The following is a 56,366-nucleotide window of genomic DNA, read 5'->3' as shown; positions in this document are numbered from 1 at the left end:
GCGCCACCATGCAGAGGAACAGCACGCAGGGGATCAGGGTGAACAGGGCATTGATGGTTGCAAGAACGTGAGGCGCCTGGTTTGCCTGACCCGGCGCGTAATCCACCATGCCAAGCACCCAACCGACCACCGTCCCACCCAGCGCCAGCCCAAACTTGATGGCAAACAGGGCGGTAGAAAAGACCAGCCCGTCCAGGCGGCGGCCGCTACGGTGTTCTTCGTAGTCCACCACATCGGAGAACATGGTCCATTGCAGCGGCGTGGTCAGGTTCTGAATAAAACTAAACACAATATTCAGACCGAATATCAGCCACACCTGCGAAGGCGGAATGAAGAAAATCAGCGCGCCAAAAATAACGAAAGAAATAATGGTCCACTGATAGGCACGCACCCGGTCAAATTTCCCCAGCAGACGTTCAGATAATAATGCGCCGCTTAAGGAGGCCACCATGCCGGAAACAATAAAGGCAAAAACCAGTTCCGGACGTAACAGAACATAGTTAACGTAATACATGGTCGCAGAGCCACGCGTCACGACGGCGGTTAACAGTAAAATATTAAACAGAAAAACAATTCGCCACTGGCTATTGGCGGCCAGCAGTTTTAAATCCGTCAGCATCGAGCCGGAGGTGTCATTGCGCGGCGAGTAACGCTCCCGGGTCATAAAGAAGCAGCAGAAGAATAAAACAATACCCAGCAGCCCCATCAGGCTCATGGCATAGAAATAGCCTTTTTGCACATTCCCCTGGCCTAATAATGAGACCAGCGGCAGCGCGATGACCGTTACAATCAACCCGCCGATAAACGACAGGCCAAAGCGCCAGGATTGCAGCGAGTGGCGTTCGCGCGGGTCGAGCGTCAGCGCGCCGGGCATGGCGCAGTAAGGGACGTTAATCGCGGAATAGATCAGGCTCAGGATGGCATAGGTTACGCAGGCATAGACAATTTTTGCCGTCGCCCCGGCATCCGGTACGTAGAAGGTAATCAGGCAGCTCACGCCAAACGGAATGGCAAACCAGAGCAGCCAGGGACGAAAACGACCGTGGCGGGTCTGAGTGCGGTCCACCAGCGCGCCAATGCACGGGTCGACAAACGCATCGACCACGCGCACCACTAAAAACATGGTGCCCATAATGGCCGCAGGCAAACCGAATACGTCCGTATAGAAATAAGCGAGAAATAACGTTGCCGTTTGCCAGACCAGCGCGCTGGCCATATCGCCGAGGCCGTAACCTATTTTATCTTTGGTACGTAATACAGAGGAGATTGTCATTGTTATTTGCCTTTTTATCAGGTTAAAACGTATTTCAACCAGTCGCGCATCATCCCGACGGATGTACGCGGTAAGGCTCAAGTATTAGCAACGCCCTGCCCGCTAACAATTGTCTAAATTAACAGATAAATTATGATATTTGGTTTTTTGCTTTATTTGTGATGGTGAGCATATTCGCAGGAAAATAAAAAAGGCGAGGACAGATATCCTCGCCTTTTTCAGGTTGTGCAGGTTTTACTTGTTCAGCTCTGCCAGGCTCAGCCAGGTCTGCACCACGGTGTCCGGGTTCAGGGAGAGGCTATCAATCCCCTCATCCATCAGCCAGGCCGCAAAGTCTTCATGGTCAGAAGGACCCTGGCCGCAAATCCCGACATATTTACCCTGATTCTTCGCCGCGCGGATGGCCATGGAGAGCAGCGCTTTCACCGCCTCGTTACGCTCATCGAACAGCTCAGAGACGACGCCGGAGTCGCGGTCCAGGCCGAGCGCCAGCTGCGTCATGTCATTCGAGCCAATGGAGAAGCCGTCGAAGTGTTCCAGGAACTGCTCGGCCAGCAGGGCGTTGGACGGAATTTCACACATCATGATGATCTTCAGCCCGTTCTCACCGCGCTTCAGCCCCTGACGCGCCAGCTCATCCACCACCGCTTTCGCCTGATCCACGGTACGGACGAACGGGATCATGATTTCCACGTTGGCCAGCCCCATGTCATTGCGCACGCGTTTTACCGCCTCGCACTCCAGCGCGAAGCAGTCGCGGAAGCTTTCCGACACGTAGCGTCCGGCACCGCGGAAGCCCAGCATCGGGTTCTCTTCTTCCGGCTCGTAGCGTTCGCCGCCCACCAGGTTGGCGTATTCGTTGGACTTAAAGTCCGACAGACGCACGATCACGCGTTTCGGGTAGAAGGCCGCGCCGAGCGTGGCGATCCCTTCCGTCAGACGCCCCACATAGAACTCTCTCGGCGAGTCGTAACCCTTCATCATCTCGCGGATTTCGTTTTGCAGTTTTGCGTCCTGGTCGTCGAACTCCAGCAGCGCACGCGGGTGCACCCCGATCATACGGTTAATAATAAATTCCAGACGCGCCAGGCCCACGCCTTCGTTCGGCAGGCAGGCGAAGTCAAACGCGCGGTCCGGGTTACCGACGTTCATCATGATCTTCAGCGGCAGGTCCGGCATGGTATCCACGCTGGAGCTTTTCACGCTGAAGTCGAGGATATCGGCATACACGTAGCCGGTATCGCCTTCAGCGCAGGAGACCGTCACCTTCTGGTCATCCTTCATGCGTTCGGTCGCGTCACCGCAGCCGACTACCGCCGGGATCCCCAGCTCACGGGCGATAATAGCCGCGTGACAGGTACGGCCACCGCGGTTGGTGACGATGGCAGCCGCTTTTTTCATGATCGGTTCCCAGTCCGGGTCGGTCATGTCGGTCACCAGCACGTCGCCGGGCTGAATGCGGTTCATTTCGCTGATGTCGTGGATCACTTTCACCGGACCGGCACCGATGCGGTGACCAATTGCGCGGCCTTCCGCGACAATTTTGCCCTGCGCGTGCAGGGTGTAGCGCTCCATGACCTGACCGCGTGAACGGACGGTTTCCGGACGCGCCTGAACGATAAACAGCTTGCCGGTGTGTCCGTCTTTCGCCCACTCGATGTCCATTGGACGGCCATAGTGTTTTTCAATCTGCACCGCCTGCTTCGCCAGCTCTTCCACTTCGGCGTCAGTCAGCGAGAAGCGATCCCGCTGCTCCTGCGGCACATCTTCAATGGTGACCTGCTTGCCATGCTCTTGCGTCGGAGCATAGATCATGCGGATTTTTTTCGAGCCCATGGTGCGGCGTACCACTGCCGGACGGTTAGCCGCCAGCGTTGGCTTGTGCACGTAGAATTCGTCAGGGTTCACTGCCCCCTGCACCACCATCTCGCCCAGACCCCATGCGGAGGTGATAAATACCACCTGGTCGAAGCCGGATTCAGTGTCGATAGAGAACATCACGCCGGAAGAGCCCACGTCGGAACGCACCATGCGCTGTACGCCCGCGGAGAGCGCCACGCCGCGGTGGTCATAGCCCTGATGGACGCGATAGGAGATGGCGCGGTCGTTGAACAGGGAAGCAAACACGTGCTTCACCGCCACCAGCACCGCCTCGTAACCCTGGACGTTGAGGAAGGTTTCCTGCTGCCCGGCGAAAGAGGCGTCAGGCATATCTTCCGCGGTGGCGGAAGAGCGCACGGCAAAGGAGGCCTGCGCGTCGTCAGCGGAGAGCTGGTTGTACGCGTCGTGAATGGCTTTTTCCAGTTCCGGCTGGAAAGGTGTGTCGATAATCCACTGGCGGATTTGCGCGCCGGCTTTGGCAAGCTCGGTGACATCATCAATATCCGTTTTATCCAGCAGGTCGTAAATGCGCTGGTTTACACCGCTCTGGTCTAAAAACAGGTTAAACGCATCGGCGGTTGTGGCAAACCCGTTAGGTACGGAAACACCCATACCGGACAGATTTGTAATCATTTCACCCAGGGAGGCATTTTTGCCCCCAACTCTGTCTACATCATTCATGCCGAGTTGGTTATACCAAAGCACCAGCGGTGACGAGCCATTGTTGGACATCGAAACAATCCTTTTGTGATATTTGATCGGAGTAAGAAACACCTGACTACGTATTTATACTGGCATATTTATTTCCGCTAAAAAAACGGTGAATCGTGTAAGCAATTTAAATTTTCAACTTTTCGGACAGTTTCCCGGCACTCGCTAACCCGATGATTCCTATAGATTCCGGCAAAAACCATAGAAATAAAGCCGCTATTCGAAAAATGAAATCCACTTTTCAGGAAAATCAAAAACACCATTTCATTTTAAATTCAGATAAGTTCTTTGCTGTGAAATTAACTTTTTTAATTTATGCTTTCAGGCAATTACGTACGCTATTCAGGGTGGATAAAATGGATAATGCTGTCGATCGCCACGTTTTTTATATTTCTGATGGGACGGCGATAACCGCCGAGGTGCTGGGACACGCGGTGATGTCGCAGTTTCCGGTATCGATAAACAGCATCACGTTGCCGTTCGTGGAAAATGAGAGCCGGGCCAAAGCGGTCAAGGACCAGATCGACGCCATTTACCAGCAGACCGGCGTTCGTCCGCTGGTGTTCTATTCCATTGTGATCCCTGAGATCCGCAACATCATTTTGCAAAGCGAGGGCTTCTGTCAGGACATCGTGCAGGCGCTGGTTGCTCCCTTGCAAAGCGAGCTGAAGCTCGACCCGACGCCGATCGCCCACCGTACCCACGGGCTGAACCCCGGTAACCTGACCAAATACGATGCGCGTATTGCCGCCATTGACTACACCCTGGCGCACGACGACGGGATCTCCCTGCGCAATCTCGACCAGGCGCAGGTGATTTTGCTCGGCGTGTCGCGCTGCGGTAAAACCCCCACCAGCCTTTACCTGGCCATGCAGTTTGGCATTCGTGCCGCCAACTACCCCTTTATTGCCGATGATATGGATAACCTGGTGCTGCCCGCCGCGCTCAAGCCGCTCCAGCATAAGCTGTTTGGGCTGACCATCAACCCGGAACGACTGGCAGCGATCCGCGAAGAACGTCGCGAGAACAGCCGCTACGCCTCGATGCGCCAGTGCCGAATGGAAGTCTCCGAAGTCGAAGCGCTGTACCGGAAAAATCAAATTCCCTGGCTGAACAGTACCAACTATTCAGTAGAAGAAATTGCCACCAAAATCCTCGATATCATGGGGCTGAATCGCCGCATGTACTAATATGCTAGTACATTAATCCAGTTTCAGTTATTATCACGCCATCTTCGGGGCGACGTGCCCCGAACTTGAAATCAGCAGGGATTGGTTTAAGGTGATGCCCATCACTTCCCGGTAGTCTGCCGATGAAGCAAAAAATTTCTGAGACATTCCATGAACAAAACCGACGAACTGCGCACCGCGCGCATTGATAGCCTGGTCACACCGGCTGAACTGGCCCTGCTGCATCCCGTATCCGCCGAGGTGGCGGACCATGTGACGGCCTCCCGTCGCCGCATCGAAAAAATTCTCAATGGTGAAGACAAACGTCTTCTGGTGGTGATTGGCCCCTGCTCCATCCACGACCTCGACGCGGCAATGGATTATGCACAACGCCTTCAGACGCTGCGCGGCACGTATCAGGATCGCCTGGAGATCGTGATGCGTACCTACTTTGAAAAGCCGCGTACCGTCGTGGGCTGGAAAGGATTGATTTCCGATCCCGATCTGAACGGTAGCTACCGGGTGAATCACGGTATTACGCTGGCGCGCAAGCTGCTGTTACAGGTTAACGAGCTGGGCGTGCCAACTGCCACCGAATTTCTGGATATGGTGACCGGACAGTTTATTGCCGACCTCATTAGCTGGGGCGCGATTGGCGCACGTACCACCGAAAGCCAGATCCACCGTGAAATGGCGTCGGCGCTCTCCTGTCCGGTGGGCTTCAAAAACGGAACGGACGGCAATACCCGAATTGCCGTAGATGCCATCCGCGCGTCACGCGCCAGCCATATGTTCCTCTCCCCGGATAAAAACGGCCAGATGACCATCTACCAGACCAGCGGCAACCCGTTCGGACATATCATTATGCGTGGCGGTAAAAAACCGAATTACCATGCAGAAGATATTGCCGCCGCCTGCGAAACGCTGGCGGAATTTGACCTGCCGGAGCATCTGGTGGTGGATTTCAGCCACGGCAACTGTCAGAAACAGCACCGCCGCCAGCTGGACGTCTGCGAGGAAGTTTGCCAGCAGATCCGCAGCGGCTCGACCGCCATTGCAGGAATTATGGCGGAGAGTTTTATCAAAGAAGGCACGCAGAAAATCGTCGCCGGACAGCAAATGGTCTACGGCCAGTCAATCACCGACCCGTGCCTGAGCTGGGAAGACAGCGAGCTGCTGCTGGAGATGCTGGCTTCAGCCGTGGACACACGCTTTTAAAATCCTGCCGGGTGACGCTACGCTTACCCGGCCTACGGTACGTGCCCTTCTCCCTCTCCCCCAAATTTGATCCCGTCACACAATTTTCACAAAAACGCTTGCCGTGAATTTGCAGTTTATTGATAATGATTATCATTGTTACATTGATTGTTATTTATAAACATTATGTCACCTACCGATAACAGCGCGGCAACGCCAACAAAAACACACACAGCACCGTCCCCTGCTCCCACCGATCGCCGAATCGACAGCAAAAGCCTGTTGGGTGAGGAGGGACGGGTCATTATCGAGCATGACGGCCAGCACTACCTGCTGCGCCAGACCAATGCCGGAAAACTGATCCTGACTAAATAAACCAGACAACACATTCGCCAGCCACCCAGGTGATCCCCAGGCAGCCAGCGCTTTTCAATTCTTATGGAGAGTTGCTATGCCACACCTGCAATCCGCGTCTTTACGCCCGTCTCTTCTGGCGCTGGCGATTGTCAGCACCCTGCCGGGCGTTACGTTTGCCGCCGCAGACGAGATCACCGTCACCGCCACCGGCAATGCCCGCAGCGCCTTTGAAGCCCCCATGATGGTGAGCGTGATTGACGCCACCGCGCCGGAAAACCAGACCGCCAGCTCCGCCGCCGACCTGCTGCGCAAGGTGCCCGGTCTGACGCTGGATGGCACCGGGCGCACCAACGGTCAGGACGTTAACCTCCGGGGCTATGACCGCCGTGGCGTGCTGATACTGGTGGATGGCGTGCGCCAGGGCACTGATACCGGACACCTGAACAGCACGTTCCTCGATCCGGCGCTGATCAAACGTATTGAAGTAGTACGTGGTCCTTCCGCCTTGCTGTACGGCAGCGGCGCGCTGGGCGGCGTAATTTCGTATGACACCGTCGACGCCAACGATCTGCTGGATGCAGGTAAAAACAGCGGCTATCGCGTATTTGCTACCGGTGCAACGGGCGATCACAGCATCGGGATGGGTGCCAGCGCCTATGGCCGCACCGATACCCTGGACGGTCTGGTCTCCTGGTCCAGCCGCGATCGCGGCGACATTCGCCAGAGTGACGGCGCGAGGGCGCCAAATGACGAATCCATCAACAATATGCTGGCGAAAGGCAGCTGGAAAATCGATCCGGCGCAGACGCTGAGTGGCTCCCTGCGCTACTACAACAACGACGCGCAGGAGCCGAAAAATCCGCAGACCACGGATGCCAGCAGCAGTAACCCGATGACCGATCGTTCCACCATTCAGCGCGATGCACAGCTTGGCTACCGCATTGCGCCAGCCGGAAACGACTGGCTGAACGCCGATGCGAAAATTTACTGGTCCGAAGCGCGGATCAACGCCCAGAACATCGACGCCAGCGGCGAGTTCCGTAAGCAGACTACCAAAGGCGGCAAAGTGGAAAACCGCACCCGCCTGTTCAGCGACTCCTTCGCCTCGCACCTGCTGACCTACGGCGGGGAATACTATCGTCAGGAGCAACACCCTGGCGGCGCGACCACCGGCTTCCCGGACGCGAAAATCGACTTCAGCTCCGGCTGGTTGCAGGATGAGATCACCCTGCGCGACCTGCCGGTAACGCTTCTCGGCGGGACGCGTTACGACAACTACCGCGGCAGCAGCGACGGTTACGACGACGTGGATGCGGATAAGTGGTCATCACGCGCCGGGTTAACCGTGAGTCCAGCCGACTGGCTGATGCTGTTCGGCTCTTACGCCCAGGCCTTCCGTGCGCCAACGATGGGCGAGATGTATAACGACTCGAAGCACTTCTCTATCGGCAGCTTCTACACCAACTACTGGGTGCCGAACCCGAACCTGCGTCCGGAAACTAACGAAACCCAGGAGTTCGGTTTTGGGCTACGTTTTGACGATCTGCTGCTCGCCAACGACGCGCTGGAGTTCAAAGCCAGCTACTTCGACACCAAAGCGAAAGATTACATCTCCACTACCGTCGATTTTGCGGCGGCCACCACCATGTCCTATAACGTACCAAATGCCAAAATCTGGGGCTGGGACATGATGGCGACCTACGCGACCAGTCTGTTCAACCTGGACGTGGCCTACAACCGCACACGCGGGAAAGATACCGACACGGGCGAATACATCTCCAGCATCAACCCGGACACCGTCACCAGCAAGCTGGATATCCCCGTGGCGCAAAGCGGCTTCTCCGTGGGCTGGATCGGCACCTTCGTCGAACGTTCAACGCACATCAGCAGCAGCTACAGCGAGCAGCCTGGCTACGCAGTGAATGATTTCTACGTCAGCTATAAAGGTCAGCAGCAGTTCAAAGGCATCACCACCACCCTCGTGCTGGGGAACGCCTTCGACAAAGCCTACTGGTCACCACAAGGCATCCCGCAGGATGGCCGCAACGGCAAGATCTTCGTCAGTTATCAATGGTAATTCCCTTCGGGGCAACGATTCAGAAGGATAAGATTATGGGTCACTACACACGCTGGCTTGAGCTTAAAGAAGAACATCCGGGTAAGTACGCCCGTGATATCGCCGGATTAATGCACATCAGCGAAGCAGAGCTGGCATTTGCGCGCGTTGGACACGACGCCTGGCGGCTGCGCGGTGAAATCCGTGAGATTCTGGCAGCGCTGGAGTCGGTGGGGGAAACCAAATGCATCTGCCGTAACGAATACGCCGTTCACGAGCAGGTCGGGGCGTTTACTAACCAGCACCTCGGCGGCCACGCCGGGCTGGTGCTGAATCCGCGCGCGCTGGATCTGCGTTTGTTCCTCAACCAGTGGGCGAGCGCGTTCCACATAAGTGAAACGACCTCCCGCGGCGAACGTCAGAGCATTCAGTTCTTCGATCATCAGGGCGACGCTTTACTGAAGGTCTACACCACGGATCACACCGACGTTGCCGCCTGGGGCAACGTGCTGACCCGTTTTATCATTGCCGATAACACCACTCTGGCACTGAAGGCTGTCGATGCCCCTGCGCATTCCGACGGTGCTGATGCAGGCCCGGTGGAGAAAGAGTGGCGCGCCATGACCGATGTGCATCAGTTCTTTAGCTTACTGAAGCGCCATAAACTGAGCCGCCAGCAGGCGTTTCGTCTGGTGAGTGACGATCTGGCCTGTAAGGTGGATAACAGCGCGCTGGCACAGCTGCTGGAGACGGCGCGACAGGACGGAAACGAAATCATGATCTTCGTCGGCAACCGCGGCTGCGTGCAGATCTTCACCGGTGTGGTGGAAAAACTGACGCCCATGAAGGGCTGGCTGAACATCTTCAACCCAACCTTTACCCTGCATCTGCTGGAGGAGACTATCGCCGAGACGTGGGTAACGCGTAAGCCTACGGCGGACGGACACGTTACCAGCCTGGAGCTGTTTGCTGCGGACGGCACTCAGATCGCCCAGCTCTACGGGCAGCGTACCGAAGGCGAGCCTGAGCAGAGCCAGTGGCGCCGCCAGATTGACGCCCTGACGCCAGAAGGGCTGGCCGCATGAAAAACTGGTTCGCCCTGCTCTGCGCCCTGCCGCTGGTCGCCGTCGCCGCGCCGGAGAGAATTGTCGCCCTCGGCGGCGACGTGACGGAGATCGTCTACGCCCTCGGCGCGGAGTCTTCTCTGGTTGCGCGCGACAGTACCAGCCAGTGGCCGCAGGCGACAAACGCGCTGCCTGACGTGGGGTATCTTCGCCAGCTGAATGCGGAGGGGATTTTATCCGTACGCCCGACGCTGGTGCTGGCAAGCGACCAGGCGCAGCCCTCTCTGGCGCTGAAACAGGTTGAACAGAGCCACGTCCGGGTGGTTACCGTTCCCGGCACGCCTGACCTGCGCGCGATTGACGAAAAAGTACGGGTGATAGCTCAGGCGACGCATCATGAGGCGCAAGGGGAAACCCTGCGCAACTCGCTGCGTCAGGCGCTGGCGGCACTGCCCTCAACACCGCTCAACAAGCGGGTGCTGTTTATCCTCAGCCACGGCGGAATGACCGCAATGGCGGCCGGGCAACAGACCGGCGCGGATGCGGCAATACGCGCCGCCGGGTTGCAGAACGCCATGCAGGGCTTTACCCGCTATCAGCCGCTTTCCCAGGAGGGGGTGATGGCCAGCCAGCCGGATCTGGTGGTGATTTCGCAGGACGGTCTTAACGCGCTGGGCGGCGAAGAAAATCTGTGGAAACTGCCCGGTCTGGCGCAAACGCCAGCGGGACGAAGCAAACAGGTGCTGGCTATTGATGATATGGCCCTGCTGGGCTTCAGCGTCCGCACGCCGAAAGCCATACAACAGCTGCGTGCCAGAGCGGAGCAACTGCCCTGATGTCCCGGCGCATCACGTTATCGTTATGGCTTCTGGCGGGGTTGCTTACCGTCATGACGTTCATGGCCACCGGTTTTGGGGCGTTACGCCTGCCGGTGAACGTGCTGTGGAGCGGCAGCGATGAGACGCTACGCCAGATCTGGCTTACCATCCGTCTGCCCCGCGTACTGCTGGCGCTGGTGATTGGCGGATCGCTGGCGCTCGCCGGCTGCGTCATGCAGGGGCTGTTCCGCAATCCACTGGCCGACCCGGGCCTGCTCGGGATCAGCAGCGGTGCGGCGCTGGCCGTCGCCCTGTGGGTGGTGCTCCCGCTCTCGCTGCCCGCGCTGGTGATGCTTTACGCCCCTATGCTGGCGGCATTTCTTGGGGCGCTGGCAGCCACTGGCGTGATCTTCCTGCTCAGCAAGCAGCGTGACCCCTCTCTGTCACGTCTGTTGCTGGTGGGTATCGCCATCAATGCCCTGTGCGGTGCGGCAGTGGGTGTGCTTTCGTGGGTCAGCAATGACGCCCAGCTGCGTCAGCTTTCACTCTGGGGAATGGGAAGTCTTGGTCAGGCACAGTGGTCAACGCTGCTCGCCGTGACCTCGCTGATGGTGCCTGCCGTTCTGGCGATCTGGCGTTGTGCCAGCGCATTAAATTTACTGCAACTGGGTGAAGAGGAAGCGCATTACCTTGGCGTGGACGTTGCCTTTGTACAGCGAATATTACTGTTATGCAGCGCCCTGCTGGTCGCTGCGGCTGTCGCCGTCAGCGGCGTGATTGGCTTTGTCGGACTCGTGGTGCCGCACCTGATGCGCATGTGGCTGGGCGCCGATCACCGGGCAACCCTCCCCGGCACGGTACTCGCGGGCGCTTTACTGCTGCTGGTGGCGGATACGGTCGCGCGCACCCTGGTCGCTCCGGCAGAAATGCCGGTCGGCCTGCTCACCAGTATCCTTGGTGCTCCCTGGTTCTTATGGCTCATTTTTCGTCGTGGAGAACAGCATGGCTGAACGTTATACGGCTGAAAATCTTACTTTTACCCGATCTGGCCGCACGCTGACAGATAACGTTTCGCTGTCACTGTCGCAGGGAGAGCTGGTTACATTGATCGGCCCCAACGGCGCGGGGAAATCCACACTGCTGCGGCTGCTGACCGGCTACCTGAAACCCGACAGCGGCGGCTGTTCGCTGGCGGGAAAAGCGCTGGAGGAATGGCATCCGCAGACGCTGTCCCGCTATCGGGCAGTGATGCGCCAGCAGTCTCAGCCTGGATTTGACTGGCAGGTGGAGGAGATCGTTGGCATGGGGCGTGCGCCCTGGACGCGTCACCCGGAACCGTCGATTGTGCGTGAGGTGTTGCAGCTGACCGGTTGCCTGCCGCTGGCCGGCAGGCGTTATCATGCCCTCTCCGGCGGCGAGCAGCAGCGCGTCCAGCTCGCCCGCGCGCTGGCGCAGCTGTGGCGTGACGGAACGCCGCGCGGCTGGCTGTTTCTCGACGAACCCACTTCAGCGCTGGATCTCTACCACCAGCAGCATCTGCTGCGCCTGTTGAAATCGCTGACCCGTCAGGGCCATCTTCACGCCTGCGTGGTGCTGCACGATCTCAATCTTGCCGCATTATGGTCGGACCGGATCCTGCTGTTACACAACGGCAGGATTGTTTCTCAGGGCATACCGGAGACGGTTTTGCAGGCCGACGCGCTGGCACACTGGTACGGTGCGCAGGTGCACGTCGGCAGACATCCGGCGCACGCCGCACCGCAGGTTTTTCTCGCCCCTTAGCTTGAGCAGCTCACTTCCAGCCGCTTGCCCCAGTCCGGCGGGCGGCTGACATAGTCATCCTCCCGGTCGGCAAACGGCGTGCGCAGGGCGATATGCAGCCGATGCAGCTCGGTATAATCCCCCTGCTCTGCCTGCTCAATGGCCCGCTGCGCCAGCCAGTTGCGCAACACCATCGCCGGGTTAACCGCCTTCATCCGCGTCTGGCGGGTATCGTCATCAATCTGTTCCTGCTGTAAACGCGTCCGGTAAACGGCAAACCAGTCATCAAACGCCTGACGATCGATGAACTCGTCGCGCAGCGGTGACGCGGCGCTCTGCTGCGCGGTCTGGCTCAGCATACGGAAGGTTCGGGTATAGTCGCTGCCTTCACGCACCATGATGGCAAACAGCCCATTCAACAGCGCGTTATCGCCTTTTTCCTGCGTCATCAGCCCCAGCTTGTTGCGCATTAACACACCATATTCCCGCAGCAGGATCTCCTGATAGCTGTCCAGCGCATCGTTCAGGGCATCGACGTCGATAAACGGCGACAGGCTTTGCGCAAGCCGCTGAAGGTTCCACAGCCCCACCGCAGGCTGGTTGTCGAAACGGTAACGCCCCTGATAGTCCGAATGGTTACAGATGTAACCCGGCTGATAGTCATCAAGGAAGCCGTACGGACCGTAGTCAAACGTCAGCCCTAACAGGGACATGTTGTCGGTATTCATCACCCCGTGGGCAAAGCCGACGGCCTGCCAGCGGGCAATCATTGCGGCAGTGCGCGCGACAATATCACGGAACCAGAGAACATAGCGGTCCGGCTCGTTTTGCAGGTGCGGCCAGTGACGGCGAAGGGCGTAATCGGCAAGCTGGCGGACCTTATCCGGCTCGCGGCGATAGTAGAAGTGTTCAAAATGACCGAAACGCAGATGGCTTTCCGCCACGCGGATCAGCATCGCTCCCTGCTCCATCGTTTCACGGGCCACCGGCGTGTCGCTGTTGACTATGGACAGCGCGCGTGAGGTGGGGATCCCCAGGGCATGCATCGCCTCGGAAGCCAGACCTTCACGGATGGTTGAACGCAGCACCGCGCGGCCATCCCCCATGCGTGAGTACGGGGTTAGCCCTGCCCCTTTCAGGTGCCAGTCGAGCGTTTCGCCATTCGGCAGAACCTGTTCACCCAGCAGGATGCCGCGGCCATCGCCGAGCTGTCCCGCCCAGACGCCAAACTGATGTCCGCTGTAGACCTGAGCCAGCGGCTTCATGCCCGGGAGCAGCGTTTCGCCGCCCCAGACGCCGGCGCCTTTTTCTGGCTGAAAAAGCGTCGAAGGGATGCCAAGCGAATCCGCCAATGCATCGTTATGCCAGATAAGACGCGCGTTCTGTAATGGCGTTGGCTTAAGCGCGGTGTAAAAGCCGGGTAATTCATCGTGCCAGTGAGCAGTAAAAGACAGGGTCATAAGTCCTCCTGCTTTAAGTGTAGAGGGTTTCCCTGGACGTAAACACGGGCGAAGAAAGGGGTTATTGCTGAACGAGAGTCGTGACTCGCTCTGCCGGGACGGCAGGCCACAGGCTTCCCTGCATTGCACCAAAATTGAAGGGCAGCACGCGTTGTAAGATGCCGTGATCGTCAATTCCCGAGACCATGACCGACTGACAATGCGGCGCGATCTGCCAGAGAATGGCGCGCATAAAAGGCTCAAACGAGAGTGCCGACACGCGCTGCTGGATAAAGTTTTTATCCAGAATCACCCGTTTGAACAGACCATCATAAACCGGTTTAAGGGAAGATGCCCCTGCACCAAAGTTAGCCAGTACTAAGGGGAAATGGATCGCCATTCTTGCCAGACAGGGATCGTCTTTCCCGTTATTTAAACCTGGATAGTTCTCATTAACAGTAAACTCAAGAAACGGATAACGCTCGAGGATTGAAACAGCGTTCTCATTAGTTAATAAAAACTCAACAATTGCAGGTGTAATATTGATCCATGCAATTAACTGATGCTGAATAAAAAATAGCTTACAGGTATCGAGTAATTGCAGTTTCTCCTGAAACAGCGCTAATTCATCTTCCTGAGAAAGATGTGGGATAACCAGTTCAGTCGGGATCCGTACGTCCGCACCCACGCCAGTAAAGTTAACCAAAATCTCTAAACCTTTAAGCAAACCTGCACTATCACGCGCCGGAAGGAGTAAAAGTTCAGACTGGTAAGCATTATCTAGCGTAATAATCATCGCGCTTGTCCTGCATTAAAGATGAGAGAGAACATCCTGGAGCAATTGCAGGCACAATTCCACTGTCTTGATTTTAATAAGATTAATTTCATTCTTTCCGTATTAATTTTCAGATTTTTCCCTGAATCTAAATTAATTTTATCCTGGTTATTGAATAATAGCCAGTTTTAGATAAAACAGGCACATGCGGACATAAATAATTGGGCAAAAATTTAACTTTAATCAACCCGCAAGAAAAGCCTGACGTCTATTTTCACCGCCAGGCCCTCCGCACTGCATTTTTATGCAGCGGTTAAATACGTCTGGCCTGCCAGAAGTTTTTACGCCAGTAAACATTATCCAGAGAGGAGCGCATCACGCCACGGCTGGTCGAGGCATGAATGAACTGATTATCGGTATCATAGATGCCGACATGAAGGCCGCTTTCACCGGAGCCCGTTTTAAAAAAGACCAGATCGCCGGGCAGGAGCTCGTCTTTATCAATTTCAGTGCCGATTTTCGCCTGCATACGCGTTTCACGCGGAAGCTGGAGGTCAAATTTATCGCGGAAGGTCATCAGCACGAATCCCGAGCAATCCACCCCGCCCCGGCTCATGCCGCCGTAGCGATAAGGTGTGCCGCGCCAGTTGCTGAGCTGATCGTTCAGGCTGGCAATGACCGTAATGGAATCGGAAAGCCGTGGGTTGGGCGGAGGTGCACGATGGCTGCTGCATCCTGCAAGAAAGAGCGCCGCAACAAGGAGAAACCAGAATCGCATTTCAGACGAATCCTCTGCTTTTTTTGTTCTTTCGGTAATTTAGCGTGCATCTATGCAGCTGTGCAAGAAAGGTTATTCCTGCGCCGTGGAAATGAGCATCTTGTGGCCTTCAATATCCAGCCTCCGGAACGACATGTGGTAAGCGCTCGCAAGATTGGCGGCCGTCAGTACGCTGTCGCGCGTTCCGCTGGCAATCAGCTTGCCACGCGCCAGCAACCACACCCGATGCGCGTGGCGCAACGTATGGTTCAAATCATGGCTGCTCATCACAATGGCAATCCCCTTGCGACACAGCGCGCTGAGCAGGGTATCCAGCGCTGCCTGTTGGGCAACGTCCAGCCCACTCATCGGCTCGTCCAGCAGCAGCAACCGCCCGTGAGGATTTCCCGCCGGATGGATCTGAAGGATAACGGCCGCCAGACGCACGCGCTGCCACTCGCCGCCGGAAAGCTGATTTGCCTGCCGGGTAAGCTTGTCGTCTAACCCGAGTGCCGCAGCAACCTCGTTGAGCAATCCCACCTGATTTTTGTCAGGCAGATGCAGCGTCAGGTAGTGCCAGACGGGCATCGCAAAGGGCGGAACCTGCTGCTGAACCAGATAGCTTCGACGGGAGGCAAGTGTAGCGGGTAGCCAGTCGACGAGCGATTGCCCGAGAAAGGTAATCTTTCCTTCCCCGGTGGTCAGCCCCGCCATACGCGCCAGCAGCGTGCTTTTTCCAGCGCCGTTTGGCCCAACCAGGTGAAGGATTTCACCTGCGTTGACTGCGGCAGTCACAGGCTCAAGACGTCCCTTCCCGGCAACGTCCGTGAGCTGCATCAGCAGCGTCATTATTTCGCCAGCGCCAGCTTGATTGATTCCATCACGATAGGATCTTCAGGCGTCATGTCAGGCGAAAAACGCTGCACGACCTCACCGTCACGGCCAATCAGGAATTTTTCGAAGTTCCACAGAATATCGTCCGGATAGAGCGGCGCGCGGCCTTTACTTGCCATACGCTCATAGAAACCACTCTCTTCAGGCGCAACGGCGGTCGGCGCCGCGGCCACCAGTTTGGCATACAGCGGATGACGATTTTCACCGTTCACGTCAATTTTGCTGAACATCGGGAACGTCACGCCATAGGTTGTGCTGCAAAAGGTCTTAATCTCCTCTTCGCTACCCGGCTCCTGGCCCAGGAACTGGTTGCACGGGAAGCCGAGTACGGTAAAGCCGTCTTTTTCCCAGGCTTTATGAATGTTTTCCAGCTGTTCATACTGCGGCGTAAGGCCACATTTCGACGCCACGTTCACGATGAGCAGCACCTTGCCCTTGTAGCCTTCCAGCGTGGTTTTCTCGCCGTCAATGGTCGTCACTTCGGTATTCAGAATATCAGACTGCATAGCATTCCCTCAGGTTGACTTACAGGTTGTGTTTTAACGTCCAGCTTTTAATAGTAGCCAGATAAAGACCGGTGCGCCCAGCGTTGCGGTCACCACGCCTATGGGCAACTCAGCGGCCGTCAGGGCGAGCCGGGCGATGATATCGGCAACCAGCAGCGTTGCCGCCCCGGCAACCGCCGAGGCCGGGAGCAGAGTTCGGTGGTCCGTAATGCCGCACAGGCGCAGCATATGCGGGATCACCAGCCCAATAAAGCCAATCGCCCCCGCCAGCGCCACGCTTACGCCTACCATCCAGCCAATGGCGATAACCAGCACGTTGCGCCAGAATCCAATCGGCATCCCGAGCTGGCGAGCAGACGTTTCGCCCAGCGCGAGAATATTAAGAGGCTGCGCCTGGAACGCCGTCCACAGGATGACCGGGATCAGGAGCACCATCAGCCACCCCTGACGCCAGTCAACACCCCCAAATCCCCCCATCATCCAGTACATTAACTGGCGCAGATCGAAGGAGGTAGAAAAGTAGACGGCCCAGGTCATCAGCGCACTACAGATGATCCCCAACGCTACCCCGGCAAGCAGCAGCCGACTGGTGGATAAGTGGCGGCGGGCAAAGCGCAGAAGGATAAGGGTTATCAACAGCGCGCCAAGGATGGCGCTGAGGCTAATCCCCCAGCCGGAGAGCTCGCCTCCCCCCAGCATCACGGCGGCGATAAGCCCGACGCCTGCGCCATTCGAGACCCCGAGAAGCCCGGGTTCCGCCAGAGGGTTTTCAAATAATGCCTGCATGATCGTGCCGCACAGCGCTAGCGCAGCGCCAACTAAAAGGACAGCCAACGTCCGCGGCAGGCGGATCTGCCATACAAAGAGCTGTCCTTCAGGCGTAAACCAGCTTTCCGGCCCCAGCCACCGATCGCCCGCACACAGGCTGACGGTGGTGGCGACAATCAACAGCACCCCGAGCAGACACAGGCGGCGAAGATCGGAGCGGTGCTGGCGGCGGGCAAGATCAAGCATAGACGATAGGTTATCCGGTTGAGATATCATTGATTTTACGGCGGGTTTAGCAAATAGCGCAAAGAAAAAAGGCCGCGTGAGCGGCCTTTTTAGTTAGTTCATATTACTCTGCTTTGGGCGTTGCGTTTTCGACACGGCTTTTTAACTTCTGTCCGGGTCTGAAGGTCACCACGCGGCGGGCTGTAATGGGAATATCTTCCCCCGTCTTCGGGTTACGGCCCGGACGTTGGTTTTTGTCTCGCAAATCAAAATTGCCAAAACCGGAGAGTTTAACCTGCTCACCATTTTCCAGAGCACGACGGATCTCTTCGAAAAACAGCTCTACCAGCTCTTTGGCATCCCGTTTGCTAAGCCCAAGCTTATCAAACAGATATTCTGACATTTCAGCTTTTGTAAGCGCCATAGGTTCAATCCCTCAATGATGCCTGGAATCGCTCTTTTAATGCCTCTACACATTTGGCGACGGTAGCGGCAATCTCCTCTTCTTCGAGTGTACGGCTGGTATCCTGAAGGATAAGGCTAATAGCGAGGCTCTTGAAACCTTCTGCTACGCCCTTGCCGCGGTACACGTCAAATAAGTTTACGCCAACTACCTGATTTACGCCAACTTTCTTACATTCGGCCAAAATATCTGCTGCGGGCACATTTTCAGCGACCACAACCGCGATATCACGGCGGTTTGCCGGGAAGCGGGAGACGTCCTGCGCCTGAGGAATGACGCGGTCTGCAACCGGGTTCCACTCCAGTTCGAATACGATGGTACGGCCATTCAGATCCAGCTTACGTTCCAGCTCCGGGTGAACAACCCCAATGAAACCAACACGTTTGCCGTCTAAATAGATCGCCGCACTCTGACCCGGATGCAGGGCTGGAATCGCTTCTGCGCGGAATTCAATTTCGGATAATTTACCGGTCAGATCGAGAATCGCTTCCAGATCGCCCTTCATATCGTAGAAATCAACCGTCCCTTTTGCCAGGTCCCAGTGCTCTTCAAAGCGGTTACCGCTGATGGCGCCGGCCAGCATGAGATCCTGACGGATGCCTAAATTCGCCTGAGTATCCGGTACAAAGCGCAAACCGCTTTCGAAAATACGCACGCGGTTTTGCTGACGGTTCTGGTTATAAACGATAGTACCCAGCAGTCCCGTCCACAGGGACAGACGCATCGCTGACATCTCGCTGGAAATCGGGCTTGGCAAAATCAGCGCTTCCTGACCCGGATGGATCAGCTGTTGCAGCTTAGGATCAACGAAGCTGTAGGTGATCACTTCCTGGTAGCCTTTGTCGTTCAGCATGGTTTTCACACGCTTCAGAGACAGATCGGCCTCGCGATGGCTGCCCATCACCAGACCCGCCTGCACCGGCTCGTCAGGGATGTTGTTGTAGCCGTAAACGCGGGCCACTTCTTCCACCAGATCTTCCTCGATCTCCATGTCAAAACGCCAGGACGGCGCAACGGCTTTCCACTCGTCCTGACCCTCAGTAACTTCGCAGCCCAGACGCGTCAGAATGTCGGTCACCTGCGCATCGGCAACGTGGTGACCAATCAGACGATCCAGTTTGCTGCGGCGCAGGGTAATGGTCGCACGCTTCGGCAGCGTCGCTTCGTTGGTCACATCGATAACCGGACCCGCTTCGCCGCCGCAGATGTCGATCAGCAGGCGAGTAGCACGCTCCATCGCTTTGTATTGCAGCGCAGGATCCACGCCACGCTCGTAGCGGTGAGAAGCATCAGTGTGCAGACCGTGACGGCGTGCGCGGCCGGTGATGGAGAGCGGGCTGAAGAACGCGCATTCCAGCAGGACGTTTTGCGTCTCGTCGTTGACGCCAGAGTGCTCGCCGCCGAAGATCCCGCCCATCGCCAGCGCTTTGTTGTGATCGGCAATCACCAGGGTGTCAGCGTTCAGTTTCGCTTCGCTGCCGTCCAGCAGAACCAGGGTTTCGCCCTCTTTCGCCATGCGCACGACGATCCCACCTTCGATACGATCTTTATCAAAGGCGTGCATTGGCTGGCCCAGCTCCAGCAGAACATAGTTGGTGACGTCGACGACCGCATCGATAGAACGGATACCGCAGCGACGCAGTTTCTCTTTCATCCACAGCGGGGTTGGCGCTTTAACGTTAATACCTTTCACCACACGACCGAGGTAGCGTGGGCAGGCCTCAGGCGCGTCTACCTGTATCGGCAGCACGTCACTGATGGTTGCCTCAACCGGAGCGATCTCCGGCACGTTCAGTTCAGTCTGGTTCAGCACGGCCACGTCGCGGGCCACACCGATGATGCCTAAACAGTCAGCACGGTTTGGCGTTACGCTGATTTCGATGGTGTTGTCATCAAGCTTCAGGTATTCGCGGATATCGGTACCAACTGGCGCATCCTGCGGCAGTTCAATAATGCCGGAGTGATCGTCGGAAATACCCAGTTCGGAGAAGGAGCACAGCATGCCTTCAGACGGCTCACCGCGCAGCTTAGCCGCTTTGATTTTGAAATCGCCCGGCAGCACCGCACCGACGGTCGCCACGGCCACTTTCAGGCCCTGACGGCAGTTTGGCGCACCGCAGACGATATCCAGCAGACGGTCACCGCCCACATTGACTTTTGTTACGCGCAGTTTGTCAGCGTTAGGGTGCTGACCGCATTCAACCACTTCACCCACGACCACGCCGGTGAAGGCGCCAGAAACCGGCTCTACACCGTCAACTTCCAGACCCGCCATGGTGATCTGGTTGGAAAGCTCGTCGCTGTCCAGCGTGGTGTTCACCCATTCGCGTAACCACAGTTCACTGAATTTCATTGTTCTGTCCTGCCCTTATTTAAACTGTTTGAGGAAACGCAGATCGTTTTCGAAGAACGCACGTAAGTCGGTTACGCCGTAGCGCAGCATGGTCAGACGCTCCATACCCATACCGAACGCAAAGCCGGAATACACTTCCGGATCGATACCCACGTTGCGCAGCACGTTTGGATGCACCATGCCGCAGCCCAGCACTTCCAGCCATTTGCCGTTTTTACCCATCACGTCAACTTCCGCAGACGGTTCGGTGAACGGGAAGTAGGACGGGCGGAAGCGAACCTGCAAATCTTCCTCAAAGAAGTTGTTCAGGAAATCGTGCAGCGTGCCTTTCAGGTTGGTAAAGCTGATGTTTTTATCAACAATCAGACCTTCCATCTGGTGGAACATTGGGGTGTGGGTCTGATCGTAGTCGTTACGGTATACGCGACCCGGCGCGATGATGCGGATTGGCGGCTCCTGCTCCTTCATGGTACGGATCTGAACGCCGGAAGTCTGAGTACGCAGCAGACGGGTAGCGTCAAACCAGAAAGTGTCGTGGTCAGCACGTGCCGGATGATGGCCAGGAATGTTCAGGGCATCGAAGTTGTGGTAATCATCTTCAATTTCCGGGCCAGTCGCCACGGTAAAGCCGAGCTCACCGAAGAAACTTTCAATACGATCGATAGTACGAGTCACCGGATGCAGACCGCCGTTTTCAATACGACGACCCGGCAGAGAAACGTCAATCGTTTCTGCCGCCAGACGCGCATTCAGTACTGCGCTTTCCAGCTCGGCTTTACGCGCGTTCAGCGCCTGCTGTACCTGCTCTTTGGCTTCGTTAATCACTGCACCGGCTGCCGGGCGCTCCTCTGCTGGCAGTTCACGCAGGGTAGTCATCTGAAGGGTCAAATGCCCTTTCTTGCCCAGATATTCGACGCGGACATTGTCTAACGCGGCAACATCTGAGGCCTGGTTAATGGCGGCCGTTGCACTGGCAACCAGCTCTGCGAGATGTGACATGGTTTTCCTCATTATGTCGGTGCAGACACCGAATTGTTGGACGTATTCTCTTAACTTCAGGCACAAAAAAAGCCTCCATCGGGAGGCTTATCTGGCGCTGTTTTTCGTTTCATCTTTCACGCGCTAGCCTCCTGAAGTCAGGTGCTAAAGTAAAAGAAGAAGCGGAAAAAAGCAGCATTCATGCTTGCGTTACCTTGTAGGGTAAAAACCGTTAAGACCTTATTGAAAAGCCTGCACGGATAAATGTCAATCTTCTGATGGTGTTAAATGAAAAGAGGAGGCAAAGCCCCCTCTCTCAACTGGCTTATGCCAGTGCTGCTTTCGCTTTTTCGACCAGAGCGGTGAACGCTACTTTGTCGAATACTGCGATATCAGCCAGGATCTTACGGTCGATTTCAACAGAGGCTTTTTTCAAGCCGTTGATGAATTTGCTGTAAGAAATACCGTTCTGACGTGCTGCTGCGTTGATACGCGCAATCCACAGTTGACGGAACTGACGCTTACGCTGACGACGGTCACGGTAAGCGTACTGACCTGCTTTGATAACAGCCTGGAAGGCAACGCGGTATACGCGTGAACGCGCACCGTAGTAGCCTTTAGCTTGTTTCAAAATTTTCTTGTGACGTGCACGTGCAATTACACCACGTTTTACGCGAGCCATGTGTGCTCTCCTGTATCTATTCTAAGTTAAAAAAGTTAAACGTTAACGACTTATGCGTACGGCAGGCACGCGATGACCAGGCCCAGATCGCCTTTAGAAACCATGGCTTTTGGACGCAGGTGACGTTTACGCTTGGTAGCTTTCTTAGTCAGAATGTGACGCAGGTTAGCGTGCTTGTGCTTAAAACCACCTTTACCGGTTTTTTTGAAGCGCTTAGCAGCACCGCGTACGGTCTTAATTTTTGGCATTTTAATAACTTCCACTTCGCATTGTTAAATAAACGAAACATAGGCGAACAAAACCTATGGGGCCCGAAGGCTCCACAGATTTTGCTGCTTGAAGGCCTTACTGTTTCTTCTTAGGAGCGAGCACCATGATCATCTGGCGGCCTTCGATCTTCGTAGGGAAGGATTCGACTACTGCCAGTTCACTCAGATCGTCACGGACGCGGTTAAGCACTTCCATACCAATCTGTTGGTGGGCCATCTCACGACCGCGGAAACGCAGCGTGATCTTGGCCTTATCGCCATCTTCCAGAAAGCGAATCAGGCTGCGGAGTTTTACCTGATAATCGCCATCGTCGGTACCAGGACGGAATTTAATTTCCTTAACCTGGATAACTTTTTGCTTCTTCTTCTGTTCCTTAGAAGACTTACTCTTTTCATAAAGGAACTTGCCGTAGTCCATGATACGACAAACTGGCGGTTCGGCGTTAGGGCTGATTTCAACTAAATCTACTCCAGCTTCTTCAGCCTTTTCGATCGCTTCTCTCAGACTCACAATCCCCAGCTGCTCGCCTTCCAGACCTGTTAAGCGAACTTCCTGGGCGCGAATCTCGCCATTGATACGATTCGGACGTGCCGTTTGAACTCGTTTTCCGCCTTTAATACCTTATTCCTCCAGTTGTTGAAGACTGCGGCTGCGAATCTCTTGTTGCAGCTTCTCAATCACTTCACTTACGTTCAGGCTCCCCAGGTCTTTACCACGGCGGGTGCGAACGGCAACTTTGCCTGCTTCCACCTCTTTATCACCACAGACCAACATATACGGGACACGACGTAAAGTGTGCTCGCGGATTTTAAAGCCAATCTTCTCATTTCTCAAGTCTGCTTTTACGCGAATGCCCGCATTTTGTAGTTTCTGCGTCAATTCTTTAACGTAATCCGCCTGAGAATCGGTAATGTTCATCACCACTACCTGCACTGGCGCAAGCCAGGTTGGGAAGAAGCCCGCGAACTCTTCGGTCAGGATGCCGATGAAGCGCTCCAGTGAACCGAGAATCGCACGGTGAATCATAACCGGCACCTGACGCTCGTTGTCTTCGCCAACATAAGAGGCGCTTAAACGCTGCGGCAGGGAGAAGTCCAGCTGTACCGTTCCGCACTGCCATGCGCGATCGAGGCAGTCATACAGGGTAAATTCAATTTTCGGACCGTAGAATGCGCCCTCGCCCAGCTGGTATTCGAACGGAATACCGTTCTCTTCCAGCGCGACGGCGAGATCCGCCTCTGCGCGATCCCATGTCTCATCGCTGCCGATACGTTTTTCCGGACGCGTTGAGAGTTTGACCACGATCTTCTCGAAGCCAAAGGTGCTGTACATATCGTAGACCATACGAATACAGGCGTTAACTTCTTCACGGACCTGATCTTCAGTACAGAAGATATGCGCATCATCCTGAGTAAAGCCACGAACACGCATCAGACCGTGCAGCGCACCTGATGGCTCGTTACGGTGGCAGCTACCGAACTCCGCCATACGCAGCGGCAGATCGCGGTAGGATTTCAGACCCTGGTTGAAGATCTGAACGTGGCCCGGACAGTTCATTGGCTTGATGCAGTATTCTCGGTTCTCAGACGAAGTGGTGAACATTGCATCTTTGTAGTTGTCCCAGTGGCCGGTTTTTTCCCACAGCACACGGTCCATCATGAACGGGCCTTTCACTTCCTGGTACTGGTACTCTTTCAGCTTGGAGCGCACGAACGTTTCCAGTTCACGGAAGATAGTCCAGCCGTCGTTATGCCAGAACACCATCCCCGGCGCTTCTTCCTGCATATGATACAGGTCAAGCTGCTTACCGATTTTACGGTGGTCACGCTTAGCCGCCTCTTCCAGGCGTTGCAGGTACGCGTTCAGGGCCTTCTTATCGGCCCACGCGGTACCATAAATACGCTGCAACATTTTGTTGTTGCTGTCGCCACGCCAGTAAGCGCCTGCGATTTTCATCAGTTTGAAGTGATGACAGAAGCGCATGTTCGGCACGTGCGGTCCACGGCACATGTCGACGTATTCCTGGTGATGGTACAAGCCAGGCTTGTCATCATGAGCGATGTTTTCATCAAGAATCGAGACTTTGTAGCTCTCGCCGCGCTTCACGAAGGTTTCACGCGCTTCGTGCCAGCTGACTTTCTTCTTAATGACGTCATAGTTGGTTTCGGCGAGCTCGTGCATTCGTTTCTCGAGCGCGTCGATATCTTCCTGAGTCAGGGTGTGGTCAAGGTCAACGTCGTAGTAGAAACCGTTGTCGATAACCGGGCCGATCGCCATTTTGGTGTTTGGCCACAGCTGCTTAATAGCATGGCCTAACAGGTGCGCACAGGAGTGACGAATGATCTCCAGACCTTCTTCGTCTTTCGCGGTGATGATCGCAAGCGTTGCATCGCTTTCAATCAGATCGGACGCGTCTACCAGCTCACCGTTTACGCGACCTGCTATGGTTGCTTTTGCAAGTCCAGGGCCGATATCCAGGGCAACATCCATTGGGCTAACAGCATGGTCGAAATGGCGTTGGCTGCCATCAGGAAGAGTAATTACAGGCATTTTATATCCTTATTTGCAGTGATGCCCCACACATAAGAGCATATACAAAGAAAATAATCGTGATTAAACAGTAGATTACGAAACCATCTGACCAACAATCGTCAAATTGGTTCGTCATCATGCACCTGCCGATTCAGATAAATGCGAATTTACGGCAAGCAGGGTAATGGTAACACTATTGAAAGGGCGAATGCACCTTCTGCGACCGTTTGAACCGTTCATCCTTTTGTCTGCGTTCATGAACTTTTGCTGACGGAGGCTCGCAATCCGAAAGTGCTGAGCTATTCTTGACTTGGTCCTTAAACATCGAAGGGGTATCACATGAATGTATCCAGCAGAACCGTTGTGATATTGAATCTACTTTCCGCTGCTTGCCTGGTATTGATTCTGGCTGACAGATTCCATTGGTTTTAAGCCGAACCGGTGTTCCGGCATAACCTGTTGTCCAGGGTTGAGCGCTTTCTGGCGCAGATTTTGGTAGACTAAGGGTATCAACTGACAAGGATTAGGTTATGCCAACAAAAAGATTTGCCGTGAAGCACTGGAAAATGGTCGTGGTGTTAATTGCTATTTGCGGCGCGATGTTGCTGCTGCGCTGGGCCGCAATGATCTGGGGCTAATATTTTGTCAGCGAAAACGTGCCGTGAATTTACTGAATAAATCTTAACTATCTTTACGTTAATTTATGGTCCAAAACCGGTACGTCATAATCCGGTTTTCGACAGGCTGTGACAGCGTATATATTCCGTCACACGTGGCAGTTGAAATATCAGGACCACTCACCCGCCACCAGCTTGTGTACATCAAATGCATCATTCATTGACTGGCCGGTAGACTGAGAGCCAGGGGCAATGTTGGAGCCTGCTTCTACATCCGAGGCTTTAGCGATCCCGATTGGGCTGTTAACGTCACTGGCAGGTTGCGTCATATTATCAGCAGCAAATACGCCAAATGAAAGTGCGGAAAGCACCATCGCTGCTGTAGCGGTTTTGATTTTTTTCATAATTTTATTCTCATACTTATTTAATGCGATATGCCTGAGGCGAGTTTTTCGCCTGTGCCGTAAGTGTAGATCTGGATCACATTCTTGCCTAGTCAAATTATTTATCAATTCGTGTCAAATAAACTGAATAAGCCCTGGTCGGCTAATTATGGAGAAATTATGAAGATGAAACCAGACCCATTATTTTAAAACGCCGTTTAATATAAATAAGCACAGTTTCATAAAATAAAAAACGGGCCGAGAATAATCCCGGCCCGACGATATTACATTTTATAACCTAAAGAAATCGTGGTTCGGCGATCGGTATGTTCCGGCGCAGAATCAGGTGGGGATGAGTTCCAGGTTACGTTGTACGCCACCTTGAGTCCAAAGTGTTCGTTGATGGCCACGTTCAACGCACTTTCTGAGTTCAGCGTTGTATCTTCAGCACCAAACACCGACACACCCTGGGTGAATTTTGTGTTGTCCGTCATCTGCCATGCATAGGTGCCCGATGCATAACCCAGCGGCTGGGTTTCATCTTCGCCGTTGGTGTACTCGTCGTAACGGACACCCGGACCGAATTCAAAACGCAGGCTGTGCACCGGCCCATTGAGGAACTGACGACCATAACCCGCAGTCACGACATCACGCTGGCGATAGCCGTTGTAGCGGTCAGTCAGCCAACTCGCCTGCCCGAACAGGTAGTCATAATCGGTCATGTTGTATCGGCTACGTCCGCCTACCGCGTATTTCTCTGATGAGCGTTGATCGTTAGCAGAGGTGTTGCTGGCATTTCCCCACAGCGACCAGGCCGTGGTGTTGCCGTACCAGGTCAGGGTGCTGTCTGCGGTCAGGGAGGAGCTTTTCGTATTACCGGATTGCGCCAGATACCCGGCATTCACGTTACCTTCAAAGGGTTTTTTGGCAGTGGAGGGATCGTCCATGACAGTAAAAACGGTATCATCGGCGGTTGCATTCAGTGACGCAAATACGCCACCCGCCAGCATCAGTGCTGCGGGTACTGTCTTCAAAAGCTTCATTTTATTTAAGGAGTCCGTACAACATAAAAAGAGACCGTCACGGTCTCGGAAACTTTCTTGCGGATCAATGACAAGGCGACCATAGAAAGGTAACAAATTATAAAAAGCCGCAAATAACATAGCAATATTTTCTTCTTTCATTTTTTGAATAAGAACGATCCCAAAACGTGTTTTATTTTATATGCCCGGCGCAGGTTATTTGTCAGCATTCATATTTAAAATCATACTGTTATTTACGTTGCCTTCCTGCCAAACGGTGCCAGGCTTAAAAGAACCCATGATAAAAGGAGGTCATGATGGCTTCGATTTATACGCTGACACTCTCCCCTTCCCTCGACTCCGCGACCATGACGCCGCAAATCTACCCGGAAGGTAAGCTGCGCTGTAGCGCGCCGGTGTTTGAGCCGGGCGGCGGCGGCATCAACGTGGCGCGCGCTATTACCCATCTCGGCGGAAAAGCCACCGCCATCTTCCCCGCTGGCGGTGCCACGGGAGAACATCTGGTTGCGTTGCTGGCAGATGAACAGGTGGCCGTAGACACCGTCGATGCTAAAGACTGGACCCGGCAGAACCTGCATGTCCATGTTGAATCCAGCGGCGAGCAATATCGTTTTGTGATGCCGGGGGCGAAATTGAGCGATGATGAGTTTCGTCAACTGGAAGAGAAAGTGCTGACCATTGAAAGCGGCGCATTACTGGTGATCAGCGGTAGCCTGCCGCCGGGCGTCAAAACAGAAAAACTGACGGCGCTGGTTCAGGCGGCGCTCCAGCGCGGCATCCGCTGCATTGTCGATAGCTCGGGCGAAGCCCTGAAGGCGGCGTTAGAACCCGGACAACTTGAACTCGTTAAACCTAACCAGAAAGAGCTCAGTGCCCTGGTTAATCGAGAACTCAGCCAGCCTGATGACGTTCGTACTGCCGCAGAAGAGCTGGTACGTACGGGCAAAGCGCATCGCGTTGTGGTCTCTCTCGGTCCTCAGGGTGCGCTGGCCGTCGACAAGACGGGCTTTGTACAGGTTGTGCCACCGCCGATGAAAAGCCAGAGCACCGTGGGTGCCGGTGACAGTATGGTTGGCGCGATGGTGCTGAAGCTGGCGCAGGGCGCTTCGCTTCTGGAGATGGCACGCTATGGCGTCGCGGCAGGGAGTGCAGCCACCATAAACCAGGGAACGCGTCTGTGTTCGCTTGCGGATACCCAGAAAATTGTCGATTACCTGGCGAGAAGCTGAACCTGCTTCCCCTTCCCATGGAGGGGGAAGTCGCTAAACAGGGCATATCGACTATGCTAAGAAAACTTTCAGGATAACAACGAGGTGAATTATGAGCAGTGGTGATATCACCCGCTACGTCGTAACCGTGAATATTCATGAGGCGTCGCTGACCGAACTGAATGAACTCAACAACGCGTTCACGCGCGCCAATTTTCTGCTCACGCTGACGGACGATGAGGGCAATATTCACGATCTCGGCTCACTGGCATTTGGCCTGATAAGCCCGCTGAGTCAGGAAGAGGTGAAGGCGCTGGCCAGTAGTCTGGTGGAAAGCGTGACTGACAAAGCCACGGAAATTGATGTGGATAGCTGGGAAAACTGGCATAAAAAAGAACAATAAGTGCCCTGTACAAAATTAAACCGCTCAGTTGTGCGTTAGTTCCTGTTTTTTTATAGCCGTTTTGCGCTAACTTTATGATCTGGCAGACAACATGGGAGAGACATCATGTGGCAGGCTATCAGTCATCTTTTAAGTGAGCAGCTGGGTGAAGGTGAAATTGAACTGCGTAACGAACTGCCAGGCGGAGAGATCCATGCCGCATGGCATTTACGTTACGCCGGGCGCGATCTTTTCGTTAAATGTGATGAGCGCGAATTACTCCCCATTTTTACTGCCGAAGCCGATCAGCTTGAGCTGTTATCACGCAGTAAAACAGTCACCGTTCCGCAGGTTTTAGCCGTCGGCAGCGATCGTGACTATAGCTTTCTGGTGATGAACTATCTTCCCGCGCGTCCTCTGGATGCGCACAACGCCTTTATTCTCGGGCAACAGATCGCCCGTTTGCACCAGTGGAGCGATCAACCTCAGTTTGGGCTCGATTTTGATAATGACCTCTCCACCACCCCACAGCCAAACGCATGGCAGCGCCGCTGGTCGACTTTTTTCGCCGAGCAGCGCATCGGCTGGCAGCTGGAGCTGGCCGCTGAAAAGGGATTAGCGTTCGGCAACATCGACGCGATTGTTGAACACATTCAGCAGCGTCTGGCTTCGCATCAGCCTCAGGCATCCCTTCTGCACGGTGATTTATGGTCGAACAACTGCGCGCTTGGGCCTGATGGTCCCTATATATTTGACCCGGCCTGCTACTGGGGCGACAGAGAGTGTGACCTCGCGATGCTGCCGTTGCACCCTGAACAGCCGCCGCAAATTTATGATGGCTATCAGTCTGTCTCGCCGTTACCTGCGGGTTTCCTTGATCGTCAGCCGGTTTATCAGCTGTACACCTTGCTAAACCGGGCTATTTTGTTTGGCGGGAGTCATCTGGTGAATGCCCAGCGGGCGCTGGACCGTATCCTGGCCGCATAGCGGGAGGGGGCGGCTTCTCGCCCCTTCCCTTAACATTTACAGGAAGCCAAGCAGCGTAAAGAAGAAATACCCGGCCACAATGATAATGACCGGCAGGATGTAGAGCGGGAAGAACTGCACGAAAATGGTATGACGCGGCACGACAATGCGCGATTCGATCTGCTCGCGGCTCATCCCGTCAGGGCCTTTCGCCTTCTCAAGGATCAACTGGTCTTCCACCCCTTCGCGTAAAAAGCGGGTCTGGCGACTCATGCGCGCGCCGGAGGCCTGCAACGCCATCGCGATAAATATCAACGCATAGATTATCCAGAAACCGACATTCAGCTGGTGGTGAAAATCCGGCGTGGGCGAGTTGAACCAGAAGACGTTCAGGAACGGGGTGTTAAACCGCATCATCTCAATCATGACGTGGGCAAAATCAAGCATAACGGCGTTGATGCCCGGCTGTTTTTCGCTGTGATCGTACATAAATTTGAGTACGGAGATCAGCGTTGAAATCAGGGCGGGAATGAAAATAACCCAACCAGCAATACGTTTTAAGACCGCGATGCGTCCAGCTTGTTGATACGTCATTAGTTCCTCTTCATAAAGACGCGTTATTTGTGCCTAAGTCTACCTGCTGTCGGTCATTTTCGCCCGCTCTTTGAATGCAATATGCTAAATTGCTTGTGCTTAGCACCGTTCGTCTTACCCCCCAAGATAAGGAGATGTTGTAATGTCGACCCCGCGCCAGATACTTGCCGCTATTTTTGACATGGATGGATTGCTGATTGATTCCGAACCCCTGTGGGATCGGGCTGAACTGGAGGTGATGGCCAGCCTCGGCGTCGATATCAGTCGTCGTAACGAGCTTCCCGATACCCTGGGGCTGCGCATCGATATGGTGGTTGACCTCTGGTATGCCCACCAGCCATGGGTTGGCCCGGATCGCGACGAAGTTACGGCGCGCATTATCAACCGCGCCATTTCTCTCGTAGAAGAGTATAAGCCTCTGTTACCGGGCGTACGCGACGCTATCGCCCTGTGCAAGGCACAAGGGCTGAAAGTGGGGCTGGCCTCCGCCTCACCGCTGCATATGCTGGAAAAAGTGCTGACGATGTTCGGGCTGCGCGACAGCTTCGACGCGCTGGCCTCGGCCGAAAAGCTTCCTTACAGCAAGCCACATCCGCAGGTGTATATGGACTGCGCAGCGAAACTGGGGCTGGATCCGCTTACCTGTGTGGCGCTGGAAGATTCGGTTAACGGTATGGTGGCGTCCAAAGCCGCACGTATGCGCTCCATCGTTGTGCCGGCTGAAGAAGGCCGACACGATCCCCGTTTTGCCCTCGCGGACGTCAGGCTGACGTCTCTTGAAGAATTGACTGCCCGCCATCTGCGCGGGGAGTAACGCTCTTTCAGGCAGCTTCGGCTGCCTGTCTCGCCAAATCAAAACAACGTTTTACTTTATTTGCTTTTCTCATTCCAGACTCCTATTCTTACGTGCAGAATGACAATAACCTGACTTCTGAGGCGCGTATGATACTGGATGCTTTTACTCTGGCAGGAAAAGTGGCGATGGTGACCGGGTGCGATACCGGTCTGGGGCAAGGTATGGCCATTGCCCTCGCCCAGGCAGGATGCGATATCGTGGGGGTTAACCGCAAGGTTCCTGACGAAACGGCAGCGCGCGTTACGGCGCTGGGACGACGCTTTATCGCGATTCGCGCCGATCTTGTCAAGCAGGAGAGTATTCAGAGCGTGGTGGATACCGCAGTCGCTGAGATGGGCCGCATCGATATTCTGGTTAACAATGCCGGCACCATCCGCCGTGCCGATGCGCTGGAATTTAGCGAGAAGGACTGGGACGAGGTCATCGATCTCAATCTGAAATCGGTCTTTTTCCTCTCTCAGGCAGTGGCGAAACAGTTTATCGCGCAGGGTCAGGGCGGCAAGATTATTAACATTGCCTCCATGCTCTCCTTCCAGGGCGGCATCCGGGTGCCCTCCTATACGGCGTCCAAAAGCGGCGTGCTGGGCCTCACCCGCCTGCTGGCGAACGAATGGGCAACGCTGGGCATTAATGTGAATGCTATAGCGCCGGGTTATATGGCGACCAATAACACCCGGCAGCTTCGCGATGATGAGCAGCGCAGCCAGGCGATCCTCGACCGTATTCCGGCGGGTCGCTGGGGTCTGCCGGAGGATTTACAGGGTCCGGTGGTGTTCCTGGCCTCATCGGCCTCTGATTACGTTAACGGTCATACCCTCGCCGTAGACGGTGGCTGGCTGGCGCGCTAACCGTGCGTTTGTGACAAAGAGTTACACCGTCACCTCTTTCACACACTGTATAAAAACCCTATACTGTATGAATCGACAGTTTACCGGGTTTTATCATGACGGCGGAAGGCCACCTGCTTTTTTCACTTGCCTGTGCAGTGTTTGCCAAAAACGCTGAACTGACCCCTGTGCTGGCACAGGGGGACTGGTGGCATATTGTCCCTTCCGCCGTGCTGACCTGCCTCCTGCCGGACATAGATCATCCAAAGTCATTCCTTGGCCAGCGGCTGAAGTGGATTTCAAAACCCATCGCCAGAGCCTTTGGTCATCGCGGGTTTACCCACAGCCTGCTGGCCGTATTCGGCCTGCTTACACTCTTCTATTTGAAGGTTCCGGAGAGCTGGATCGTCCCGGCGGATGCCATTCAGGGCATGGTGCTCGGCTACTTAAGCCATATCCTCGCCGATATGCTGACGCCAGCAGGTGTACCGCTGCTCTGGCCCTGCCGCTGGCGTTTCCGTCTGCCAATCCTCGTGCCGCAAAAAGGCAACCAGCTGGAGCGCGTTCTGTGTATGGCGCTGTTTGCGTATGCCGTGTGGATGCCGCAGACATTGCCCGAAAATGGTGCAGTGCGCTGGTCATCGCAAATGATCAACTCGCTACAATTTCAGTTCAATCGTTTTATTAATCACCAGATTGAACATTAAACCGACAATATAATCACTTTTGTCATAAACCATTCCATATGGATATAAGCGCGACATCACACTTCTGATAACCTTGCGCCAACAGGTTCGGTAAAAACCGACCGTATAATAAATCAGGAGAACGGGGATGAATTTTCCACTCATCGCGAACATTGTTGTGTTCGTCGTATTGCTATTGCTTCTCGCCCAGGCTCGCCACAAACAGTGGAGCCTGGCGAAAAAGGTACTGGTCGGTCTGGTCATGGGCGTGGTGTTTGGCCTGGCCTTACACGCCATTTACGGCTCCGATAGCCCGGTACTGAAAGATTCTATTCAGTGGTTCAACATTGTCGGTAACGGCTATGTACAGCTGCTGCAAATGATCGTTATGCCGCTGGTATTCGCCTCTATTCTGAGCGCCGTAGCCCGCCTGCATAATGCCTCTCAACTGGGTAAAATTAGTTTCCTGACCATTGGTACCCTGCTCTTCACCACGCTGATTGCGGCGCTGGTGGGTGTGCTGGTAACCAATCTGTTTGGCCTGACTGCTGAAGGTCTGGTGCAGGGTAGCGCTGAAACCGCGCGTCTGACGGCGATTGAGACCAACTACGTGGGTAAAGTGGCCGATCTGACCGTTCCGCAGATGGTGCTCTCCTTCATTCCGAAGAACCCGTTCGCTGACCTGACCGGTGCAAGCCCAACTTCCATTATCAGCGTGGTGATCTTCGCGGCATTCCTGGGCGTGGCGGCGCTCAAGCTGCTGAAGGACGATGCGCCGAAAGGCGAGCGCGTTCTGACAGCCATCGATACCCTGCAAAGCTGGGTGATGAAGCTGGTGCGTCTGGTCATGCAGCTGACGCCGTACGGTGTCCTGGCGCTGATGACCAAAGTCGTGGCAGGCTCTAACCTGCAAGACATCATCAAGCTTGGCAGCTTTGTGATCGCCTCTTATCTGGGGCTGGGCATTATGTTTGTGGTGCACGGTATCCTGCTGGGCGTGAACGGCGTTAGCCCGCTGAAATATTTCCGCAAAGTCTGGCCGGTGCTGACCTTCGCCTTCACCAGCCGTTCCAGCGCGGCATCTATCCCGCTGAACGTGGAAGCACAGACCCGTCGTCTGGGCGTACCGGAGTCTATCGCCAGCTTCTCGGCCTCCTTTGGCGCCACCATCGGGCAGAACGGCTGTGCGGGTCTCTACCCGGCGATGCTGGCCGTGATGGTTGCCCCAACCGTGGGGATTAACCCGCTGGATCCGGTCTGGATTGCGACGCTGGTGGGTATCGTGACCATTAGCTCCGCCGGTGTTGCGGGCGTGGGCGGCGGCGCGACCTTCGCTGCGCTGATCGTTCTGCCTGCGCTGGGACTGCCGGTGACGCTGGTTGCCCTGCTGATCTCTGTTGAACCGCTGATCGATATGGGGCGTACCGCCCTGAACGTGAGTGGCTCAATGACCGCCGGTACCCTGACCAGCCAGTGGCTGAAGCAGACCGACAAAACGATTCTCGACAGTGAAGAAGATGCGGAACTGGCCCATCGTTAATCACGGCTGAAATAAAAAAACCGCCTGCGGGCGGTTTTTTTATGGCTGTTATTCTTCAACCTCTTCATCCTGGCGGGTCTGCACAGCCCATCGCTGCGCCGATTCCGGCACCATAAACGCAGGGGAGCGACGGAAGTGCTCGCCAATCAGCACGAAGGCAACGTATTTACCCCGTAACATCCAGACATCGCGAAAACCATCCACTTTCAGGGCATGGTCAGGCGGCGCGGGTTCAACGCGGGGCACATAGCTAATAACCTGGCGGTTTTGTTGACGAAGAGGTTTCATAAGCGACGGGTTCACTAAAGCAAATTCTTAAAGCAGGAAATTTCTATCATAGCCGATTCTCCCCCCACCCGTCGCGCCTGACGTGAGGCAGATGGCTCCTTTCGCTAATCACTTATCTGAAAACGCTTAGTTCGCCTGCTAATTCATCACATTGTTCTATCCTTAATAGGGTTTTCAGGAACGAACAAAGGAGAATCGTGCAATGTCGAACAATGATAAACCACATCAAGCCCCTATTCATGGCACCGAAGAATCTCAACCGGGAATGGACTCACTCGCCCCTGCGGATGGCTCTCATAAACCGTCGCCGGGCCTGTCTGCGCCGGGCGAGCAACCTACTGCACCGGGAAGCGTGAAGTCGCCCGATGCGGATAACGAGAAGTTAAAATCTCTCGACCCGCACCGCAAAGGGGGTGAAGGCTATGCGCTGACCACCAATCAGGGCGTGCGTATCGCCGATGACCAGAACTCCCTGCGCGCCGGAACGCGCGGCCCGACGCTGCTGGAAGATTTCATCCTGCGGGAAAAAATCACCCATTTCGACCATGAGCGTATTCCTGAGCGTATCGTTCACGCTCGCGGCTCCGCGGCGCACGGCTATTTCCAGCCGTACAAGAGCCTGAAGGCGATCACGAAGGCGGATTTCCTTTCCGATCCGAACAAAATCACACCGGTATTTGTGCGCTTCTCTACAGTACAGGGCGGCGCGGGTTCGGCCGATACGGTGCGTGATATCCGCGGCTTCGCCACCAAATTCTATACCGAAGAGGGCATTTTCGACCTCGTCGGGAATAACACCCCGGTTTTCTTCATTCAGGATGCGCATAAGTTCCCTGACTTTGTCCATGCGGTAAAACCAGAGCCACACTGGGCCATACCGCAGGGACAAAGTGCGCATGACACCTTCTGGGACTACGTCTCCCTGCAACCGGAAACCCTTCACAACGTGATGTGGGCGATGTCTGACCGGGGGATCCCACGCAGCTATCGCACCATGGAAGGGTTTGGTATTCATACCTTCCGTCTGATTAACGCTGAAGGTAAAGCGACGTTTGTGCGTTTCCACTGGAAACCGGTCGCGGGGAAAGCATCCCTGGTGTGGGATGAAGCACAGAAGCTGACCGGGCGCGATCCGGACTTCCACCGTCGCGAACTGTGGGAATCCATTGAAGCCGGTGATTTCCCGGAATACGAGCTGGGGTTACAGCTGATCCCGGAAGAGGACGAGTTCAAATTCGACTTCGACCTGCTCGACCCGACCAAGCTTATTCCTGAGGAGCTGGTGCCGGTTCAGCTAGTGGGCAAAATGGTGCTTAACCGCAACCCGGATAACTTCTTCGCGGAGAATGAGCAGGCTGCGTTCCACCCGGGCCATATTGTGCCGGGGCTGGATTTCACCAACGATCCGCTGCTACAGGGCCGTCTGTTCTCTTACACCGATACGCAGATCAGCCGTCTCGGTGGACCGAACTTCCACGAAATTCCTATCAACCGTCCGACCTGCCCGTACCATAACTTCCAGCGTGACGGGATGCATCGCCAGGATATCGATACCAACCCGGCGAACTACGAGCCAAACTCCATTAACGATAACTGGCCGCGTGAAACCCCGCCGGGGCCAAAACGTGGCGGATTTGAGTCGTATCAGGAGCGCGTGGACGGAACAAAAATTCGCGAGCGCAGCCCGTCATTCGGCGAATATTACGCTCAGCCTCGCCTGTTCTGGAACAGCCAGACCCCGATTGAACAGCAGCACATTATCGGCGGTTTCAGCTTTGAGCTGAGCAAAGTGGTGCGTACCTACATTCGCGAGCGCGTGGTCGACCATCTGGCGCATATTGATATCCAGCTTGCTCAGGGCGTGGCGAATAATCTCGGCATCACGCTGACTGACGAGCAATGCCATGCCGCACCGCCAAAAGACGTGAACGGGCTGAAGAAGGATCCGTCCCTGAGCCTGTACGCGGTACCTGGCGGGTCAATTAAAGGCCGCGTAGTGGCTATCCTGCTGAATGATAAACCGCGCGCCAGCGACGTGCTGGGGATCATGAAGGCGCTCAAAACCCAGGGCGTACATGCCAAACTGCTTTACTCCCGCATGGGTGAAGTGACAGCCGACGATGGCTCTGTCCTGCCAATTGCCGCGACCTTCGCCGGGGCACCGTCGCTGACGGTTGACGCGGTGATTATGCCGTGCGGCGACGTTGAGAGCCTGCTCGGTAACGGTGATGCCGCCTATTATCTGCTGGAAGCCTATAAGCACCTGAAGCCAATCGCCCTGGCAGGCGATGCGCGGAAGTTTAAATCTCTGCTGAAGGTACCGGATCAAGGGGAAGAAGGCATTGTCGAAGGTGATAACATTGACGATGCGTTTATGACCCGGTTGTTTGACCTGCTTGCCGCCCACCGCGTGTGGTCGCGCAGCAGTAAGATTGACCAGATACCGGCGTAAAAAAAAGCCGGGTGGCGCTGCGCTTACCCGGCCTACATTTCGATTGCTTTTGTAGGCCCGGTAAGGCGAAGCCGCCACCGGGCTTTAACTCAAAGATCCCTGAACGTCCCCAGACGATACCCACGCTCGGCAATCGCGTACTTTAACGACGCCGACGTCAGCACATCCAGTTCTGCCAGACGCGGCCAGCAGTAGGCGCTCTTACGTACGATGTTATCGACAAACGCCGGGTGCGCCATTACCTCAAGCGAGCGCTCCCCTTTTGCGGCGGAGTCATCCAGCACCTTCAGGAACAGCGCTTCGTCGATCTCGTCGCCATAAAATGCGCTGCTGAACCCCTCCGTTGACGTCACCGCGACGTCCGGCAACCCGCGCACCTCACGATCCACGCGCATCGCCACGCCTTTACGTTGCGCAAACTCTGCCACAAGCGGGAAAATCGCCGGGATCATATGCACATGATGATGGCTGTCAATATGGGTAGGCTCGCGGCCAAACACATCCACAAAGCGGTTAAACTGGCAATCCAGCTCGCGGGCAATCTCATCGAGCGGCAGAGCGCCCTGCTCCGCCATTTCCCAAATCCATTTCCCCAGCTGGCCGTCGCGCGTCAGGCCCGGCATTGGCGAAAGGGGCAACCCAAGCGTCAGCACAAAGTGCATGCCCACGCCCAGCTCGGGCAGCTCACGGCTTAACTGCGCCGCATGTTCCACCGCCTCACCGTTGATGAGCGCTGTTGTAGAGGTCACGACGCCCCGGCGACAGGCTTCAATAATGCCGTAGTTCTGCCCTTTTGACAGGCCAAAATCATCGGCATTGACGATCAGCAGGTTTTCCATCGCGCCTCCTCTTAACGGTGTGTGAGTTTCAGTTTCTCAACCGTTGCAGCAAAGTTTGGCAGCCATTTTTCATGCGCCAGGATCATCTCACCCGCGAGTTTTTCAGCGTCACGGTCAGAATGCACCAGCGGGCTGAGGTTCAGCGCCAGCAGCACGTCATTCAGTTCGCCGCTCAGGGCCGCATTGCTCGCCGCCACTTCAAAGCCTTTGATGGTGTGAATCAGGCCCATCACCTTATCATCGAAGTGGGTAATGCGGGGATGTGGTTTTGCACCCTCGCGCCCAAGAATGCAGGTCATCTCAACGGCCCAGTCTGCCGGGATATTGTCGATGTGCCCGTGATGGGGAACGTTTACATAGTGCTCGGCCTGCTTGTCATTGTAAATGGCGTTAATCACTTCACACGCGGCATCCGAATAGTATGCCCCGCCGCGCTGCTCCAGCTCTTTCGGTTTGACGTTCAGGTTCGGATCTTTATACAAATCAAACAGCTGCTTCTCTACTTTCTGTACAACCTGAGCGCGTGCGCCACCTTTGTAGTATTCGCCCATCTCAATGGCCAGCATCTCTTTCTGCTTGAAGTAGTAGAGCAGATACGAGCACGGCAGCAGATTCAGGGAGCGGATCAGCCCTTCGCTGAACGGCAGATCGAAAATGTTTTTCACCGAGGCCGCGGTCAGGCGACCAGAGGCGACGCCGTCGAGCAGTTCCGCAAAGCGCGATTGCCCGTTCACTATCACATCTTTGATAAAGACCATGTGATTCAGGCCGAACAGATCAATGGAGAGATCATCGTTATCGGTCAGTTCCAGTACATCGCGGATGAACATCTTCATGCCAATCGGAATATTGCAGACGCCGATAAAGCGTTTGAAACCGGTGTGGCGATAGACTGCCTCGGTGACCATCCCGGCCGGGTTGGTAAAGTTGATCACCCAGGCGTTCGGGCAGATCTCCTCCACGTCTTTAATGATGTCAAAAATGACCGGAATAGTACGCAGGCCTTTAAACAGGCCACCTGCCCCGTTGGTTTCCTGGCCCAGATAACCGTGGCTCAGCGGAATGCGCTCGTCCAGCTCACGCGCCTTCAGCTGGCCGACGCGCAGCTGCGTGGTCACGAAGTCAGCATCTTTCAGTGCCAGGCGGCGATCCAGCGTTTTATGCACGGTTAAGGGCACGCCCGCTTTTTCAACCATGCGTTTGCACAGTTCAAAAATAATATTCAGCTTCTCCTGACCTTCTTCAACATCCACCAGCCATAATTCGCTGACCGGTAATTCATGATACCGTTTCAGGAAACCTTCAAGTAATTCCGGGGTATAGCTGCTGCCGCCACCAATGGTTACGACTTTTAATTTCTGTTGCATAATATCTCCCTTAGCATATCAGGTTAATCGCCTGCAAGGTATAGCGTACTCTTCCCGCTATTTGGGCAAGCCATTACGTCACTGTTCCTGGCGGATAAACCGCCGAAAGTTAATTAATTACCGTTAAATTTTTGCGGTAACTGTTCGGTGTGAATGAAGTCAATTTTTTAAAGGTTTTAATAAACAGGCTGGGGCTGCTGTAACCCGATTCGTAAGCGATATCGGTGACAGAGTAGTTAGTAATTTCCAGCTGTTTTTTGGCAAAGTTAATGCGGATTTCATTAATGATTTGCACAGGCGTTTTACGGTAATAACGCTGCGTGGCGCGCGTCAAATATTCCTGCGATTTACCCGACAGCGCCACCATATTCTCCAGGGCGTTATCGCTGAACTGTCCTTTATCGTGCATCAGCTCCACGGTACTGCGCAGCCACTGAGGAATATCATCCACCACCTGCTGTTCTTCACGGTGATGGCGGAGGCGATTCATGACGTAGAACGTCACGGTTTCAATAAATTCATCAAATTCATTGTCGCGGAAATTCAGCGATGCGATAACCGTTTCAATCCAGGTCATAAACTCATTTTTAACGCGATACACCTGTGACGCCACAAAGCAGAACGGCACCAGCGGCAGATAGTGCTTCTCGAAGAAACGCCTGCTCACCCCTACGTTCAGAATGCGTGTCGCACCAAACTCATAAAAGCTCTGGTGATAAGATCCCATTGGCAGGAAGACGAAATCGCCACGCTCAAGCAGGACGCGCTTACCGTTGATCTCCTGATAGTAGCGGCCGGTCAGAACAATCGTGAACTCGTAGTAGTCATGCTGGTGCAGACCGCTGGCGCTCTCCGTTTTGTTGTAAATCACCACGTGAAAATTTTTGCCATTAAACAGCTGTTGCTCATGTGCGGTTTTGATTTCCATCGTGCTGACCTCCTGCTACTTCAACTGACTTATTGCATCTTCTCGTGAAGCTCGATGAGCTCCGCGACCAGCTCGCGTGCCAGCATGGAGGTCATCAGATGATCCTGCGCATGTACCAGCACCAGACTCACTTTCATCTTCCCTTCGCCCTGGTCGCTTTCGATGAGCTTCGTCTGCACCAGATGCGCTTCGTTTAACGCTGTACGGGACTGCTCCATCATGGTTTTCGCGGCAACGAAGTCGCCCTGCTTAGCCTGCTTAAGCGCCGCATACGCCAGGCTGCGTGCCTGCCCGGAGTTGATGATGAGGCCCATCACCACCTCTTCCAGATCGTTCTCTGCGGTTTCTTCGGCAACGATACTCTCTAAATCTAACATCTTTAAGCTCCTTTCCGCTGGCGCGGGTTGCCCCGCGCCGTGCAATTTTAGAATTTCAGTGCGAGGGCGATATCCTCTTCGCTCTCTTCTTCATCGATAACCGTTGCGGCCTTGTTCGCAATCGCCACGAACGGCATGTAGAGCAGGGTTGCAATCCCGAGGTTGAATATCGCCAGCAGGAAGGCCGCCACGCTACCGTTGGTGTTGAAGAACGCGCCCAGACCAGCCGGCATCGTCCACGGCGCAATGTTGGTCACCGGCGGGATAATGCCCAGGTAGTACGCCGTCAGCGTAATCGCGGCCAGCAGCGGCTGAACCAGGATGAAGGGAATGAACATCACCGGGTTCATGATAATTGGCAGACCAAACAGGATCGGCTCGTTAATCTGGAAGATGCCTGATGGCAGGGCCAGCTTCGCAACCTGACGATGGTCGGCGCGGCGAGAGACAATAAAGACCGCGATGATCAGACCCAACGTCGCCCCGGTACCGCCCAGGAAGATATAGGAGTCAAGCATCGGCTTCGCCCACACATGGAAGGTTTTACCGGCCGCCAGCGCCGCATCGACGGAGCCGTACTGCTGGTAAAGCGCGACGTTTTCCAGTGCCCACGGGGTCATAATACCGCTGTCCAGCGCCGCCAGTGCCAGTGAACCATGCACGCCGAAGAACCACAGCAGGGAGGTAAAGATGACATACGCCCAACCGACCACGCTACCCATCGACGCCAGCGGCGTTGAGATAGAGTCCATAATGATCTGGTGGAAGTTAGTTCCCCAGTGAGAGAGCGCCCAGGCAATAATCCCCATGATGGAGAGAATAATGAAGCCCGGAATCAACGCGGAAAATGAACGAGAAACGGAGGCCGGAACGCTATCCGGCAAGCGGATAACCCAGTTACGGCGAATAATGAAGGTGAACATTTCGGCCACCACCAGCCCGATAATAATACCGGAAATGATGTTTGCCCCACCCAGCCAGTTTGCGCCAACGGCGTAAGCGTCACCCACGCTGTACGGTGTGACGGTCATGAACGCGGCAATGGACAGTAAGCCTGCCGCCAGCGGATCCACTTTACGCTCTTCCGCCAGCGCCATTCCGATAAAGAAAGGCGCCATTAGCGACATAATACCCAACGTACCGTTGTATACGTTGCCGCCAATGGCTTTTAAACCATTAAGGGTTTCAATAGTTGAAGCATCTAACCTAATTCCTAATGAATAAAAAAAGGAACCTTCTCCAAAGCTCAGAAAAACGTTGTTAATTAAAACGAACATTGCCCCGGCTAATGTCAACGGCATTAATTTAATAAAGCCGTTCTTAATGGCATTAACGTGAGGCTGCTTTCCTATTTTAACAGCAAAAGGAAGGAGTACCTTTTCAAGTGAAGCGATGACTTTACTCATAGGAAAATACCCTTAAATGCCGCAACGACCGTTACGGCGTATTGTGTGTGAAATAACTCTTTGACGGGAAAAATAAAAAATTAATTAGCAGCTTTTTTAATCGCCGCAACGGCAGCTTTTAATACACCTAAACCATCAATCTTGCCGTATAAAACGGAATCGATCACTTCGACCGGCTTATTGGGTAGCAGACGCTGAATTTCTGGCAGCATATAAGCGATTTGCGGCCCGAGTAAAATAACGTCTGCTGTCTGGCCCTTCTCGCCCGCCAGCGTTTCCGGAAACGCCTCAATCACCACAGGGACTTCATATTTTTCGGCCTGCGCGCGCATTTTGGAAACCAGCAGCGAAGTGGACATGCCCGCAGAGCAAAACAGATAGATATGTTTCTTTTCCATGATAACTTCCCTCTTGTTTGGCTACCCGCCGTCTCGCTATCACTCGACTCGCTATCCTGGCTGACGGGCAGTGTGCTGAACATTGTTTGTCGTTGAAGTGAGTATACGCAATGGTACAGGGAGGGGATAATTCTGGATAGACTGAAATTGTCTCTCATTGACCTGGCTTGTTGACTACCTTCACATTTCAGGCAAATAATTCGCGCCAAGAAATAAGATTCACGTATGCATAAAAAAACCGGCCTTCCGGCCGGTTTGTTAACGCTCTCAGGCAAGCAGGCTTACTGTGCCTTAGGTGCCTGTGGGTCGGTGTCGTATTCGGCACAGGTCTGGTAACCAGAATTGATCACGTGACCCGTATCATCCAGGGCGACAAAATAGGTCTCTGCCTTACCATCACGTTGACCCAGAATATAGGTCTGGCAGGTACCACGCGCGTGGATCATAGTGACTTCTGAAGAAGGTTTACCGGCAATGGCTGCAACCTGGGAACGCGTCATGCCTTTTTTGACGTCTTTTACCACTGGCTGTGTGAACTGATCTTTAGTGCGATCGTAAGCTGTACACCCTGCCAGCATAGTCAGTACCGCCGCTGCGCTTAAAATTCCTGCTACGTTCTTGTTCATATTCCGTCCTCTTGTTTATCAGCGTGTTAACTAAGCATGGGATAAAAATTACTATTGTTCAACTTTGCGAGTTACGCCAGACGAATTTCGGAAAATTCTAATAAAACAACGGTAAGCTGCTAAATCGCTGTAAAACAGTACACTCAAAACTGTGATCCTTGTCGTTTCCCCGACAAAGGGTTAGTTTTAACAGATCACACTTTCTGTTTGGTTCTGCATAGGGAGGGCGTAATGGCTCTGCAACAAGAAATTATTCAGGCGCTGGGCGCGAAACCTGCGATTGATGCCAATGAAGAGATCCGTCGTAGCGTTGATTTTTTGAAAGCTTACCTGTCTGCACACCCTTTCCTGAAGACGCTGGTGCTGGGCATCAGCGGCGGTCAGGATTCCACTCTGGCCGGTAAGCTGAGCCAGATGGCCATCTCCGAGCTGCGTGACGAGACCGGTGACACCGCGCTGCAATTTATTGCCGTACGTCTGCCGTATGGCGTGCAAGCCGACGAGCAGGACTGTCAGGATGCGATTGCGTTTATTCAGCCGGACCGTGTTCTTACCGTAAACATCAAAGGTTCGGTACTGGCCAGCGAGCAGGCCCTGCGTGAAGCCGGTATTGAACTGAGCGATTTTGTCCGCGGCAACGAGAAAGCCCGTGAGCGCATGAAAGCGCAGTACAGTATCGCAGGGATGACCAAAGGGGTCGTCGTCGGCACTGACCACGCCGCGGAAGCCATCACCGGCTTCTTCACCAAATACGGCGATGGCGGCACGGATATCAACCCCCTCTTCCGCCTGAACAAGCGTCAGGGTAAGCAACTGCTGGCGGCGTTGGGCTGCCCGGAGCACCTGTATAAGAAGGCGCCAACGGCGGACCTGGAGGACGATCGCCCTTCCCTGCCGGATGAAGCGGCGCTGGGCGTTACGTATGACAACATCGATGATTATCTGGAAGGCAAAACGCTCGACGAAGGTACCGCTAAAATTATCGAAGGCTGGTATCTGAAAACCGAGCATAAGCGCCGTCCGCCCATTACGGTGTTTGATGATTTCTGGAAAAAGTAAAAGCAAAACGGTAACTCCGCTTTGCAGGCCGGGTAAGGCGTAGCCGCCACCCGGCTCTTTTTTAACCACCAAACACCTGCTACACTGTATGCCTGAACAGTATATGGAGCAGTATGTGAGCAGGCGTCAATCCGCCCCGCGTCTTGAGTTCGAAGCGGCGGCTATCTACGAATATCCCGAGCATCTTCGCCCCTGGCTTGAGGCACTGCCTAAACAGCCTGGCGTCTATTTCTTCCACGGCGACAGCGACACCATGCCGCTCTATATCGGCAAAAGCGTGAATATCCGCAGCCGGGTGATGTCGCACCTGCGTACGCCGGATGAAGCATCGATGCTCAGGCAGTCCCGGCGGATCACCTGGATCGAGACGGCAGGCGAACTGGGCGCGCTTCTGCTCGAAGCCCGGCTCATCAAGGAACAGCAGCCGCTGTTTAACAAACGCCTGCGCCGCAACCGCCAGCTGTGTTCCTTGCAGATTAACGCAGGAAAACCGCAGGTCGTTTATGCCCGGGAAGTGGATTTTTCGCATGAACCCAATCTTTACGGTCTGTTTGCCAACAAACGTGCCGCACTGCAAACCCTGCAATCCCTGGCTGATGAATTACAGCTTTGTTACGGCCTGTTAGGACTGGAAGCCACCACCCGTGGTCGCGCCTGTTTCCGCTCAGCGCTGAAACGCTGCGCCGGGGCGTGCTGTGGAAAAGAGAGCGTTGAAGAACATCATGCCCGGTTTATGGCTGGCCTTGCCTCTATCAGCGTTAACTGCTGGCCGTGGGAAGGCGCGGTGGCGCTGAAAGAAACCCGCGATGGGATGACGCACTATCACATCATCCGCAACTGGCTCTGGCTTGGCGCCGTTGAAAATCTGGATGACGCTACCGCTCTGCTGCGCACCCCTGCCGGTTTCGATCAGGATGGTTACAAAATTCTCTGCAAGCCACTGTTAACCGGAAAATATGAGATCATCGTCCTCAATGACCCGGCAGCCAGGTAATTTCACTGAACAGCAGCGACCCCTTCGTTTCCAGTAAACGGAGGGTATGACTGCCCGCTTCCCAGCTGGCGCCCTGATCGGCGGTCAGTAATTTGTCGCCCAGTTGCCAGGCGCCGCTTAATATGAATGCCACCCCACCGCGTGATGCGAAGGTAGTGAACGTCCGGGTAGCAACGCGCACCTTTGCCTGGCAGCAATCCCGTCGGGTCATGATGTTGAAGTCCATCGACATCTGCCCCTCTGTGAGCACGGCTTTCACCGCCAGATCGCCCGCAAATCGGTAAGGCTGATGATGCTTCAGGGTATGACAAAACGCCCTGCCTGCATCCAGGGTCACCTCGCCGCCCTCCAGCAGCGTAATCACCCGGTCAACGCCCGGGAACGCGGAAAATTCGCCGTTACTGGCGATGGAGGCAATACTGGCCCGCCAGAAAAAATCCCGCGTCGCGGGAGGAAAACAGCAAATCTCACGCGTCTCACCCGCACCATTACGCCAGAGACTGACCGGCATTTTACGGATATCAAAGAATTCCATGACCACTCCTGAAGGACGCACCGTGCGCCAGGGCATTTTCACAGACGTATTATCGGCAGCAGTCAGGCCAGACCTTAGGCATGGGATAAAAGAAAAACCGCCGGTCCTGTCCACAGCGTTTTCGCTTTTGTAGACAGGAGCCCGGCGGTCTTAAGAGAGTGAACCGATTATTCGGTTGGTGCAGGCATTTTACCTTCCGGCGCTGCACGTTCTGTCAGACGCTTCTCAAAATTGGCATTAAATTGCTTTTTCTGTTCCGGCGTCAGAATGTTGTAAATCTTGTTCTGGGTTTCCATGTGGGCCAGCATGCGCGCTTTATGCTGCTCGGCCATTTTGTCGATCTGCGCTTCCGCTTTTGCTTTATCGAAGCTGTCGCTGGCAATGATGTCATGCATTGCGCGGCGCTCTTCCAGCGGAGGACGTTTCATCTGGTCACGCTGGCTTTTCATGATGTCGCGGATCTGCTGCTTCTGCGCATCGGTGAGGTTCAGATCTTTAAACATCATCATCTCATGGTGCATACCCGGCTTGCCTTTATGATGCATCATCATTTTGCCTTCCGTCGGCGCGGCGGTAGTGGTCGCGGTATCGGCGGCGAACGCCATGCTGGTAGCGCCCAGAGCCAGGGTAGAGGCAACAAACAGTGCAGTTAATTTACGCATAATGTCTTTCCTTACTTTCAGTTATTCTTCGGCGCTATGCCGTGTTGACAAGATTAACTTTACGGGGTTTATCGTCAATTAGTCAGAGCAACGGTAAAACAATGAAAGTGTAAAAAACAACTTTTCGCCAATTGTGGAGAAATTAAGGAAATAGCGTGAAGAGATGAAACAAAAATATTCAACAGGATGATTTTAAAGAGATTATGGAGAAGTATAGCGAAGTGCCGTTTAATAATAAAGCAATTCTCCAGGAATATTCCGCAAACAATACCAGAGCGTTTTTAACGCTAAGAAATTTATTCTTCATTTCCCCTCCGGTCTGCGCGAGGGGAGACGATCAGGGCATTTTTTTCCAGCATCAGGCCAGCTCGCAAACCAAACGCGACCGACGGATTAGGAAATAAAACATATTCCGTGGATTTCTGTACCGCATAGCGCGTCTCACCATCTTCCGCCAGCAGGACGCCCTGGCGAAACGGCGTAAAGTTCAGCGTATGGGGCGCCATATGTAGCTGGAAAGCCTCGCTTTGACGCGTGATCTGCTGCACGACCCGATAGCGCACAACGGGTTCCCGGGAGGGTTCCGGCGCAACCCCGGCGAGCAACGCCCGAAGCGCCTGATGCGTAGGGGCAAAACGCGTCAGGTCGTTTTGCCCGAACGGCAGCGCTTTTCCCAGCTCCAGGGTGCAGGATAACGCGCCAACATTCTCGCAGGTGAAGTGGGTAAACGTGCCGCCTGGCGTCTGGTGGAAAACCAGCGCCTCCAGCCCCGCGTCGCCAAGCCAGGTCAGAAACGCCTCATCCCACGGCTGATGACGCTGCGGTAACACGCCAAAACGCACGTGGTACGAGGCGCGAATGGCCGTATGCAGATCGAGGTGCCAGCGCGTTTCCCCCGCCCCGGCAAAAAACGCCGTGACCACCTTCTCCAGCCATTGCGCGCGTGTCGTCTCATCACTCTGTGGAAACTGCGCCCAGCGACCACCAAACATGCGGTTGATGTCGCTCACGAGATACCGTTTATTTTGCGCCAGCGCAGGCGGATTTCCCAGCACCACCAGCAGACGGCAGTGCAGCGTGATCTCTGCGCGAAACAGCGCGCGCAGCAAAAGATCGACAATCTCCACGGGCGCGGTTTCGTTTCCGTGAATGCCGGTCGAAAGCAGCAGCGACAGGTCATATTCCCCCGTCGGCGTCAGTTCAAGCACGCCCCGCCCCAGCCATCGCCAGTGGAACGAGGGGCCTTCCCCCTCTTGCCGCTCCGGTGTCTCTTCGGCCAGCGTCAGCGCCAGTAAGTTTTCCATATCATCTCCTTAGCGCTGGAACGGATAAACCGATCCCAGTTGCAGGATGGTCGATAATGCATCCAGCGCCTCGCGGCCTTCGCGCAGCAGCTGCGGATCAACCAGATCGGCCTGAACCAGACGGTCGCGATAATAGCGGTCCACCCAGTCATTGAGGGTATTGAACAGCGTGTCGTTCATCATCACCGCCGGATTCACGGCCTGCATCTCCTCCGGCGTTAACACCACGCGCAGTCGCAGGCACGCCGGTCCCCCGCCATTGGCCATACTTTCCCGCAGATCAAACACGCGCAGTTCATCAATCGGGTTATCCGCCTGCACCAGTTCGCTCAGATAGCGCCAGACGCCCTGATGGTTGCGGGACTCCTGCGGCAGCACCAGCATCATGCTGCCATCATCCCGGCTCAGCAGCTGGCTGTTGAACAGATACGTTTCGACCGCATCCTGTACGCTTACCGCCTGCGTGGGCACCTGAATCGGCATAAATCCCGGCACGCGTTCGCGCAGCGTGGCCAGCAACTTTTCCTGATGGGCAAACGCCTGCTCGTGGCAGAACAGCACCTGACGGTTGGAAACGGCAATGACGTCGTTATGAAACACGCCCTGGTCGATCACCTGCGGATTTTGCTGGGCAAAAATCACCTGAGAAGGATTAACCTGGTTCAGCCGCGCAACCGCCTGGCTTGCGGCTAAGGTTTGTCTCGCCGGATAACGAACCGGCGCGGCGTGGCCGCCCTCTTCCCGTCCATAGATAAACAGCTGCAAACCCGGCTCGCCATAGTCGCCGCCCAGACGGTTGTGGTTTGCCGCCCCTTCATCGCCAAACATCGCGACCTGCGGCAGCGCCGAATGCACCTCGAAATGCGCTTCATGATTAAAAATGGCGCGCAGCACGCGCCCGGTGGTCTCCGCTTCGCTGGCGCGGTGGAATTTGTTGTTCAGGTTAGCAACGGTCAGATGCACTTTGCCGTCCAGCGTATCCGCCGACGGCGCAACGGTGGCGGCATTCGCCACCCACATCGAGGAGGCTGAACTGGCCGCCGAAAGCAGGTGTGGCGTCTGCGTGCCTGCTTTTTCCACCACCTGTTCATCCGTACCGCTGAACCCCAGCTGGCGCAGCACGGCCACGTTTGGTCGCTCCTGAGGCGGGATCACCGCCTGCGGGAAACCGGCATCGGACAGCGCCTTCATTTTCAACAGACCCTGCTTCGCCGCCAGCTTCGGGTTCGAGACCTGGAAACGGTGCTTCGTCGAGGCTTCATTACCGAACGACAGCCCGGCATAGTGGTGCGTCAGCCCCACGAGGCCGTCAAAGTTAACCTCACGCGCTTTCATGGGCGTCACCCTCTGTAAAATCCAGCCCCGGATTCAGCGTCTCCGGCAGCGTCAGCGCCGGGGTTTCCAGGCTTGCCATCGGCCACGCGCAGTAATCGGCGGCATACCAGGCGCTGGCGCGATGGTTGCCCGACGCCCCTACGCCACCAAACGGCGCGGTGCTCGCCGCACCGGTCAGCGGTTTGTTCCAGTTCACGATCCCGGCGCGCGCTTCCAGCAGCAGCTGTTCGAATTTCTCGCGATGCGGCGATATCAGGCCGCTCGACAGGCCGTAGCGGGTGTTGTTGGCCATCTCGATCGCCGACTCAAAATCGTCATAGCGCCAGACGCACAGCAGCGGGCCAAAGACCTCTTCATCCGGCACGTTGCTCGTCGCACTCATCTCAATAATCCCCGGCGTCAGCAGCGACGTGCCCGGCTGAACCAGCTTCGGCTCCAGCAGGGTTTTCGCCCCGCGCGCCACGTGCTCCTGCCACGCTTTCAGCACGTTCAGCGCCGCCTGCGCGGAGATCAGCCCGCCGATAAACGGCTGCGGCTCGGCATCCCATTTCGCGGGAACCAGACGCGCGCTCACCTCCACCAGACGCTTCAGGAACGCATCCCCCTGCGCGCCGCGTTTAACCAGCAGGCGGCGGGCGCAGGTACAGCGCTGTCCGGCGGTAATGAACGCCGACTGAATGGTCAGATGGACCGCGGCATCGATATCATCCGGATCTTCCACAATCAGCGGGTTGTTGCCGCCCATCTCCAGCGCCAGAATTTTTTCCGGCTGCCCCGCCAGCTGACGATGCAGCTGATAGCCCGTTCCGGCACTGCCGGTGAACAGCAGACCGTCAATGTCGCTCAGCGCACTCAGCGCCTGACCTGTTTCACGCCCGCCCTGCACCAGATTCACCACCCCCGGCGGCAGCCCCGCCTGCTCCCAGAGTTTTATGACTGCTTCTCCGGTTAAGGGGGTTAACTCACTCGGCTTGAAGATGACGGTATTCCCCGCCAGCAGCGCAGGCACAATGTGCCCGTTCGGCAGATGTCCGGGGAAGTTATACGGGCCAAACACCGCCAGCACCCCGTGCGGACGGTGGCGCAGCGTGGCGGCGCCGTCTGGCATCTCGGTATGCTGCTCGCCGGTGCGGGTATGGTACGCCTTCACCGATATCGCAATTTTGTTGATCATCGCCGTGACTTCGGTTGTTGCCTCCCAGCGCGGCTTGCTGGTTTCGCAGGCAATGATGCGGGTCAGCTCGGCTTTATTGGCCTCCAGCAGCGCAGCAAATTTCTCAACCAGCGCCTGGCGCTCGGAGAATGGCCGTTTCGCCCATGCCGGAAACGCGCGGCGTGCAGCCTGGCAGGCCTGCTCAACCTGCCCGGCGCTGGCGTCGTTCCCCGACCAGAGCACCTCCTGACCGACCGGGTTAGTTTTTGTCCGCGCGTCACCTTCGCCCGTTACCCAGTCACCGTTAATCCATAGAGTCATGCTGTTTTCTCCTCAGGGCAGAGCCGCACCAGGCGAACCGTGTCGCCAGCGTTACATTTCAGGGCATCCAGTTGCGCAGCCGTCAGTACCAGACGCTCGCATGTTGGGTTGGTTCGCACCAGCATGGCGCGGAAGTTGGTGTAATTCTCGTTCGAGACCAGGCAGGCTGGCCACTCGCCCGGCGCGGGCTGGCCTTCTGAAACCTCAACCAGGCGGCTTTTACGGATGGCGCGAACGCGGTCAATGTCGCATTCCAGCGTCGGGCCGCCGTCGAAGATGTCGACGTAGTTACGGTAGCGAAATCCCTCTTTCTCCAGCACTGCGCGGGCCGGGGCGGTTTGCGGGTGAACTTCGCCGATCACCGCCTGCGCTTCAGGCGTTAAGAAATGGGTATAAATAGGATGCTTCGGCATCAGCTCGGCGATAAACGCCTTCTGACCGGTCCCGCACAGGTAATCCGCCCGGCTAAATTCCATGGAGAAGAAGCGTTCGCCCAGACTCTCCCAGAACGGCGAGTAGCCCGTCTCATCAATCACGCCGCGCATCTCCGCGACCACTTTTTCGTTGAAGCGGTCGCGAAAGGCGGCCATAAACATAAAGCGCGATTTGGAGAGCAGATAACCGTTGCCCTCTTTGCGCCAGTCCGGATCGAGAAACAGGGTGCAGAGTTCGCTGGCGCCGGTATGGTCATTACAGAGGAAGAGCGTCGGCAGCGCGTTGTAAACGTTCAGCTCTTTCGAGGCGTGGACCATCGTGCCGACGCGGTAGTTGTACCACGGATCGTTAAGCCCGACGGCCACCTCGATAGCGCAAATCCCCGCCACGGTTCCCGTGTCAGTATCTTCCAGCACGAACACATAGCCCTGTTCGCTTTTTGGCAACGTCCCCTGCCAGGTTTGCAGGGCGCGCTCAATGCGCGCCGACAGCGTTTTTTCATCGGCAGGCAGCGAGGTCAGCCCGCCCCCTGTCTTACCGGCAAGCTGCATAAGCCCGGCGAGATCGCCGTGCGCAACGGGACGGATGACCATCATGATGACACCCCGGACTTCACCTGTTCGCAGGCCAGCGCAAAACGATCTAAGCCAGTTCTGACCTCTTCCTCGCTGACGATCAGCGCAGGGGCAAACCGCACCACGTTAGCACCGGCAATCAGCACCATTACGCCCTGCTTTGCCGCTTCCTGTGAAATCAGCTTCGCTTTGCCGGCAAACTCAGGGGCAAGCTCACAGCCTATTAACAGCCCCAGACCGCGGATCTCGTTGAACAGGCCAGTTTTGCTGTTAATGGCAGTAAGGCGCTCAACAAACCACTGGTGACGCTGCTTCACGCCGTTAAGCACCTCAGGGGTGTTGATGATATCCAGCACCTGTCCGGCGACAGCGGTTGCCAGCGGGTTGCCGCCGTATGTGGTGCCATGGGTGCCCACGGTCATCACGCTGGCGAATTTATCGGTGGTCAGCATCGCCCCCACCGGGAAACCGCCGCCGAGCGCTTTGGCTGTTGAGAGCACATCCGGGGTCACGCCATAGTGCATGTAGGCGTACAGCTCACCCGTGCGGCCCACGCCGGTCTGGACTTCGTCAAAAATCAGGACCGCGTTATGCCGATCGCACAGCTCGCGCAGCCCTTGCAGGAACGCTTTCTGGGCGGGCATGACGCCGCCTTCCCCCTGCATGGGCTCGACAATCACCGCACAGGTGGTGTCGTCAATCAGCTCGCTGGCAGAGTGTAAATCGTTATACGCCGCATGCCGGATATCCGGCGGCAGCGGCGCAAAATCCTGAGAATATGAGGGCTGACCACCCGCGCTGACGGTAAACAGCGTGCGGCCATGGAAGGCATTTTTAAAGGCTACGATGCCGCTCTTGTGCGCGCCGAATTTATCGTGCGCATATTTTCGCGCCAGCTTTAGCGCCGCTTCGTTCGCTTCCGCGCCGGAGTTACAGAAAAAGACTTTGTCTGCGAAAGTGGCGTCGATCAGCTTCTTCGCCAGACGCAATGCCGGTTCGTTGGTATAACCGTTGCCGGTATGCCAGAATTTCGCTGCCTGGTCATTCAGCGCCTGCCGCAGCGCCGGGTTTGCATGCCCCAGCGCATTCACCGCAATCCCACCCGCAAAGTCGATATACTCTTTGCCCTGCTGATCCCACAGGCGAGAGCCTTCCCCACGTACCGGAATAAAAGCCGCCGGAGCGTATACCGGCATCATCCATTCATCGAAATTTTCACGCGTAACTGACAGAGACATAGCGACCTCATCCGGTAAATAAAAGGTTGTTTAAATGTTAAATAATTGAGTGTTTGCACTGTGAATGTAGATTGCAGCCTTCGTGCCAGCCAGCGATAAAAATGCATAAACGGGTTGGGGTAACACAATATCAATGAGTTACAATATGGAGTTATTCACTGTTAATGCATAAATAGTGAATATTTTTACGACAAGCGGCGCTTTGCCGCATGAAAACAAGAAAGAGTATGCAGAGGCCAAATATAATTCTGGAATTGTGATCGCTCGCGAAATTTATCGGTCCTTTATGCCCTGTTCGAGGGCAAAACGCGCCGAAATGGTGCAAATATTGCACCGTCGGCATTATCTGTCGCAGTAATTGGGCGAAGCGGATAACAGACGACGTAAATTCTGCTACCATCCTTGCACTATTCACCTTGCATTGGCAGCGACTATGAAATTTGTCTCTTTTAATATCAACGGCCTGCGTGCCCGCCCTCACCAGCTTGAAGCGATTGTTGAGCAACATCAGCCAGATGTGATCGGCTTGCAGGAGACAAAAGTTCACGACGATATGTTCCCGCTCGAAGAGGTAGCGAAGCTGGGCTATAACGTTTTTTACCACGGTCAGAAAGGCCACTACGGCGTTGCGCTGCTGACCAAAGATACGCCGGTGTCGGTGCGTCGTGGCTTCCCGGGTGACGATGAAGAGGCGCAACGCCGCATCATCATGGCGGAAATTCCTTCCGCGCTCGGCAATGTGACCGTCATCAACGGCTATTTCCCGCAGGGTGAAAGCCGCGATCATGAAACCAAATTCCCGGCCAAAGCGAAGTTTTATCAGGATCTGCAAAACTACCTGACAACCGAACTCAAAAAAGAAAACCCGGTGCTGATCATGGGCGACATGAATATCAGCCCGACGGATCTGGATATCGGTATTGGCGAAGAGAACCGTAAGCGCTGGCTGCGCACCGGCAAATGCTCTTTCCTGCCGGAGGAGCGCGAGTGGATGGAGCGCCTGCTGGGTTGGGGGCTGGTGGATACTTTCCGCACGGCTAACCCGGCGACGCAGGATCGCTTCTCGTGGTTTGATTATCGCTCTAAAGGCTTCGATGACAACCGGGGCCTGCGTATTGATCTGCTGCTGGCGAGCGCCCCCCTGGCCGAACGCTGCATCGAAACCGGTATCGACTATGACATCCGCAGCATGGAAAAACCGTCCGACCATGCGCCGGTATGGGCAACGTTTAAGCTGTAAACTTCAGTGAATATTAAAAAAATCAGTCTCCTGTGCGCCCTTTTGGGCGCATTTGTTTTGACCGTTGTTTTGCTTCCTCCAGGCATGCTCTCCCTCGACACGCTAAAAATGCACCAGCAAACGTTGATCGATCGTGTGGAGCAGGCGCCTCTTCAGAGCGCGCTGATCTATTTTGCGGTTTACGTTCTGCTCTCCGCGCTGTCGATCCCCGGAGCCGCGCTTCTGACGCTGCTCGGCGGGGCGCTTTTCAGCCTGTGGGAGGCGACGCTGTTGGTGTCATTTGCCTCGACGCTCGGCGCCACGCTTGCCATGCTCGTCAGCCGTTATCTGCTGCGCGACTGGGTGCAACGGCGCTTTGCCGCACAGATGAGCACGATAGATGCGGGGATGGATCGCGACGGCGCACGCTACCTTTTTGCCCTGCGCCTGATGCCGTTGTTCCCGTTCTTTCTGGTCAATTTGCTGATGGGGCTAACCCGTCTCAGGGTGCGTCACTACTGGTGGGTCAGCCAGCTTGCAATGCTACCTGCCACCGTCATTTATCTGAACGCCGGACGCGAGCTGGGGAAACTCACCGCGCTGCGCGATATTCTGTCGCCGGGACTGCTGTTCGCCTTTACACTATTAGGGTTATTACCGCTGGTCACTCGCTGGCTGTTTTCCCGTTACATCCCTTCGATTAAAAAGTGAGGCATTATGTGCCGGGTGCGTTTTTGCGCGTTTCTGACGAGTCTGCTGCTGGCAACCTCTGCCTTCGCCGCAGAGAGCTGGCAATCCATTCAGCAACAGGCCACCGGGCAGACCGTCTGGTTTAACGCCTGGGGCGGTGACGAGGCCGTTAACCGCTACCTCGACTGGGTAAGCGGCGAGATGAAAACGCACTACGCCGTCAACCTGAAGATCGTTCATCTGGCCGATGCCGCCGACGCGGTGAAGCGGATCCAGACGGAACATGCCGCAGGACGCAGCAGTAACGGGTCGGTGGATCTACTCTGGGTAAACGGGGAAAACTTCCGCAACCTGAAAGCGGCAAACCTGCTGCTCACCGGCTGGGCGCAAACCCTGCCCAACTGGCGCTACGTCGATACCCGTAAACCGGTAACGGAAGATTTTGCCATCCCGACCGATGGGGCAGAATCCCCGTGGGGCGGCGCGCAATTAACCTTTATCGCCCGTAAAGCGAGTACGCCGACACCACCGGCAGATCCCCACGCGCTGCTGGTATACGCCCGACAGCACCCTGGCAAGGTGAGCTATCCGCGACCGCCGGATTTTACCGGCACGGCGTTTCTTGAGCAGCTACTGCTGGCGCTGACCGCCCATCCGGAGGCGTTAAAAAACGCGCCAGACAGAACCTTTGCGCAGGTCACCGCGCCGCTGTGGGATTACCTTGATACGCTGCACCCCCTGCTGTGGCGCGAAGGGAACGATTTTCCTCCGTCGCCTGCGCGCATGGATACGCTGCTGGCCAGCGGCAGCCTGAACCTGTCGCTCACCTTTAACCCCGCCCATGCGATGCAAAAGGTGGCGAGCGGTGAACTGCCTGCCGACAGCTACAGTTTCGGCTTTCTCAAAGGCATGATCGGCAACGTCCATTTTGTCGCTATCCCGGCAAACGCCAGCGCGAGCGCAGGCGCGAAGGTGGTGGCGAATTTCCTGCTGTCACCGCAGGCGCAGATCCGCAAAGCTAATCCTGCCGTCTGGGGTGACCCGAGCGTGCTGGATGGCGAAAAACTGCCTGCGAAAGCGGCAAAACAGCTTAGCGCCTTTACCCCCTCAGGCACGCCTGATGTACTTCCCGAACCTCACGCCGCCTGGGTTAACGCCCTGGAGCAGGAATGGCTTCGCCGCTACGGAACCCGCTAAGCGGGCTGGTCTGGGCGGCAATGGCGGTCATCTATCTGCCACTGCTTCCCGCCAGCGGCATGCTGCTGGCCCCGGCGTTTTCTCCCGGCAACTGGGCGACGCTGTTTGCCGACCCGCAGCTGCCGCAGGCGCTGGCCGCCACGCTGGTTTCCACGCTTATCGCGACGCTGGGCTCACTGTTTATCGCCCTGACCCTGCTTGCGCTTCTCTGGCCGGGTGAAGGCTGGCAGCGCCTGAGCACCCGTCTGCCGTGGCTGTTAGCCGTGCCGCACGTCGCCTTCGCCACCAGCGCGCTGCTGCTGTTTGCGGAAGGGGGGCAGTTTTACCGGATCTGTACGGTCTGTTCGCCGCAGCTTGACCGCTACGGTATCGGGCTTGGCCTGACGCTTGCGGTCAAAGAGAGCGCGTTCGTTCTGTGGGCAATCTACGCCGCGCTGCCTGAAAAGCGTCTCGCACAGCAGAAAATCGTCCTGCATACCTTCGGCTACGGACGAATGCAGGCGCTCAACTGGCTCGTCCTCCCGGCAATCGCCCCCGCGCTGGGCGCAGTCATGCTGGCGGTGCTGGCCTGGTCGCTTTCCGTGGTGGATGTGGCGATCGTGCTCGGGCCAGGCAACCCGCCTACGCTGGCGGTACTGGCCTGGCAGTGGCTCGCCCAGGGCGATGCACAACAGCAAACAAAGGGAACGCTGCTGTGTCTGGTGTTGCTCCTGCTGCTGGCGGCGCTTGCCGCGGTGGGATACGGCTTCTGGACGGCATGGCGGCGCGCCCAGCGTGACCCCTCCGGAATTCGTCACGCTTCGCATACTGCGCTGCCCGCACGGACGCTGGGCGGGTTACTGCCGCTGTGCGGCGTCCTCTGTGCGCTGGTTCTGCTGATGCTGGCACGCCGGGACGACATCGGCCCCGTCAGCGACAGCCTTTCACTGGGACTGCT

Annotated in this window: 58 protein-coding genes and 1 other annotated feature (2 of these 59 running past the window's edge); of the genes, 24 read left to right on the top strand and 34 right to left on the bottom strand. The window is 55.6% G+C overall.

Annotated elements, in window-relative coordinates; translation table 11 throughout:
• On the bottom strand, positions 1–1,273 hold the 5' portion of the coding sequence (locus tag KTH07_RS07210) for an MFS transporter (protein ID WP_032634426.1). It extends 128 nt beyond the left edge of the window; 1,273 of the gene's 1,401 nt are visible here — the first part of the coding sequence; it begins with the start codon at positions 1,271–1,273; the stop codon falls past the left edge of the window.
• A 234-nt stretch (positions 1,274–1,507) separates the two neighbouring features.
• Positions 1,508–3,886, bottom strand: coding sequence for a phosphoenolpyruvate synthase (ppsA, locus tag KTH07_RS07205; RefSeq protein ID WP_032619817.1), 2,379 nt, complete (start codon positions 3,884–3,886; stop codon positions 1,508–1,510).
• 335 nt (positions 3,887–4,221) lie between these two features.
• Here ppsA and ppsR point away from each other — a divergent pair, with 335 nt between their 5' ends.
• From ppsR to KTH07_RS07165, 8 genes are all read left to right on the top strand, one after another.
• Complete coding sequence (ppsR, locus tag KTH07_RS07200; RefSeq protein ID WP_017384644.1) at positions 4,222–5,055, top strand: posphoenolpyruvate synthetase regulatory kinase/phosphorylase PpsR; 834 nt, start codon at positions 4,222–4,224, stop codon at positions 5,053–5,055.
• A gap of 150 nt (positions 5,056–5,205) precedes the next feature.
• Positions 5,206–6,252 carry a 3-deoxy-7-phosphoheptulonate synthase AroH gene (gene aroH, locus KTH07_RS07195; protein WP_032619818.1) on the top strand — a complete coding sequence of 349 codons (1,047 nt, stop codon included), beginning with the start codon at positions 5,206–5,208 and terminating at the stop codon, positions 6,250–6,252.
• A 165-nt stretch (positions 6,253–6,417) separates the two neighbouring features.
• Positions 6,418–6,606 carry a hemin uptake protein HemP gene (gene hemP / locus KTH07_RS07190; RefSeq protein WP_015570723.1) on the top strand — a complete coding sequence of 63 codons (189 nt, stop codon included), beginning with the start codon at positions 6,418–6,420 and terminating at the stop codon, positions 6,604–6,606.
• A 76-nt stretch (positions 6,607–6,682) separates the two neighbouring features.
• Complete coding sequence (locus tag KTH07_RS07185; protein WP_032619820.1) at positions 6,683–8,665, top strand: TonB-dependent hemoglobin/transferrin/lactoferrin family receptor; 1,983 nt, start codon at positions 6,683–6,685, stop codon at positions 8,663–8,665.
• Between the two features lie 35 nt (positions 8,666–8,700).
• Positions 8,701–9,729, top strand: coding sequence for a hematinate-forming heme oxygenase ChuS (gene chuS, locus KTH07_RS07180; RefSeq protein WP_032620350.1), 1,029 nt, complete (start codon positions 8,701–8,703; stop codon positions 9,727–9,729).
• A complete protein-coding gene (locus KTH07_RS07175; protein WP_017384647.1) occupies positions 9,726–10,544 on the top strand; it encodes a hemin ABC transporter substrate-binding protein in 819 nt (272 codons plus the stop codon). Before chuS ends, KTH07_RS07175 begins: the two co-directional genes overlap by 4 nt.
• Positions 10,544–11,536, top strand: coding sequence for an iron ABC transporter permease (locus KTH07_RS07170; protein ID WP_032619823.1), 993 nt, complete (start codon positions 10,544–10,546; stop codon positions 11,534–11,536). The genes KTH07_RS07175 and KTH07_RS07170 overlap by 1 nt, the downstream gene beginning before the upstream one ends.
• Complete coding sequence (locus tag KTH07_RS07165) at positions 11,529–12,308, top strand: heme ABC transporter ATP-binding protein (RefSeq protein ID WP_032619825.1); 780 nt, start codon at positions 11,529–11,531, stop codon at positions 12,306–12,308. The genes KTH07_RS07170 and KTH07_RS07165 overlap by 8 nt, the downstream gene beginning before the upstream one ends.
• On the opposite strand, the gene selO is transcribed toward KTH07_RS07165, so the two are convergent.
• The 14 genes from selO to thrS form a co-directional block, all read right to left on the bottom strand.
• Positions 12,305–13,747, bottom strand: coding sequence for a protein adenylyltransferase SelO (gene selO, locus KTH07_RS07160; RefSeq protein ID WP_032619827.1), 1,443 nt, complete (start codon positions 13,745–13,747; stop codon positions 12,305–12,307). The genes KTH07_RS07165 and selO overlap by 4 nt on opposite strands.
• A 61-nt stretch (positions 13,748–13,808) precedes the next feature.
• The gene (locus KTH07_RS07155; RefSeq protein WP_032619829.1) at positions 13,809–14,522 is read right to left on the bottom strand and encodes an EAL domain-containing protein; all 714 of its coding nucleotides are present in this window, start codon (positions 14,520–14,522) and stop codon (positions 13,809–13,811) included.
• 292 nt (positions 14,523–14,814) lie between these two features.
• Positions 14,815–15,279 carry an NlpC/P60 family protein gene (locus KTH07_RS07150; RefSeq protein WP_015570730.1) on the bottom strand — a complete coding sequence of 155 codons (465 nt, stop codon included), beginning with the start codon at positions 15,277–15,279 and terminating at the stop codon, positions 14,815–14,817.
• A 72-nt stretch (positions 15,280–15,351) separates the two neighbouring features.
• Positions 15,352–16,107 carry a vitamin B12 ABC transporter ATP-binding protein BtuD gene (gene btuD, locus KTH07_RS07145; protein ID WP_032619830.1) on the bottom strand — a complete coding sequence of 252 codons (756 nt, stop codon included), beginning with the start codon at positions 16,105–16,107 and terminating at the stop codon, positions 15,352–15,354.
• Positions 16,107–16,658 (bottom strand): glutathione peroxidase, encoded by a 552-nt coding sequence (locus KTH07_RS07140; RefSeq protein ID WP_017384653.1) that lies wholly within the window; start codon positions 16,656–16,658, stop codon positions 16,107–16,109. The genes btuD and KTH07_RS07140 overlap by 1 nt, the downstream gene beginning before the upstream one ends.
• Before the next feature lie 33 nt (positions 16,659–16,691).
• Positions 16,692–17,672 (bottom strand): vitamin B12 ABC transporter permease BtuC, encoded by a 981-nt coding sequence (gene btuC, locus KTH07_RS07135; RefSeq protein ID WP_017693588.1) that lies wholly within the window; start codon positions 17,670–17,672, stop codon positions 16,692–16,694.
• A 103-nt stretch (positions 17,673–17,775) separates the two neighbouring features.
• A complete protein-coding gene (ihfA, locus tag KTH07_RS07130) occupies positions 17,776–18,075 on the bottom strand; it encodes an integration host factor subunit alpha (protein ID WP_003857805.1) in 300 nt (99 codons plus the stop codon).
• A gap of 4 nt (positions 18,076–18,079) precedes the next feature.
• Positions 18,080–20,467, bottom strand: a complete 2,388-nt coding sequence (pheT, locus tag KTH07_RS07125) for a phenylalanine--tRNA ligase subunit beta (protein WP_032619831.1) — start codon at positions 20,465–20,467, stop codon at positions 18,080–18,082.
• A 15-nt stretch (positions 20,468–20,482) separates the two neighbouring features.
• Positions 20,483–21,466: a phenylalanine--tRNA ligase subunit alpha gene (gene pheS, locus KTH07_RS07120; RefSeq protein ID WP_003857809.1), complete on the bottom strand. Its 984-nt coding sequence runs from the start codon at positions 21,464–21,466 to the stop codon at positions 20,483–20,485.
• A 62-nt stretch (positions 21,467–21,528) separates the two neighbouring features.
• Positions 21,529–21,653, bottom strand: a sequence feature (Phe leader region).
• Positions 21,604–21,648, bottom strand: a complete 45-nt coding sequence (gene pheM / locus KTH07_RS07115) for a pheST operon leader peptide PheM (protein ID WP_154299526.1) — start codon at positions 21,646–21,648, stop codon at positions 21,604–21,606. (Overlaps the previous feature by 45 nt.)
• 117 nt (positions 21,654–21,770) lie before the next feature.
• Positions 21,771–22,127, bottom strand: a complete 357-nt coding sequence (gene rplT, locus KTH07_RS07110) for a 50S ribosomal protein L20 (protein WP_000124850.1) — start codon at positions 22,125–22,127, stop codon at positions 21,771–21,773.
• Between the two features lie 50 nt (positions 22,128–22,177).
• Entirely contained in the window at positions 22,178–22,375 is a 198-nt protein-coding gene (gene rpmI, locus KTH07_RS07105) for a 50S ribosomal protein L35 (protein WP_001124225.1), read from the bottom strand.
• Between the two features lie 97 nt (positions 22,376–22,472).
• Entirely contained in the window at positions 22,473–23,015 is a 543-nt protein-coding gene (gene infC, locus KTH07_RS07100; RefSeq protein WP_023616141.1) for a translation initiation factor IF-3, read from the bottom strand.
• 3 nt (positions 23,016–23,018) lie between these two features.
• A complete protein-coding gene (gene thrS / locus KTH07_RS07095) occupies positions 23,019–24,947 on the bottom strand; it encodes a threonine--tRNA ligase (RefSeq protein WP_032619833.1) in 1,929 nt (642 codons plus the stop codon).
• A 321-nt stretch (positions 24,948–25,268) separates the two neighbouring features.
• On the opposite strand from thrS, the gene yncL reads away from it, so the two are divergent.
• Positions 25,269–25,361 (top strand): stress response membrane protein YncL, encoded by a 93-nt coding sequence (yncL, locus tag KTH07_RS07090; RefSeq protein WP_071842885.1) that lies wholly within the window; start codon positions 25,269–25,271, stop codon positions 25,359–25,361.
• 98 nt (positions 25,362–25,459) lie between these two features.
• A complete protein-coding gene (yniD, locus tag KTH07_RS07085) occupies positions 25,460–25,567 on the top strand; it encodes a small membrane protein YniD (RefSeq protein ID WP_003857815.1) in 108 nt (35 codons plus the stop codon).
• Positions 25,568–25,716: 149 nt separating this feature from the next.
• Here yniD and KTH07_RS07080 read toward each other — a convergent pair whose 3' ends face one another.
• Both KTH07_RS07080 and KTH07_RS07075 read right to left on the bottom strand, forming a co-directional pair.
• Positions 25,717–25,950: a hypothetical protein gene (locus KTH07_RS07080; RefSeq protein ID WP_015570736.1), complete on the bottom strand. Its 234-nt coding sequence runs from the start codon at positions 25,948–25,950 to the stop codon at positions 25,717–25,719.
• A 263-nt stretch (positions 25,951–26,213) separates the two neighbouring features.
• Entirely contained in the window at positions 26,214–26,972 is a 759-nt protein-coding gene (locus KTH07_RS07075) for a YdiY family protein (protein ID WP_032620351.1), read from the bottom strand.
• Between the two features lie 296 nt (positions 26,973–27,268).
• On the opposite strand from KTH07_RS07075, the gene pfkB reads away from it, so the two are divergent.
• From pfkB to KTH07_RS07060, 3 genes are all read left to right on the top strand, one after another.
• Positions 27,269–28,201 carry a 6-phosphofructokinase II gene (gene pfkB / locus KTH07_RS07070; protein ID WP_032619834.1) on the top strand — a complete coding sequence of 311 codons (933 nt, stop codon included), beginning with the start codon at positions 27,269–27,271 and terminating at the stop codon, positions 28,199–28,201.
• Between the two features lie 91 nt (positions 28,202–28,292).
• Entirely contained in the window at positions 28,293–28,583 is a 291-nt protein-coding gene (gene ghoS / locus KTH07_RS07065) for a type V toxin-antitoxin system endoribonuclease antitoxin GhoS (RefSeq protein WP_003857822.1), read from the top strand.
• 105 nt (positions 28,584–28,688) lie between these two features.
• Positions 28,689–29,549, top strand: coding sequence for a fructosamine kinase family protein (locus tag KTH07_RS07060; protein ID WP_032619835.1), 861 nt, complete (start codon positions 28,689–28,691; stop codon positions 29,547–29,549).
• Between the two features lie 36 nt (positions 29,550–29,585).
• Here KTH07_RS07060 and KTH07_RS07055 read toward each other — a convergent pair whose 3' ends face one another.
• Positions 29,586–30,122: a YniB family protein gene (locus KTH07_RS07055; RefSeq protein WP_015570741.1), complete on the bottom strand. Its 537-nt coding sequence runs from the start codon at positions 30,120–30,122 to the stop codon at positions 29,586–29,588.
• Between the two features lie 142 nt (positions 30,123–30,264).
• On the opposite strand from KTH07_RS07055, the gene hxpB reads away from it, so the two are divergent.
• The 4 genes from hxpB to tcyP all read left to right on the top strand — a co-directional run bounded on the left by hxpB (position 30,265) and on the right by tcyP (position 34,031).
• Entirely contained in the window at positions 30,265–30,936 is a 672-nt protein-coding gene (gene hxpB, locus KTH07_RS07050; protein WP_032619836.1) for a hexitol phosphatase HxpB, read from the top strand.
• Positions 30,937–31,064: 128 nt separating this feature from the next.
• Entirely contained in the window at positions 31,065–31,826 is a 762-nt protein-coding gene (gene kduD, locus KTH07_RS07045; protein WP_063161992.1) for a 2-dehydro-3-deoxy-D-gluconate 5-dehydrogenase KduD, read from the top strand.
• A 95-nt stretch (positions 31,827–31,921) separates the two neighbouring features.
• Positions 31,922–32,512 (top strand): metal-dependent hydrolase, encoded by a 591-nt coding sequence (locus tag KTH07_RS07040; RefSeq protein WP_015570742.1) that lies wholly within the window; start codon positions 31,922–31,924, stop codon positions 32,510–32,512.
• Positions 32,513–32,639: 127 nt separating this feature from the next.
• A complete protein-coding gene (tcyP, locus tag KTH07_RS07035) occupies positions 32,640–34,031 on the top strand; it encodes a cystine/sulfocysteine:cation symporter (RefSeq protein WP_015570743.1) in 1,392 nt (463 codons plus the stop codon).
• 48 nt (positions 34,032–34,079) lie between these two features.
• Here the strand turns inward: tcyP and cedA are convergent, their stop codons facing one another.
• Positions 34,080–34,319 carry a cell division activator CedA gene (gene cedA / locus KTH07_RS07030; RefSeq protein ID WP_063161991.1) on the bottom strand — a complete coding sequence of 80 codons (240 nt, stop codon included), beginning with the start codon at positions 34,317–34,319 and terminating at the stop codon, positions 34,080–34,082.
• Between the two features lie 202 nt (positions 34,320–34,521).
• On the opposite strand from cedA, the gene katE reads away from it, so the two are divergent.
• Positions 34,522–36,771, top strand: a complete 2,250-nt coding sequence (katE, locus tag KTH07_RS07025; RefSeq protein WP_017384660.1) for a catalase HPII — start codon at positions 34,522–34,524, stop codon at positions 36,769–36,771.
• Positions 36,772–36,860: 89 nt separating this feature from the next.
• Here the strand turns inward: katE and chbG are convergent, their stop codons facing one another.
• The 7 genes from chbG to osmE form a co-directional block, all read right to left on the bottom strand.
• A complete protein-coding gene (chbG, locus tag KTH07_RS07020) occupies positions 36,861–37,610 on the bottom strand; it encodes a chitin disaccharide deacetylase (RefSeq protein WP_032619837.1) in 750 nt (249 codons plus the stop codon).
• An 11-nt stretch (positions 37,611–37,621) separates the two neighbouring features.
• Positions 37,622–38,977: a 6-phospho-beta-glucosidase gene (locus KTH07_RS07015; protein ID WP_017384662.1), complete on the bottom strand. Its 1,356-nt coding sequence runs from the start codon at positions 38,975–38,977 to the stop codon at positions 37,622–37,624.
• A 109-nt stretch (positions 38,978–39,086) separates the two neighbouring features.
• Positions 39,087–39,905, bottom strand: coding sequence for a transcriptional regulator ChbR (gene chbR / locus KTH07_RS07010; RefSeq protein ID WP_017384663.1), 819 nt, complete (start codon positions 39,903–39,905; stop codon positions 39,087–39,089).
• Positions 39,906–39,934: 29 nt separating this feature from the next.
• Positions 39,935–40,282 carry a PTS N,N'-diacetylchitobiose transporter subunit IIA gene (gene chbA / locus KTH07_RS07005; RefSeq protein WP_003857835.1) on the bottom strand — a complete coding sequence of 116 codons (348 nt, stop codon included), beginning with the start codon at positions 40,280–40,282 and terminating at the stop codon, positions 39,935–39,937.
• 47 nt (positions 40,283–40,329) lie between these two features.
• A complete protein-coding gene (gene chbC, locus KTH07_RS07000) occupies positions 40,330–41,688 on the bottom strand; it encodes a PTS N,N'-diacetylchitobiose transporter subunit IIC (RefSeq protein WP_017384664.1) in 1,359 nt (452 codons plus the stop codon).
• A gap of 80 nt (positions 41,689–41,768) precedes the next feature.
• Positions 41,769–42,086 (bottom strand): PTS N,N'-diacetylchitobiose transporter subunit IIB, encoded by a 318-nt coding sequence (chbB, locus tag KTH07_RS06995; RefSeq protein ID WP_015570750.1) that lies wholly within the window; start codon positions 42,084–42,086, stop codon positions 41,769–41,771.
• A 281-nt stretch (positions 42,087–42,367) separates the two neighbouring features.
• Positions 42,368–42,712 carry an osmotically-inducible lipoprotein OsmE gene (gene osmE, locus KTH07_RS06990; RefSeq protein WP_003857836.1) on the bottom strand — a complete coding sequence of 115 codons (345 nt, stop codon included), beginning with the start codon at positions 42,710–42,712 and terminating at the stop codon, positions 42,368–42,370.
• Between the two features lie 231 nt (positions 42,713–42,943).
• Here osmE and nadE point away from each other — a divergent pair, with 231 nt between their 5' ends.
• Both nadE and cho read left to right on the top strand, forming a co-directional pair.
• A complete protein-coding gene (gene nadE / locus KTH07_RS06985) occupies positions 42,944–43,771 on the top strand; it encodes an ammonia-dependent NAD(+) synthetase (RefSeq protein ID WP_003857837.1) in 828 nt (275 codons plus the stop codon).
• A gap of 115 nt (positions 43,772–43,886) precedes the next feature.
• Entirely contained in the window at positions 43,887–44,765 is an 879-nt protein-coding gene (gene cho / locus KTH07_RS06980) for an excinuclease Cho (RefSeq protein WP_063136382.1), read from the top strand.
• Here cho and ves read toward each other — a convergent pair.
• The 7 genes from ves to KTH07_RS06945 form a co-directional block, all read right to left on the bottom strand.
• Positions 44,743–45,300 carry an environmental stress-induced protein Ves gene (gene ves, locus KTH07_RS06975; RefSeq protein ID WP_032619838.1) on the bottom strand — a complete coding sequence of 186 codons (558 nt, stop codon included), beginning with the start codon at positions 45,298–45,300 and terminating at the stop codon, positions 44,743–44,745. The two genes, cho and ves, sit on opposite strands and share 23 nt — an antisense overlap.
• 167 nt (positions 45,301–45,467) lie before the next feature.
• Positions 45,468–45,962, bottom strand: coding sequence for an ATP-independent periplasmic protein-refolding chaperone Spy (spy, locus tag KTH07_RS06970; RefSeq protein WP_015570753.1), 495 nt, complete (start codon positions 45,960–45,962; stop codon positions 45,468–45,470).
• A gap of 296 nt (positions 45,963–46,258) precedes the next feature.
• Positions 46,259–47,266 (bottom strand): succinylglutamate desuccinylase, encoded by a 1,008-nt coding sequence (astE, locus tag KTH07_RS06965; RefSeq protein WP_063161990.1) that lies wholly within the window; start codon positions 47,264–47,266, stop codon positions 46,259–46,261.
• Between the two features lie 9 nt (positions 47,267–47,275).
• Positions 47,276–48,601: an N-succinylarginine dihydrolase gene (astB, locus tag KTH07_RS06960; RefSeq protein WP_023303517.1), complete on the bottom strand. Its 1,326-nt coding sequence runs from the start codon at positions 48,599–48,601 to the stop codon at positions 47,276–47,278.
• Positions 48,588–50,075, bottom strand: a complete 1,488-nt coding sequence (astD, locus tag KTH07_RS06955) for a succinylglutamate-semialdehyde dehydrogenase (RefSeq protein WP_017384669.1) — start codon at positions 50,073–50,075, stop codon at positions 48,588–48,590. The genes astB and astD overlap by 14 nt, the downstream gene beginning before the upstream one ends.
• Positions 50,072–51,106: an arginine N-succinyltransferase gene (astA, locus tag KTH07_RS06950; protein ID WP_015570755.1), complete on the bottom strand. Its 1,035-nt coding sequence runs from the start codon at positions 51,104–51,106 to the stop codon at positions 50,072–50,074. Before astA ends, astD begins: the two co-directional genes overlap by 4 nt.
• Entirely contained in the window at positions 51,103–52,323 is a 1,221-nt protein-coding gene (locus KTH07_RS06945) for an aspartate aminotransferase family protein (protein ID WP_023303516.1), read from the bottom strand. The genes astA and KTH07_RS06945 overlap by 4 nt, the downstream gene beginning before the upstream one ends.
• 433 nt (positions 52,324–52,756) lie before the next feature.
• Here KTH07_RS06945 and xthA point away from each other — a divergent pair, with 433 nt between their 5' ends.
• The 4 genes in view from xthA to KTH07_RS06925 are tightly spaced (at most 6 nt apart) and all read left to right on the top strand, a layout consistent with a single transcriptional unit that may run on beyond the window.
• Complete coding sequence (gene xthA / locus KTH07_RS06940) at positions 52,757–53,563, top strand: exodeoxyribonuclease III (protein WP_015570756.1); 807 nt, start codon at positions 52,757–52,759, stop codon at positions 53,561–53,563.
• Between the two features lie 6 nt (positions 53,564–53,569).
• The gene (locus KTH07_RS06935; protein ID WP_017693601.1) at positions 53,570–54,253 is read left to right on the top strand and encodes a TVP38/TMEM64 family protein; all 684 of its coding nucleotides are present in this window, start codon (positions 53,570–53,572) and stop codon (positions 54,251–54,253) included.
• A 6-nt stretch (positions 54,254–54,259) separates the two neighbouring features.
• Positions 54,260–55,429 (top strand): ABC transporter substrate-binding protein, encoded by a 1,170-nt coding sequence (locus KTH07_RS06930; RefSeq protein ID WP_072201436.1) that lies wholly within the window; start codon positions 54,260–54,262, stop codon positions 55,427–55,429.
• A protein-coding gene (locus KTH07_RS06925) for a thiamine ABC transporter permease (protein WP_075606906.1) crosses the window boundary here: on the top strand, positions 55,402–56,366 show its 5' portion. Its footprint extends 565 nt past the window's final position; only the first 965 of its 1,530 coding nucleotides appear in the window; it begins with the start codon at positions 55,402–55,404; its stop codon lies beyond the right edge, outside the window. Before KTH07_RS06930 ends, KTH07_RS06925 begins: the two co-directional genes overlap by 28 nt.

The organism is Enterobacter cloacae complex sp. ECL72, from assembly GCF_019056635.1.
In the GTDB taxonomy this organism is placed as follows: domain Bacteria; phylum Pseudomonadota; class Gammaproteobacteria; order Enterobacterales; family Enterobacteriaceae; genus Enterobacter; species Enterobacter hormaechei_C.
This window is presented reverse-complemented; position numbering and strand designations above follow the sequence as displayed.

Bases quoted from the DNA above. Each gene is read 5' to 3' on its own strand.
- ppsA (WP_032619817.1), bottom strand. From the start codon at position 3,886: ATGTCCAACAATGGCTCGTCACCGCTGGTGCTTTGGTATAACCAACTC.
- ppsR (WP_017384644.1), top strand. From the start codon at position 4,222: ATGGATAATGCTGTCGATCGCCACGTTTTTTATATTTCTGATGGGACG.
- aroH (WP_032619818.1), top strand. From the start codon at position 5,206: ATGAACAAAACCGACGAACTGCGCACCGCGCGCATTGATAGCCTGGTC.
- hemP (WP_015570723.1), top strand. From the start codon at position 6,418: ATGTCACCTACCGATAACAGCGCGGCAACGCCAACAAAAACACACACA.
- KTH07_RS07185 (WP_032619820.1), top strand. From the start codon at position 6,683: ATGCCACACCTGCAATCCGCGTCTTTACGCCCGTCTCTTCTGGCGCTG.
- chuS (WP_032620350.1), top strand. From the start codon at position 8,701: ATGGGTCACTACACACGCTGGCTTGAGCTTAAAGAAGAACATCCGGGT.
- KTH07_RS07175 (WP_017384647.1), top strand. From the start codon at position 9,726: ATGAAAAACTGGTTCGCCCTGCTCTGCGCCCTGCCGCTGGTCGCCGTC.
- KTH07_RS07170 (WP_032619823.1), top strand. From the start codon at position 10,544: ATGTCCCGGCGCATCACGTTATCGTTATGGCTTCTGGCGGGGTTGCTT.
- KTH07_RS07165 (WP_032619825.1), top strand. From the start codon at position 11,529: ATGGCTGAACGTTATACGGCTGAAAATCTTACTTTTACCCGATCTGGC.
- selO (WP_032619827.1), bottom strand. From the start codon at position 13,747: ATGACCCTGTCTTTTACTGCTCACTGGCACGATGAATTACCCGGCTTT.
- KTH07_RS07155 (WP_032619829.1), bottom strand. From the start codon at position 14,522: ATGATTATTACGCTAGATAATGCTTACCAGTCTGAACTTTTACTCCTT.
- KTH07_RS07150 (WP_015570730.1), bottom strand. From the start codon at position 15,279: ATGCGATTCTGGTTTCTCCTTGTTGCGGCGCTCTTTCTTGCAGGATGC.
- btuD (WP_032619830.1), bottom strand. From the start codon at position 16,107: ATGACGCTGCTGATGCAGCTCACGGACGTTGCCGGGAAGGGACGTCTT.
- KTH07_RS07140 (WP_017384653.1), bottom strand. From the start codon at position 16,658: ATGCAGTCTGATATTCTGAATACCGAAGTGACGACCATTGACGGCGAG.
- btuC (WP_017693588.1), bottom strand. From the start codon at position 17,672: ATGCTTGATCTTGCCCGCCGCCAGCACCGCTCCGATCTTCGCCGCCTG.
- ihfA (WP_003857805.1), bottom strand. From the start codon at position 18,075: ATGGCGCTTACAAAAGCTGAAATGTCAGAATATCTGTTTGATAAGCTT.
- pheT (WP_032619831.1), bottom strand. From the start codon at position 20,467: ATGAAATTCAGTGAACTGTGGTTACGCGAATGGGTGAACACCACGCTG.
- pheS (WP_003857809.1), bottom strand. From the start codon at position 21,466: ATGTCACATCTCGCAGAGCTGGTTGCCAGTGCAACGGCCGCCATTAAC.
- rplT (WP_000124850.1), bottom strand. From the start codon at position 22,127: ATGGCTCGCGTAAAACGTGGTGTAATTGCACGTGCACGTCACAAGAAA.
- rpmI (WP_001124225.1), bottom strand. From the start codon at position 22,375: ATGCCAAAAATTAAGACCGTACGCGGTGCTGCTAAGCGCTTCAAAAAA.
- thrS (WP_032619833.1), bottom strand. From the start codon at position 24,947: ATGCCTGTAATTACTCTTCCTGATGGCAGCCAACGCCATTTCGACCAT.
- yncL (WP_071842885.1), top strand. From the start codon at position 25,269: ATGAATGTATCCAGCAGAACCGTTGTGATATTGAATCTACTTTCCGCT.
- yniD (WP_003857815.1), top strand. From the start codon at position 25,460: ATGCCAACAAAAAGATTTGCCGTGAAGCACTGGAAAATGGTCGTGGTG.
- KTH07_RS07080 (WP_015570736.1), bottom strand. From the start codon at position 25,950: ATGAAAAAAATCAAAACCGCTACAGCAGCGATGGTGCTTTCCGCACTT.
- KTH07_RS07075 (WP_032620351.1), bottom strand. From the start codon at position 26,972: ATGAAGCTTTTGAAGACAGTACCCGCAGCACTGATGCTGGCGGGTGGC.
- pfkB (WP_032619834.1), top strand. From the start codon at position 27,269: ATGGCTTCGATTTATACGCTGACACTCTCCCCTTCCCTCGACTCCGCG.
- ghoS (WP_003857822.1), top strand. From the start codon at position 28,293: ATGAGCAGTGGTGATATCACCCGCTACGTCGTAACCGTGAATATTCAT.
- KTH07_RS07060 (WP_032619835.1), top strand. From the start codon at position 28,689: ATGTGGCAGGCTATCAGTCATCTTTTAAGTGAGCAGCTGGGTGAAGGT.
- KTH07_RS07055 (WP_015570741.1), bottom strand. From the start codon at position 30,122: ATGACGTATCAACAAGCTGGACGCATCGCGGTCTTAAAACGTATTGCT.
- hxpB (WP_032619836.1), top strand. From the start codon at position 30,265: ATGTCGACCCCGCGCCAGATACTTGCCGCTATTTTTGACATGGATGGA.
- kduD (WP_063161992.1), top strand. From the start codon at position 31,065: ATGATACTGGATGCTTTTACTCTGGCAGGAAAAGTGGCGATGGTGACC.
- KTH07_RS07040 (WP_015570742.1), top strand. From the start codon at position 31,922: ATGACGGCGGAAGGCCACCTGCTTTTTTCACTTGCCTGTGCAGTGTTT.
- tcyP (WP_015570743.1), top strand. From the start codon at position 32,640: ATGAATTTTCCACTCATCGCGAACATTGTTGTGTTCGTCGTATTGCTA.
- cedA (WP_063161991.1), bottom strand. From the start codon at position 34,319: ATGAAACCTCTTCGTCAACAAAACCGCCAGGTTATTAGCTATGTGCCC.
- katE (WP_017384660.1), top strand. From the start codon at position 34,522: ATGTCGAACAATGATAAACCACATCAAGCCCCTATTCATGGCACCGAA.
- chbG (WP_032619837.1), bottom strand. From the start codon at position 37,610: ATGGAAAACCTGCTGATCGTCAATGCCGATGATTTTGGCCTGTCAAAA.
- KTH07_RS07015 (WP_017384662.1), bottom strand. From the start codon at position 38,977: ATGCAACAGAAATTAAAAGTCGTAACCATTGGTGGCGGCAGCAGCTAT.
- chbR (WP_017384663.1), bottom strand. From the start codon at position 39,905: ATGGAAATCAAAACCGCACATGAGCAACAGCTGTTTAATGGCAAAAAT.
- chbA (WP_003857835.1), bottom strand. From the start codon at position 40,282: ATGTTAGATTTAGAGAGTATCGTTGCCGAAGAAACCGCAGAGAACGAT.
- chbC (WP_017384664.1), bottom strand. From the start codon at position 41,688: ATGAGTAAAGTCATCGCTTCACTTGAAAAGGTACTCCTTCCTTTTGCT.
- chbB (WP_015570750.1), bottom strand. From the start codon at position 42,086: ATGGAAAAGAAACATATCTATCTGTTTTGCTCTGCGGGCATGTCCACT.
- osmE (WP_003857836.1), bottom strand. From the start codon at position 42,712: ATGAACAAGAACGTAGCAGGAATTTTAAGCGCAGCGGCGGTACTGACT.
- nadE (WP_003857837.1), top strand. From the start codon at position 42,944: ATGGCTCTGCAACAAGAAATTATTCAGGCGCTGGGCGCGAAACCTGCG.
- ves (WP_032619838.1), bottom strand. From the start codon at position 45,300: ATGGAATTCTTTGATATCCGTAAAATGCCGGTCAGTCTCTGGCGTAAT.
- spy (WP_015570753.1), bottom strand. From the start codon at position 45,962: ATGCGTAAATTAACTGCACTGTTTGTTGCCTCTACCCTGGCTCTGGGC.
- astE (WP_063161990.1), bottom strand. From the start codon at position 47,266: ATGGAAAACTTACTGGCGCTGACGCTGGCCGAAGAGACACCGGAGCGG.
- astB (WP_023303517.1), bottom strand. From the start codon at position 48,601: ATGAAAGCGCGTGAGGTTAACTTTGACGGCCTCGTGGGGCTGACGCAC.
- astD (WP_017384669.1), bottom strand. From the start codon at position 50,075: ATGACTCTATGGATTAACGGTGACTGGGTAACGGGCGAAGGTGACGCG.
- astA (WP_015570755.1), bottom strand. From the start codon at position 51,106: ATGATGGTCATCCGTCCCGTTGCGCACGGCGATCTCGCCGGGCTTATG.
- KTH07_RS06945 (WP_023303516.1), bottom strand. From the start codon at position 52,323: ATGTCTCTGTCAGTTACGCGTGAAAATTTCGATGAATGGATGATGCCG.
- xthA (WP_015570756.1), top strand. From the start codon at position 52,757: ATGAAATTTGTCTCTTTTAATATCAACGGCCTGCGTGCCCGCCCTCAC.
- KTH07_RS06930 (WP_072201436.1), top strand. From the start codon at position 54,260: ATGTGCCGGGTGCGTTTTTGCGCGTTTCTGACGAGTCTGCTGCTGGCA.